The organism is Sphingomonas sp. GW821-FHT10C01 (assembly GCF_059415525.1).
This window is the reverse complement of sequence record NZ_JBWKNK010000001.1, coordinates 791,716-847,581: the sequence shown is the minus strand read 5'-3', so window position 1 is coordinate 847,581 and position 55,866 is coordinate 791,716. Positions and strand designations below refer to the sequence as shown.

At 63.3% G+C, this 55,866-nt stretch carries 58 protein-coding genes (2 of these 58 cut by a window edge); 25 read left to right on the top strand and 33 right to left on the bottom strand.

What is annotated here, in order from left to right; genetic code table 11:
- The 5 genes in view from tolQ to pal are tightly spaced (at most 47 nt apart) and all read left to right on the top strand, a layout consistent with a single transcriptional unit that may run on beyond the window.
- Positions 1-626: the 3' portion of a protein TolQ gene (gene tolQ, locus AC07M1_RS04045; RefSeq protein WP_495161278.1), read on the top strand. Its footprint begins 79 nt before the window's first position; 626 of the gene's 705 nt are visible here — the last part of the coding sequence; the start codon falls outside the window, past its left edge; its stop codon occupies positions 624-626.
- The gene (tolR, locus tag AC07M1_RS04040) at positions 626-1,060 is read left to right on the top strand and encodes a protein TolR (RefSeq protein WP_495161277.1); all 435 of its coding nucleotides are present in this window, start codon (positions 626-628) and stop codon (positions 1,058-1,060) included. Before tolQ ends, tolR begins: the two co-directional genes overlap by 1 nt.
- Positions 1,060-1,881 (top strand): cell envelope integrity protein TolA, encoded by an 822-nt coding sequence (tolA, locus tag AC07M1_RS04035; RefSeq protein ID WP_495161276.1) that lies wholly within the window; start codon positions 1,060-1,062, stop codon positions 1,879-1,881. The genes tolR and tolA overlap by 1 nt, the downstream gene beginning before the upstream one ends.
- 1 nt (position 1,882) lies before the next feature.
- The gene (gene tolB, locus AC07M1_RS04030; protein ID WP_495161275.1) at positions 1,883-3,259 is read left to right on the top strand and encodes a Tol-Pal system beta propeller repeat protein TolB; all 1,377 of its coding nucleotides are present in this window, start codon (positions 1,883-1,885) and stop codon (positions 3,257-3,259) included.
- A 47-nt stretch (positions 3,260-3,306) separates the two neighbouring features.
- Complete coding sequence (gene pal / locus AC07M1_RS04025; RefSeq protein WP_495161274.1) at positions 3,307-3,822, top strand: peptidoglycan-associated lipoprotein Pal; 516 nt, start codon at positions 3,307-3,309, stop codon at positions 3,820-3,822.
- A 73-nt stretch (positions 3,823-3,895) separates the two neighbouring features.
- Here pal and AC07M1_RS04020 read toward each other — a convergent pair whose 3' ends face one another.
- Positions 3,896-4,540, bottom strand: coding sequence for a glutathione S-transferase family protein (locus AC07M1_RS04020; protein WP_495161273.1), 645 nt, complete (start codon positions 4,538-4,540; stop codon positions 3,896-3,898).
- Positions 4,541-4,715: 175 nt separating this feature from the next.
- Between AC07M1_RS04020 and AC07M1_RS04015 the strand changes: the two genes are divergently transcribed.
- The 6 genes from AC07M1_RS04015 (at position 4,716) to AC07M1_RS03990 (ending at position 8,378) form a co-directional block, all read left to right on the top strand.
- Positions 4,716-5,993 carry a glycosyltransferase gene (locus AC07M1_RS04015; RefSeq protein ID WP_495161272.1) on the top strand — a complete coding sequence of 426 codons (1,278 nt, stop codon included), beginning with the start codon at positions 4,716-4,718 and terminating at the stop codon, positions 5,991-5,993.
- Between the two features lie 133 nt (positions 5,994-6,126).
- Positions 6,127-6,552: a hypothetical protein gene (locus AC07M1_RS04010; RefSeq protein ID WP_495161271.1), complete on the top strand. Its 426-nt coding sequence runs from the start codon at positions 6,127-6,129 to the stop codon at positions 6,550-6,552.
- Between the two features lie 100 nt (positions 6,553-6,652).
- The gene (locus AC07M1_RS04005) at positions 6,653-7,546 is read left to right on the top strand and encodes an SPFH domain-containing protein (protein WP_495161270.1); all 894 of its coding nucleotides are present in this window, start codon (positions 6,653-6,655) and stop codon (positions 7,544-7,546) included.
- 7 nt (positions 7,547-7,553) lie between these two features.
- Complete coding sequence (locus tag AC07M1_RS04000) at positions 7,554-7,769, top strand: type II toxin-antitoxin system antitoxin (RefSeq protein ID WP_495161269.1); 216 nt, start codon at positions 7,554-7,556, stop codon at positions 7,767-7,769.
- A 1-nt stretch (position 7,770) separates the two neighbouring features.
- Positions 7,771-7,983, top strand: a complete 213-nt coding sequence (locus tag AC07M1_RS03995) for a hypothetical protein (protein WP_495161268.1) — start codon at positions 7,771-7,773, stop codon at positions 7,981-7,983.
- 125 nt (positions 7,984-8,108) lie between these two features.
- Positions 8,109-8,378 (top strand): hypothetical protein, encoded by a 270-nt coding sequence (locus AC07M1_RS03990; RefSeq protein WP_495161267.1) that lies wholly within the window; start codon positions 8,109-8,111, stop codon positions 8,376-8,378.
- Here AC07M1_RS03990 and AC07M1_RS03985 read toward each other — a convergent pair whose 3' ends face one another.
- The 3 genes from AC07M1_RS03985 to AC07M1_RS03975 form a co-directional block, all read right to left on the bottom strand.
- Positions 8,379-9,257 (bottom strand): S1/P1 nuclease, encoded by an 879-nt coding sequence (locus tag AC07M1_RS03985; RefSeq protein WP_495161266.1) that lies wholly within the window; start codon positions 9,255-9,257, stop codon positions 8,379-8,381.
- A gap of 96 nt (positions 9,258-9,353) precedes the next feature.
- Positions 9,354-10,502 carry an acyltransferase family protein gene (locus AC07M1_RS03980; RefSeq protein WP_495161265.1) on the bottom strand — a complete coding sequence of 383 codons (1,149 nt, stop codon included), beginning with the start codon at positions 10,500-10,502 and terminating at the stop codon, positions 9,354-9,356.
- Positions 10,503-10,533: 31 nt separating this feature from the next.
- Positions 10,534-11,730, bottom strand: a complete 1,197-nt coding sequence (locus AC07M1_RS03975; protein WP_495161264.1) for an acyltransferase family protein — start codon at positions 11,728-11,730, stop codon at positions 10,534-10,536.
- Between the two features lie 123 nt (positions 11,731-11,853).
- On the opposite strand from AC07M1_RS03975, the gene ispG reads away from it, so the two are divergent.
- Complete coding sequence (gene ispG, locus AC07M1_RS03970; RefSeq protein WP_495161263.1) at positions 11,854-12,978, top strand: flavodoxin-dependent (E)-4-hydroxy-3-methylbut-2-enyl-diphosphate synthase; 1,125 nt, start codon at positions 11,854-11,856, stop codon at positions 12,976-12,978.
- 124 nt (positions 12,979-13,102) lie between these two features.
- On the opposite strand, the gene AC07M1_RS03965 is transcribed toward ispG, so the two are convergent.
- A complete protein-coding gene (locus tag AC07M1_RS03965; RefSeq protein WP_495161262.1) occupies positions 13,103-13,981 on the bottom strand; it encodes a LysR family transcriptional regulator in 879 nt (292 codons plus the stop codon).
- 106 nt (positions 13,982-14,087) lie between these two features.
- Here AC07M1_RS03965 and bla point away from each other — a divergent pair, with 106 nt between their 5' ends.
- From bla to AC07M1_RS03945, 4 genes are read left to right on the top strand one after another with little or no spacing between them, the layout of a single operon-like run.
- Positions 14,088-14,996 carry a subclass B3 metallo-beta-lactamase gene (bla, locus tag AC07M1_RS03960; protein WP_495161261.1) on the top strand — a complete coding sequence of 303 codons (909 nt, stop codon included), beginning with the start codon at positions 14,088-14,090 and terminating at the stop codon, positions 14,994-14,996.
- A gap of 42 nt (positions 14,997-15,038) precedes the next feature.
- Positions 15,039-15,941 (top strand): DMT family transporter, encoded by a 903-nt coding sequence (locus AC07M1_RS03955; RefSeq protein ID WP_495161260.1) that lies wholly within the window; start codon positions 15,039-15,041, stop codon positions 15,939-15,941.
- The gene (locus tag AC07M1_RS03950) at positions 15,938-16,417 is read left to right on the top strand and encodes a GNAT family N-acetyltransferase (protein WP_495161259.1); all 480 of its coding nucleotides are present in this window, start codon (positions 15,938-15,940) and stop codon (positions 16,415-16,417) included. The genes AC07M1_RS03955 and AC07M1_RS03950 overlap by 4 nt, the downstream gene beginning before the upstream one ends.
- Positions 16,407-16,772 (top strand): TfoX/Sxy family protein, encoded by a 366-nt coding sequence (locus AC07M1_RS03945; protein WP_495161258.1) that lies wholly within the window; start codon positions 16,407-16,409, stop codon positions 16,770-16,772. Before AC07M1_RS03950 ends, AC07M1_RS03945 begins: the two co-directional genes overlap by 11 nt.
- Here AC07M1_RS03945 and AC07M1_RS03940 read toward each other — a convergent pair.
- Genes AC07M1_RS03940 through AC07M1_RS03930 form a run of 3 tightly spaced genes read right to left on the bottom strand, consistent with a single transcriptional unit; the run spans position 16,753 to position 19,927 of the window.
- Positions 16,753-17,406, bottom strand: coding sequence for a DUF1345 domain-containing protein (locus tag AC07M1_RS03940; protein ID WP_495161257.1), 654 nt, complete (start codon positions 17,404-17,406; stop codon positions 16,753-16,755). The two genes, AC07M1_RS03945 and AC07M1_RS03940, sit on opposite strands and share 20 nt — an antisense overlap.
- A 48-nt stretch (positions 17,407-17,454) precedes the next feature.
- Positions 17,455-17,994 (bottom strand): inorganic diphosphatase, encoded by a 540-nt coding sequence (gene ppa / locus AC07M1_RS03935; RefSeq protein ID WP_066573459.1) that lies wholly within the window; start codon positions 17,992-17,994, stop codon positions 17,455-17,457.
- A gap of 31 nt (positions 17,995-18,025) precedes the next feature.
- On the bottom strand, positions 18,026-19,927 hold the full coding sequence (locus AC07M1_RS03930) for a M61 family metallopeptidase (protein ID WP_495161256.1): 1,902 nt from the start codon (positions 19,925-19,927) through the stop codon (positions 18,026-18,028).
- A 145-nt stretch (positions 19,928-20,072) separates the two neighbouring features.
- On the opposite strand from AC07M1_RS03930, the gene AC07M1_RS03925 reads away from it, so the two are divergent.
- Complete coding sequence (locus tag AC07M1_RS03925; RefSeq protein WP_495161255.1) at positions 20,073-21,422, top strand: methyltransferase family protein; 1,350 nt, start codon at positions 20,073-20,075, stop codon at positions 21,420-21,422.
- Positions 21,423-21,615: 193 nt separating this feature from the next.
- Here the strand turns inward: AC07M1_RS03925 and AC07M1_RS03920 are convergent, their stop codons facing one another.
- The 3 genes from AC07M1_RS03920 to AC07M1_RS03910 form a co-directional block, all read right to left on the bottom strand.
- Positions 21,616-21,891 carry a DUF6959 family protein gene (locus AC07M1_RS03920; protein ID WP_495161254.1) on the bottom strand — a complete coding sequence of 92 codons (276 nt, stop codon included), beginning with the start codon at positions 21,889-21,891 and terminating at the stop codon, positions 21,616-21,618.
- 109 nt (positions 21,892-22,000) lie between these two features.
- Complete coding sequence (locus AC07M1_RS03915) at positions 22,001-22,825, bottom strand: hypothetical protein (RefSeq protein WP_495161253.1); 825 nt, start codon at positions 22,823-22,825, stop codon at positions 22,001-22,003.
- A 241-nt stretch (positions 22,826-23,066) separates the two neighbouring features.
- Positions 23,067-23,336 (bottom strand): DUF2798 domain-containing protein, encoded by a 270-nt coding sequence (locus AC07M1_RS03910; protein WP_495161252.1) that lies wholly within the window; start codon positions 23,334-23,336, stop codon positions 23,067-23,069.
- 129 nt (positions 23,337-23,465) lie between these two features.
- Here AC07M1_RS03910 and AC07M1_RS03905 point away from each other — a divergent pair, with 129 nt between their 5' ends.
- The gene (locus AC07M1_RS03905) at positions 23,466-24,359 is read left to right on the top strand and encodes a LysR family transcriptional regulator (RefSeq protein WP_495161251.1); all 894 of its coding nucleotides are present in this window, start codon (positions 23,466-23,468) and stop codon (positions 24,357-24,359) included.
- Between the two features lie 132 nt (positions 24,360-24,491).
- On the opposite strand, the gene AC07M1_RS03900 is transcribed toward AC07M1_RS03905, so the two are convergent.
- From AC07M1_RS03900 to AC07M1_RS03885, 4 genes are all read right to left on the bottom strand, one after another.
- A complete protein-coding gene (locus AC07M1_RS03900; protein ID WP_495162810.1) occupies positions 24,492-25,538 on the bottom strand; it encodes a mannose-1-phosphate guanylyltransferase/mannose-6-phosphate isomerase in 1,047 nt (348 codons plus the stop codon).
- Between the two features lie 59 nt (positions 25,539-25,597).
- Positions 25,598-26,422 carry a class I mannose-6-phosphate isomerase gene (locus tag AC07M1_RS03895; protein ID WP_495161250.1) on the bottom strand — a complete coding sequence of 275 codons (825 nt, stop codon included), beginning with the start codon at positions 26,420-26,422 and terminating at the stop codon, positions 25,598-25,600.
- Positions 26,423-26,453: 31 nt separating this feature from the next.
- The gene (gene galU, locus AC07M1_RS03890) at positions 26,454-27,338 is read right to left on the bottom strand and encodes a UTP--glucose-1-phosphate uridylyltransferase GalU (RefSeq protein WP_495161249.1); all 885 of its coding nucleotides are present in this window, start codon (positions 27,336-27,338) and stop codon (positions 26,454-26,456) included.
- 144 nt (positions 27,339-27,482) lie between these two features.
- Positions 27,483-27,725 carry a hypothetical protein gene (locus AC07M1_RS03885; RefSeq protein WP_495161248.1) on the bottom strand — a complete coding sequence of 81 codons (243 nt, stop codon included), beginning with the start codon at positions 27,723-27,725 and terminating at the stop codon, positions 27,483-27,485.
- Positions 27,726-27,921: 196 nt separating this feature from the next.
- Here AC07M1_RS03885 and AC07M1_RS03880 point away from each other — a divergent pair, with 196 nt between their 5' ends.
- The 4 genes from AC07M1_RS03880 (at position 27,922) to wecC (ending at position 32,756) form a co-directional block, all read left to right on the top strand.
- A complete protein-coding gene (locus tag AC07M1_RS03880; RefSeq protein WP_495161247.1) occupies positions 27,922-29,253 on the top strand; it encodes a UDP-glucose dehydrogenase family protein in 1,332 nt (443 codons plus the stop codon).
- Positions 29,254-29,329: 76 nt separating this feature from the next.
- Positions 29,330-30,343 carry an NAD-dependent epimerase/dehydratase family protein gene (locus AC07M1_RS03875; RefSeq protein WP_495161246.1) on the top strand — a complete coding sequence of 338 codons (1,014 nt, stop codon included), beginning with the start codon at positions 29,330-29,332 and terminating at the stop codon, positions 30,341-30,343.
- A 39-nt stretch (positions 30,344-30,382) separates the two neighbouring features.
- Positions 30,383-31,510: a non-hydrolyzing UDP-N-acetylglucosamine 2-epimerase gene (gene wecB / locus AC07M1_RS03870; RefSeq protein WP_495161245.1), complete on the top strand. Its 1,128-nt coding sequence runs from the start codon at positions 30,383-30,385 to the stop codon at positions 31,508-31,510.
- Complete coding sequence (wecC, locus tag AC07M1_RS03865) at positions 31,494-32,756, top strand: UDP-N-acetyl-D-mannosamine dehydrogenase (RefSeq protein WP_495161244.1); 1,263 nt, start codon at positions 31,494-31,496, stop codon at positions 32,754-32,756. Before wecB ends, wecC begins: the two co-directional genes overlap by 17 nt.
- A gap of 20 nt (positions 32,757-32,776) precedes the next feature.
- On the opposite strand, the gene AC07M1_RS03860 is transcribed toward wecC, so the two are convergent.
- Positions 32,777-33,829 (bottom strand): M48 family metallopeptidase, encoded by a 1,053-nt coding sequence (locus AC07M1_RS03860; protein WP_495161243.1) that lies wholly within the window; start codon positions 33,827-33,829, stop codon positions 32,777-32,779.
- Between the two features lie 78 nt (positions 33,830-33,907).
- On the opposite strand from AC07M1_RS03860, the gene AC07M1_RS03855 reads away from it, so the two are divergent.
- On the top strand, positions 33,908-34,696 hold the full coding sequence (locus AC07M1_RS03855; protein ID WP_495161242.1) for a metallophosphoesterase family protein: 789 nt from the start codon (positions 33,908-33,910) through the stop codon (positions 34,694-34,696).
- A gap of 223 nt (positions 34,697-34,919) precedes the next feature.
- A complete protein-coding gene (locus AC07M1_RS03850; RefSeq protein WP_495161241.1) occupies positions 34,920-35,156 on the top strand; it encodes a hypothetical protein in 237 nt (78 codons plus the stop codon).
- Between the two features lie 218 nt (positions 35,157-35,374).
- Here AC07M1_RS03850 and rfbA read toward each other — a convergent pair whose 3' ends face one another.
- The 17 genes from rfbA to rpsU form a co-directional block, all read right to left on the bottom strand.
- Positions 35,375-36,244, bottom strand: a complete 870-nt coding sequence (gene rfbA, locus AC07M1_RS03845; RefSeq protein WP_495161240.1) for a glucose-1-phosphate thymidylyltransferase RfbA — start codon at positions 36,242-36,244, stop codon at positions 35,375-35,377.
- Positions 36,241-37,131: a dTDP-4-dehydrorhamnose reductase gene (rfbD, locus tag AC07M1_RS03840; RefSeq protein ID WP_495161239.1), complete on the bottom strand. Its 891-nt coding sequence runs from the start codon at positions 37,129-37,131 to the stop codon at positions 36,241-36,243. Before rfbD ends, rfbA begins: the two co-directional genes overlap by 4 nt.
- A gap of 32 nt (positions 37,132-37,163) precedes the next feature.
- Entirely contained in the window at positions 37,164-38,216 is a 1,053-nt protein-coding gene (gene rfbB / locus AC07M1_RS03835; RefSeq protein ID WP_495161238.1) for a dTDP-glucose 4,6-dehydratase, read from the bottom strand.
- Positions 38,217-38,229: 13 nt separating this feature from the next.
- On the bottom strand, positions 38,230-38,793 hold the full coding sequence (gene rfbC / locus AC07M1_RS03830; RefSeq protein WP_495161237.1) for a dTDP-4-dehydrorhamnose 3,5-epimerase: 564 nt from the start codon (positions 38,791-38,793) through the stop codon (positions 38,230-38,232).
- A 43-nt stretch (positions 38,794-38,836) separates the two neighbouring features.
- Positions 38,837-39,847, bottom strand: a complete 1,011-nt coding sequence (locus AC07M1_RS03825) for a class I SAM-dependent methyltransferase (protein WP_495161236.1) — start codon at positions 39,845-39,847, stop codon at positions 38,837-38,839.
- 1 nt (position 39,848) lies between these two features.
- Positions 39,849-40,931, bottom strand: coding sequence for a DUF1972 domain-containing protein (locus AC07M1_RS03820; protein ID WP_495161235.1), 1,083 nt, complete (start codon positions 40,929-40,931; stop codon positions 39,849-39,851).
- A 10-nt stretch (positions 40,932-40,941) separates the two neighbouring features.
- A complete protein-coding gene (locus AC07M1_RS03815) occupies positions 40,942-41,913 on the bottom strand; it encodes a glycosyltransferase (protein WP_495161234.1) in 972 nt (323 codons plus the stop codon).
- A 1-nt stretch (position 41,914) separates the two neighbouring features.
- On the bottom strand, positions 41,915-43,006 hold the full coding sequence (locus AC07M1_RS03810; protein ID WP_495161233.1) for a hypothetical protein: 1,092 nt from the start codon (positions 43,004-43,006) through the stop codon (positions 41,915-41,917).
- The gene (locus tag AC07M1_RS03805; protein WP_495161232.1) at positions 43,003-44,352 is read right to left on the bottom strand and encodes a lipopolysaccharide biosynthesis protein; all 1,350 of its coding nucleotides are present in this window, start codon (positions 44,350-44,352) and stop codon (positions 43,003-43,005) included. Before AC07M1_RS03805 ends, AC07M1_RS03810 begins: the two co-directional genes overlap by 4 nt.
- 27 nt (positions 44,353-44,379) lie before the next feature.
- Positions 44,380-45,753 carry a sugar transferase gene (locus tag AC07M1_RS03800; RefSeq protein WP_495161231.1) on the bottom strand — a complete coding sequence of 458 codons (1,374 nt, stop codon included), beginning with the start codon at positions 45,751-45,753 and terminating at the stop codon, positions 44,380-44,382.
- Between the two features lie 66 nt (positions 45,754-45,819).
- On the bottom strand, positions 45,820-47,463 hold the full coding sequence (locus tag AC07M1_RS03795) for a glycosyl hydrolase family 28-related protein (RefSeq protein WP_495161230.1): 1,644 nt from the start codon (positions 47,461-47,463) through the stop codon (positions 45,820-45,822).
- A 381-nt stretch (positions 47,464-47,844) separates the two neighbouring features.
- Complete coding sequence (locus tag AC07M1_RS03790; protein ID WP_495161229.1) at positions 47,845-48,972, bottom strand: hypothetical protein; 1,128 nt, start codon at positions 48,970-48,972, stop codon at positions 47,845-47,847.
- Positions 48,973-49,076: 104 nt separating this feature from the next.
- Positions 49,077-51,284 (bottom strand): GumC family protein, encoded by a 2,208-nt coding sequence (locus AC07M1_RS03785; protein WP_495161228.1) that lies wholly within the window; start codon positions 51,282-51,284, stop codon positions 49,077-49,079.
- Positions 51,285-51,294: 10 nt separating this feature from the next.
- Complete coding sequence (locus AC07M1_RS03780) at positions 51,295-52,005, bottom strand: polysaccharide biosynthesis/export family protein (protein WP_495161227.1); 711 nt, start codon at positions 52,003-52,005, stop codon at positions 51,295-51,297.
- Positions 52,006-52,060: 55 nt separating this feature from the next.
- On the bottom strand, positions 52,061-53,428 hold the full coding sequence (locus tag AC07M1_RS03775) for an O-antigen ligase family protein (RefSeq protein WP_495161226.1): 1,368 nt from the start codon (positions 53,426-53,428) through the stop codon (positions 52,061-52,063).
- Between the two features lie 279 nt (positions 53,429-53,707).
- The gene (locus AC07M1_RS03770) at positions 53,708-54,313 is read right to left on the bottom strand and encodes an FKBP-type peptidyl-prolyl cis-trans isomerase (protein WP_495161225.1); all 606 of its coding nucleotides are present in this window, start codon (positions 54,311-54,313) and stop codon (positions 53,708-53,710) included.
- A 94-nt stretch (positions 54,314-54,407) separates the two neighbouring features.
- Positions 54,408-54,614 (bottom strand): 30S ribosomal protein S21, encoded by a 207-nt coding sequence (gene rpsU / locus AC07M1_RS03765; RefSeq protein ID WP_010162663.1) that lies wholly within the window; start codon positions 54,612-54,614, stop codon positions 54,408-54,410.
- Between the two features lie 224 nt (positions 54,615-54,838).
- On the opposite strand from rpsU, the gene AC07M1_RS03760 reads away from it, so the two are divergent.
- Positions 54,839-55,866: the 5' portion of a S41 family peptidase gene (locus AC07M1_RS03760; RefSeq protein WP_495161224.1), read on the top strand. 466 nt of this gene lie beyond the right edge of the window; 1,028 of the gene's 1,494 nt are visible here — the first part of the coding sequence; it begins with the start codon at positions 54,839-54,841; the stop codon falls past the right edge of the window.

Here is a 55,866-nt window from a genome sequence, read left to right as displayed (position 1 = left end):
TGATGATCGGCCTTCTGATCGCCAGCATCTGGACCTGGGCGATCATCTTCTCCCTGCGCGGGCGCATCGCCGCCGCGCGCAAGTCGACCGAAGCGTTCGAGCAGAATTACCGCAAGAGCGACGATATCGACGTCTTCTACCGCATGCATGGCGATGCCGCCCATCCGGTCGCGCGCGTCTTCGCCGCCGGCGTTACCGAATGGCGTCGCTCGACCGGCGGCCGCGCGCTCGACAAGGAAGGCACCCGGGAACGGCTGGCAACCACGATGGGCGCCGCCGTCGCGCATGAGGTCGACAAGCTGTCCGACCGGCTCAACATCCTCGCCACGATCGGCTCGGTCGCGCCGTTCGTCGGCCTGTTCGGCACCGTGCTCGGCATCATGCGCAGCTTCACCGCGATCGCGGGCGAGCAGAGCACCTCGCTCGCCGTCGTCGCGCCGGGCATCGCCGAAGCGCTGCTGGCCACCGCGATCGGCCTGTTCGCCGCGATCCCCGCGGTGATCGCGTACAACCGCTTCAGCCACGGCATCAACCGGGTCGAGGCGCACCTCAACCGCTTCGCCGACGGCTTCCACGCGACACTCAGCCGCCAGCTCGACGGCGGGCCGACACCCGGCAAGCTCTGATGGGCGCGAAACTCCCCTCCGCGCGCGGCAAGGGCCGGCGCGCGCCGATCGCGGACATCAACGTCACGCCGCTGGTCGACGTGATGCTGGTGCTGCTGATCATCTTCATGGTCACCGCGCCCTTGCTCACCGCCGGGGTCCAGGTGAACCTGCCCGAAAGCCGCGCCAAGCCGCTCGAGCAGGATCAGAAGCCGGTCCAGATCACGATCGACCCGCAGGGCAAGCTCTATCTCGACAACAGCGAAGTCACCGAGGAAGGCCTGCCCGCCCTGCTCGAGGGGATCGCCAGCCAGAACGCCGACGACAAGCCGCAAGTCTATCTGCGCGCCGACCTGCGCCTCGAATATGGCAAGGTCATGCGGGTGATGGGTGAGCTCAACCGCGCCGGGCTGAACAAGGTGTCGCTGGTGACCGCCCCGGTGGACGGCGGCTGATGGCATTGGCGATCGACCGGCGCGAGGGAGCGGGACTTGGCCTGGCGGTGCTGGGCCATGTGGTCCTGCTCGGCGTGCTCGCATTCGGTCTGATCCCCAAGCATGAGCCGGAGAAGATCGAGGCGACCCCGATCGAAATCTCGCTGACCGACGAGGTCAGCCTCAAGAGCGAAGCGCCGGTCGTCAACAACGAGCCGCCCGCCGAACGCCTGGCCGAGGTCCCCGCCCCGCCCGAGCCCGTCACCCCACCCCCGGTGGCGCAGCCCGAGCCCGAGCCGGTGGTGCGTCCCAACCCCGCTCCACCCAAGCCCGAACCGCGCCCCGCGCCCAGAAAGCCCGAGCCGAAAAAGGCCGAGCCGAAAAAGGCCAGCGCCCCCGCGCCCAAGGCCCCCGCGCAGCCAACCAAGCGCGAGGTCCGCCCGACCGGCCGCCTCACCGGCATCGTCAACGGCCTCACCGACCAGCCGAGCAAGGGCAAGGCGACGACGCCTCCGGCCGCCGTCGCCGGCCCGGACGTCCGCGCGTCGATCTTCGGCGCTATCCGTCGGCAGGTGAAACCCCATTGGCGCTCGCCCACTGGCGCCGACGTCGACAAGCTGGTGACCAAGATCGAGGTTCGCCTGAACCGCGACGGCTCGCTCGCCGCCACACCGCGTTTCGTCGATCAGGACGGCCAGACCGACAGCAACGCGCCGCAGCAGCAGCTCCATCGCGAGCGCGCGATCAACGCCATCAAGCTGGCAGCCCCATTCCGCGGGCTGCCGGAAGAATATTACGATGCCTGGAAGGGCTTCGTCCTGTCCTTTGACCGGAGGCTGTAACATGAAGGTCCGCTTGCTTATCTCCACGGCCGCTTTGGTCATTTCGGCTGCTGTTCCGGCGGTCGCTCAGGTCGGCCCGCCGGTGGTAGAGGCACCGCAGCAGGCGTCCGACGGCCAGCTTCCGGTGATCGACGTCACCGACGAATCGGCACAGGACATGTCGATCCTGGTCCCCGCCATGCCGACGGCGCAGGCGGTGGACACGCCCGCGGGCAGCACCGAGGCGCTGGGCCGGCAGATCGCCGAGGTGGTCGCCGCCGATCTGCGCAACACCGGCCTGTTCAAGCCGGTCGGCCCGAACGGCGTCCGCGCGCCCGGCATGGCCGATGTTCGCGCACCCGACTTCCCCTATTGGCGCAACGGCAGCGCGCAGGCGCTGGTGCAGGGCTATGTCCAGGCGGGCGCGGGCGGGCGACTGACCGTCGGCTGCTATCTCTACGACGTCGCGCTGGGCACCCAGGTAACCCGCGCCGGGTTCGAGGTCGGCCCGTCCGACTGGCGCCGCGCCGCGCATAAATGCGCGGACTCGGTCTATTCGCGCCTCACCGGCGAAGGCCCCTATTTCGACAGCCGTGTCGTTTATGTCTCGGAGACCGGCCCCAAGAACAAGCGCATCAAGCGCCTCGCGATCATGGATCAGGACGGCGCCAACCACCGCTTCCTGACCAACGGCCAGTCGATCGTGCTGACCCCGCGTCTGTCGCCCGACGACCGCCGCATCGCTTACATGAGCTATCAGGGCGACAAGCCCGCCCTCTATGTCTACGACCTGTCGAACGGCACCCAGCGGCTGCTCGTCACCAATGTCAGCATGGCCTTCGCGCCGCGCTTCTCGCCCGACGGCAAGTGGATCCTCTTCACCATGTCGACCGCGGGCAATGCCGATGTCTATCGCGTCGCCACCGCCGGCGGCTCGCCGCAGCGGCTGACCAACGGCCCGGGGATCGACACCGGCGGCAGCTATTCGCCCGACGGCAGCAAGATCGTGTTCGAAAGCGACCGTTCGGGCACGCAGCAGCTCTATGTGATGAACGCCGACGGATCGAACCCGCAGCGGATCAGCTTCGGCGGCGGGCGCTACGCCACGCCGGTATGGAGCCCGCGCGGCGACCTGATCGCCTTCACCCGCATGGGCGGCGGCTTCCGCATCGGTGTGATGAGCCCGTCGGGCAGCGGCGAGAAATTGCTGACCGAAGCCTGGGGCGACGAGGGGCCGAGCTGGTCGCCGAACGGCCGCGTGCTGATGTTCTATCGCGGCGCCCAGGGCCGTGCGGGCAAGGCCGATGTCTGGTCGGTGGACCTGACCGGCAGCAACGCGCGCCGCATCCCGACTCCGCTCGATGGATCCGATCCAGCCTGGGGACCGTTACGTCCCTGAACCAATTCCGACCACCCAATCTGTAAATGCCTAGGGAGATACGACCAATGGCAAAGCTTAGAACCGCTCTCATCATCGCGTCGATGGCCGTCGCCGTCGCGGGTTGCTCGAAGAAGCGCCCCGAAACCCTGCCGCCCGGCCCGGGCGAGGTCGATACCGGCCCGACCACGCCCGGCCCCGACACGGGCACCGGCGTCCAGCCCGGCACCGCCGCACACTTCAAGCAGAACGTGTCGAGCGACACCGTGCTGTTCGGTCTCGACCAGTATGACATCGACGCCCAGGCGCGCACGATCCTCGACAGCCAGGCACAGTGGCTGACGCAATATCCGAACACGCGCATCACGCTGGAAGGTCATGCCGACGAGCGCGGCACGCGCGAATACAACCTCGCGCTGGGCGATCGTCGCGCCAACGCCGCCAAGAACTATCTGGCGGCGCGCGGCGTCTCGGCGACGCGCATCACCACGATCAGCTACGGCAAGGAACGTCCGATCGCGCTCGGCTCGGACGAGCAGAGCTGGGCGCAGAACCGCCGCGCGGTGACCGTCGTCATCAACTGATCGTCCTTCGCGGATAAACAAAGGGGCGCGGACCGCAAGGTTCGCGCCCCTTTTTCGCGGGTGCGACGGCGGCTCAGCCGGCCGGCGCGTTGATCGCCAGCTGCGCGGCAAAGGCCCGCTGATAGGCCGGACGCGCCTCGCCCCGCGCGACATAGGCGGCAAGCGCGGGAAACTCGTCCAATATCCCCGACATCCGCAGGCGAAGCAGTACCGAAACCATCATGAGGTCGCCCGCGCTGAATGCGCCGTCGAGCCATTCGGCATCGCCCAGATGGTCGGACAACTGCGCCAGCCTGGCGCGGACCCGGTCCATCACCAGCGGCATGCGTTCCTGCGCCCAGGGCATGTCGCGTTCATGGATCCGCGCGTTGGAAAGATCGAAGATCGGCGCCTCGACCGTGTTGAGCGCCGCGAACATCCACATGACCGCCCGGGCGCGACCATTTGTGTCCGCCGGCAACAACCCGTCATGCGTCTGCGCGATGTGCAGGACGATCGCGCCGGTCTCGAACAGCACCAGTCCTCCCGCTTCATAGGTCGGGATCGCGCCGAAGGGGTTCAGCGCCAGATGCGACGGTGCCTTCATACCCGCAAAGGAGACGAGGCGAACGTCATAGGGCTGGCCGACCTCCTCGAACGCCCAGCGCACACGGGTGTCGCGCGCCAGTCCCTTGCCGCCATCGGGCGATCGGTCAAAGGCGGTAATTGTGGGATTCATCGCGTCCATCTCCTTGCTCGAGCCGGAGGAAGTTCCGGCTCACATGATGACGACGAACGCGCGTGCCGGAAATCGACATTTCGAACGCAACCAACCGTTCGATCGATCTTTGAAGTGTCCTGAAGGCTGACCCGATATCGCGCCGACATTGCCATTTTCGATCTATAGATGAGCCATGGTCCACGCCGTCCTCGTCACCATCGGTTCTCTGGGGGATCTGCACCCCTTCATCGCGATCGGTCGCGCGCTCACCGCTCAGGGGCATCACGCCACGCTGGCGGTTCCGGAAGACGCGGTTGCGAAGGTGAAGGCCGCCGGGCTTGACGCCGCCGCGATCCTGCCAAGCTATGCTTCGATCTGCGAACGGTTGGGGTTAAGCCGGGAAGCAGTAGCGGCGAGAGTGCTCGCCGACACCAACTTCGTGCTCGACGAAATCCTCATGCCTTCCTTGCAGGCGAGCACGGCTGCGCTCGACGAGCTGTCAGCGGGCGCGGACGTGATGGCGGGATCGATCTTCGCCTTCGCGGCGGATATCGTGGCCGAGAAGCGTCGCCTGCCTTTGGCGACCATCGTGCTTCAGCCGATGTCGCTGTTCTCCGCCTGGGACCCGCCGATCGCGCCTCACTTCGAGCGCATGCGACATCGTCCGCGAACCGGCCTTGGCCGGGGCTGGAACCGGATGATCTACGCGTTTGTGCGCGCGACGCTGCGGCATCGATATGCGCGACGAATCGATGCGGTGCGCGCAGAGCATGGACTGCGGCCGATCCGCGGCGCACCCATGCTGGACCACGGGCCAGCCACCGCAACCGTCCTTTGCTGCTGGTCTTCGGTTCTGGGCACGCTCCCGCCGGATGCGCCGGGCAATGCCGCGCTCATCGGCTTTCCGTTCTTCGACAGCGAAAGCGGAGCCGATGAGGCAATTGCGCCGGAACTGGACGCCTTCCTCCGGGAAGGCGAACCGCCACTGATCTTCACGCTGGGGTCCTTTGCCGTCGCTTCCGCGGGGACCTTCTACGAAGAAGCGGCGATCGCAAGTCGACGATTGGGCATGCGTGCATTGATGCTGACGGGGGAGCCCGGGGCCCCGCGCCGTGACGGCGACTGTCTTTTCACCGGCTACGCGCCGCATTCCCTCGTCTTCCCCCTCGCCGCTGCGGTCATTCACCACGGCGGCGTCGGGACGACCGGGCAGGCACTTCGCGCCGGCTGCCCGCAGATCATCGTGCCTCACTTTGGAGATCAGTTCGACAACGCGGCACGCTTGCAAGCGGCGGGTATCGGCTTGACGATCCGTCGCGAGGAGTTCGGGGCAAGCCATGTTGCGGACACCCTGTCACGTGCGTTTTCCACCTCCTCCATGCGGAATGCGGCGTACCGGGCGGCGGACGTCATCGTGAACGAAAATGCGTCGGCCGACGCCGCCCGTCGCATCGTCGCCCTTTGCGGCTGACGACAGCGTCCCGCCGTTCCGGCCAGAAAGCCGCCAACCATAATCCACCCGATAAGGTTCCCCACACGCCTCGACGGTTTCGAACAAACAAAGAACTTTCCTACATCGTTTCGAAGCGCGCATAGACTGGTCGATGCGCGACTCAGATCTTCCCGCCTTCTCCGAATTCGCGATCCCCGAATTCGCCCCTGTGCCGCTCAAACGGAGCCGCCGGGACGGCTGGACTCCCGCGCGCCAGCACGCCTTCATCGTCACACTGGCCAACACCGGCTGCGTGGCGGCAGCCGCACGTTCGGCCGGAATGGGCGTGACCTCGGCTTATGCGCTGCGCAAACGCCCAGGGGCTTCCGCGTTCGCCGCTGCCTGGGACATTGTGCTCCGCGATGCCCGGCACCGCGCGCTCGAAGTCGCGATGCGGACGGTCTTTGCCGGGGCGATCGTACCGCAAACCTATCGCGGCAATTTCACCGGCACGCTGATCCGCAAGGACGACATTCACGCCACGCTCGCGGCGCTGCGGGCAGTCTCGGCCCTCTCGGCGCCGGCCACGCCAAAGTGAAAAAACCGCGCGATATGCCTTCACTTTGCCCGTCGCCGATTCCGCTTGCGCCTCCCGGAATTCGATATAAAACTGATATCATAATTAACCGGAGGCAAACATGTCCGATTCGAACCCCCGCGCGCTTCGCAGCAGCGCCGAGCGCCCCGCATCCACCGCCAGCGGCTATGCGATGCTGCTGGTCATCCTGATCGCGCTGGTCGCGATCGGTTTCTCGGTTCCTCAGGTCAAGGACACGCTATGGGCCCAACTGGCCCTGCCGGCCGGCCTGATCACGCTCAGCTTCGTCGCCTGCGGCTTCTACCTGCTCCAGCCCAACCAGGCCGCGGCGATCCTGCTGTTCGGCGAATATCAGGGCACCGATCGCACCAACGGCCTGCGCTGGGCATGGCCGTGGCTGATCAAGAAGAAGGTGTCGGTCCGCATTCACAACATCACCTCGGAACGGCTCAAGGTGAACGACCTGCGCGGCAATCCGATCGAGATCGCATCGAACGTGGTTTGGCGCGTCGCCGACACCGCCCAGGCGCTGTTCGACGTCGACGACTATCGCGAGTTCGTCCACATCCAGATCGAGAGCGCCGTCCGCGCCATCGGCTCGCGCTATCCCTATGACGACTTCACGCATGAGGAGATCACGCTGCGCGGCAATGCCGATCATGTCAGCGAGGAGTTGCGCGTCGAACTGCAAGAGCGAGTAGAGATGGCCGGCGTCCATATCGACGAATGCCGGCTCACCCACCTCGCCTATGCGCAGGAGATCGCCCAGGCGATGCTCCGTCGCCAGCAGGCCGAAGCCGTGGTCGCCGCGCGCAAGACGCTGGTCGAGGGTGCGGTCGGCATGGTCGAGATGGCGCTCGAGCAGCTCTCCGAGAAGAACGTCGTCGAGCTGGATGACGAGCGTCGCGCGGCCATGGTCTCCAACCTGATGGTCGTGCTCTGCTCGGAACGTGACACCCAGCCGGTGGTGAACGCAGGCTCGCTCTACCAGTAACCCTGTCATGAGCGTCCCACCCAAAAAGGCATTCCCGCTCCGCCTCGATCCCGCGCTCTACGCGGCGATCGAGCGGAGCGCGGCGACCGACCTGCGCAGCGTCAATGCGCAGGTGGAGTGCCTGTTGCGCGAGGCGCTGGCCCGGCGCGGCGTCAAGCTTGCGGAACCGGTTCGCGCCAAGCGTGGCCGGCCTGCCAAGGACCCGGCCAAGGAGGAGAGTTGAGATGCGCTCCAATCAATGCCCCAAATGCCAGAGCTCGATGGCGGAGGGGTTCATCCTCACCGAACGCAGCAGCGTGTCGGCCCTGCTCAGCTGGTCGCGCGGCACCCCACGCAAGAAGTGGTGGGGTGTCAAATCCGGCGAGGGCAAGCCGATCGAGATCAGCGCCCTGCGCTGCCAGCGCTGTGGCTTCCTCGAAAACTACGCGCGCATCTAGCGCATCGTCCAACACAAGGAGGTTGATCTGATGATCGCATTGTTCGCCCGCCGGGAGCACCTGCCCCGCCTCGCCGGCATCTCGATCCTGCTGCTGATCGCCGGCCTCGCCGCCGCGCTGCTGTCATGAGCACCTATCGCGACGCGCTCAAGGTGCGTAAGGGCTATTGGTTCGCGCAGAAGCTCTATGGCTATGGCGCGGTGCCGGTGACCTGGCAGGGCTGGCTGAGCACACTAAGCTATGTCGCGCTGGTCGCGTTGCTCGCCTGGCTGATGCCCACCGGCGCGCTCAAGCTGACCGCGATCGTTCCGGTCAGCGCCGCCTATATCTACTTCATCTGGACCAAGACCGATGGCGGTTTCCGCTGGCGCTGGGGGCCGGACAAGAAGGACTGATCAGCGCGCCGGCCGGGCTTCGGCCGGTGGCGGCGGGCCGAACGCCTCGTCGAGCATGCGGGCGAGGCGCAGACCGCCGCGGGTGATCTGCTGGCGCATCACCGGCACCAGCCGCTCGACCGTGGCGTCGTCCATCTTGCCGCGCGGCGGCACGTCGGTGCGGCACGGGTCGCCGCCATAGGCCGCCGCATAGGCTTCCTTGGCGATCTCCCAATTCTCGCGGCTCCAGTCCTCGACCGTGCCCGCCCCGATCGCCGTCCGCTCCGCCGCCGGATAGGCGACGATCAGCGGCGGCGGGGTCGAGATCGCCCGCTCGGCCAGCCAGCCGTCCCAAATGGTGTGGAGGTTCAGCCGCTCGGGTCCATAGACGCCATAGTCCGACCGCGCCCGGTTGCCGCCCAGATCACCCTTGTCCCCGGCGTGCAGCGGCTGGTGCAAATCGCCGACGAAATGGACAAGGAAGGCGAGCGCCATCACCTTTTCGCGGACCGGGACCTTGGGATCCTGCAACAGCTTCACGCCGCGCTCGACTTGCGCCGACACGCAATTGCCGTCGGGGCAATTGCCCTTGAGCGTGAACGGCTTGCAGATGTTCACATTCTGATAGTGCCAGTTATAGGCATAGCTGAACCGCGCGCCGAGCGGCTTGATGCAGTCGGCCCAGACGCTCGCCTGCTCGATCGTCTTCGCCGGACAGGTCGGCGTTTCGAGCAAGCCCTGCTTGGCCAGCATCCGGTCGATCGCCCGCCGCGTTTCGGGCTTCACATTCTTGTAGGCGATCGAGGCGATCGTCTCGTGCCCATATTCCCAATAGGCCATCGCCGGGCTGGCGATGAGCGATGCGGCGAGCGCGACGGCGGCAAGGATGCGACGAATCATGACCGCGACTTAGTCCGCACCGCCGAAAATCGCGACGATCTTCTTCCCGTATGCCGGCCCGGTCAGGGTTCCGGTGGCAAGGAACAGGCGAGTCATTCAGGCCTCCTGCGCGGGACGCGGGCGGTCGCGCCGCTCCATCCTGAGGCCGATCAGCGGCCGCAGCAACGGAATCTCGCGGCCGACACGGTAGAAAATCCAACAGCCGAGCGCGGTCACCGGCACCAGGATCGCAAACTCGGCGAAACCGGGCAGGTCGAGCTTGAGCAGCCAGTACATCGCGACGACGATCACGGTCTGGTGGATGAGATAGAAGGGGAACACCGCCTCGGTCAGCATCGGCCGCAGCCGGTGATCGCGGTTGAGGTATTTCTCCGCGAAGCCGATCATCGCCACGATCGTCATCCAGCACTGGATATAGCGCGCCGCGAGCATCACCCGGCCAACCGCCCAGGGCGGATCGGCGACATAGGCGATGTCGATCGCCACCGACACGACATAACCGGCAAAGCCGATCACCGCCGCCGGCTTCCACAGCCGCGCAATCCACCCCATCACCCGTTCCGATCCCGCCAACGCGAAGCCGAACAGGAAGGCCGGGAAATAGGCGAGATGGGCGATGCCGTCGTTGATCACGTCATGGCTGTCGCTCCAGCGCTGGAACACCACCACCTGGGTGATCAGCAGATAGGCGGTGGGCAGCCACAGCACCCGGGTACCGGCGAACAACCGGTCGAACATGCGCTGGAACCAGCCGCCACCAGGCAGCAGCACGATCAGCGCAAGCGCGAGGGTGTAGAGCCAGAGATAGCCAACGAACCAAAGGTGATTCCAGGTCGGCACGGCGATTCCCGCGAGTTTGCCGAAATACCAGTAATGCTGCGCCCAAAAGGTCCAGTAGTTGAACCAATAACCGTGCTGGGTGGTCAGCTCGACCCAAGTCTGCGGCGGCACGATCACCGCGACGCCGAACAGCAGCGGCACGATCAGCCGCCAGCTGCGGTTGGCGACAAAGCTGCCAGGCTTGCGCGACTTCATCCACAGCGCACGGCTGGCATAGCCCGAGACGAGGAACAGCAGCGTCAATCGCCACGGGCTGGTGAACAGCATCGGCACCGTCACCCACTCAGCGGGTGCCGCGGTCTTCACATGATAGCCCCAGGGCACGAAGACCATGCCGATATGGTAAAGGATCAGGAGCCCGAATGCCCCGACCCGCAGCCAGTCCATGCCATAATGCCGTTCCACCCCCGCGCCTTAGCGCGGCTGAACGCTCATGTCAGGCCGGTTGCGGCGAAACCAGGGTAGACTTTCGCGTGGGCAGAGGACCAAGTCCGATCAGCGGCCGCAACCAACGGAACTCGCGCCCGAACAGATAGAAGGCCGCGCAGATCGCCGCCGTTCCGAGCATCAGCGCACCAAATTCGGTCAGCGGACCCAGCCGATAGGGCAGCGAGTACCAGGTGATCAGCACGATCGCCGGCTGATGCATCAGATAGAAGGGGAACACCGCTTCGGCGAGCGGCTTGCGCCAGCGATGATCGCGGTTCCAGTGGCGGTCGGCGAGCACGAACAGCACGATGGTCATCGTCCACGCCATTGCCGCGACCGCCGCGCGCTCGGCCGCCATCACCCAATGCGGCGGGATCGCTTCACCGGGAAAGATCAGTTCGACCGCGACGACGGTCGCACCGGAGGCCGCCGCGATCGCCAGCGCGATCTTCCACCACCGCTGGAGCGGCGCCCACAGCTGCGGCGAACCGGCAAGGACAAAACCGAACAGGAACATCGGCAGATACTGCGCATGCCCGGCCCAGTCGCGGAACAGGCCATGCTCTTCCTCGACCAGGAAGGTCAGAGCGACCTTGGCCAGGGCGAGCAGCAAGAGCGGCGCCCACAGGATCCGCCAGCCCTTCGCCAGCCAGGCCACCAGCCAGGCCGTGCCAGCGTCGATCCAGGTACGCCCCCACGCCAGCGCAGCAGCGAGGATCGCAGTGTAGGCCCAGAGATAGACGACGAACCACAGATGCTCCCAGCTCGGAAACTCGCGGCCCCAGAACTCTCCGGAACGCCAATAGTCATGCCCCCAGAACTGGATCAGGCCATAGGGATAGCCCTTGTCCATCACCCGCACCCACATCTCGATCGGCACGAGCACCACCATGCCGAACGCGAGCGGGATCAGCAGGCGGACATTGCGCGAGCGCAGGAACTTGCCCGCGCTCCCCGATTTGGTGAACAGGTGCCACGAGGCGTAACCCGACACCGCGAACAGCAACGGCAGCCGCCATGGGGTGAGCAGCGACATCGGCGTGATCAGCGCATCGACCCGGTAGGGCGTCTTGATCACCCAGTCCCAGGGCGCGAACACCATCCCGATATGATAGACGATCAACAGCGCGAACGCGGCGATGCGCAGCCAGTCGAGTCCGTAGTGGCGGTTGGTTTGCAAGGCCGGATCGGTCGTTTCGGTCACGGCTCGATCTATAACCCAAACCGCTCACCAATTGGTTATCGCGCTGGAAGGCTTGGGCGACAACCGCGCCTTTCTCGTCCGCAACCGATCGGCTATAGGGCGACGAAGCCTTAAGGAACCTCAATGTCCGTGCGTCCCTGGCGCGATATCATGCGCCGCCAAAGCCGCCAGATCATGGTCGGCAACGTGCCCGTCGGCGGCGATGCGCCCGTCACCGTCCAGACGATGACCAACACCCCGACCGATGACGTGAAGGCGACGATCGACCAGATCCGCCGTTGCGAGGATGCGGGCGTCGACATCATCCGCGTCTCCTGCCCCGATGTCGCGAGCACGGCCGCATTGAAGCAGATCGTCCGCGGCGCCAAGGTGCCGATCGTCGCCGACATCCACTTCCACTACAAGCGCGCGCTGGAAGCGGCGGACGCGGGCGCGGCGTGCCTGCGCATCAACCCCGGCAACATCGGCAGCGCCGACCGCGTCAACGAAGTGGTCAACGCCGCCAAGGCCAATGGCTGCGCGATCCGCATCGGCGTCAATGCGGGTTCGCTCGAGAAGGACCTGCTCGAGAAATACGGCGAGCCCTGTCCCGAGGCGCTGGTCGAGAGCGCGCTCGACCATATCAAGCTGCTTCAGGATCGCGATTTCCACGACTTCAAGGTCGCGGTGAAGGCTAGCGACCTGTTCCTGGCGGTCGCCGCCTATCAGCAGCTCGCCGAAGTGGTCGACTGCCCGCTGCACCTGGGTATCACCGAAGCGGGCGGGTTCGTCGGGGGGACGGTGAAGAGCGCGATCGGCATCGGATCGCTGCTGTGGTACGGCATCGGCGACACGATCCGCGTGAGCCTCTCGGCCGAACCCGAAGAGGAAGTCCGCGTCGGGTTCGAGATCCTGAAAGCGCTGGGCATCCGCAACCGCGGAGTCCGCGTCGTCAGCTGCCCGAGCTGCGCCCGGCAGGGCTTCGACGTGATCCGCACCGTCCAGACGCTGGAGGAGCGGCTCCAGCATATCCGCACGCCGCTATCGCTGTCGGTGCTGGGCTGCGTGGTCAACGGACCGGGCGAGGCACGCGAGACCGATATCGGCCTGACCGGCGGCGGCAACGGCAAGCATATGGTCTATCTGTCGGGCCTTACCGACCACACGGTCGAGGACGCCGACATGCTCGACCATATCGTCAAGCTGGTCGAGGCGAAGGCCGCCGAGATCGAGGCGGCGGACGCGGCCAAGGCCGAAGCGGCGGCCTGAAACCACACGGAAAGTCCCAAAGGTCACGGTCCTACGCGTGCGCGAGGGCCGGACACCGGCTGGAATAGACGAGATCAAAGAGCGGCCGGAAGCCTCCGGCCCGTCGAGTGAAGCAGGCGAAATCCTACATTTCAAGCGGCTCCACCGCTTCCGCCAGCCATGCCGCAAAGGCCCGCATCACCGCGCTTTCGCGGCGTGAGTTGAGACGAGTCAGCCAGTAGCGGCCAAGTTCGATCCCGATCGCGAAGGGCTGGACGAGACGCTCGGCGGCGAGGTCGCTCTCGAACATCGCGGGCGGGGCCAGCGCGACGCCATGGCCGCCCAGTGCGGCGGCGATCATCAGCGCCGAGCTGTCGAACATCGGGCCGGTCAGCCGCGGTGATGGCACACCGACGGCTTCGAACCAGCGCGGCCATTCGTCAGGTCGATAGGAACGCAGCAGCGTTTCGCGGGCGAGATCGGCGGGAGCGGACAGACGCCCGGCGATGGCGGGGGTGCAGAGCGGCGACAGCGGCGCGGCGAGCAGCGGCACCGCGTGCGTCCCATGCCACGCGCCGTCGCCGAAGCGGATGGCATAGTCCAGCCCCTCCCCCGCCAGATCGACGCGGTTGTTGTTGGTCATCAACCTGAGATCGATCTCGGGATGCGCATGCTCGAACGCGGCGAGCCGGGGCAGCAGCCAGCCGGTGGCAAAGGTGCCGACGACACCGACCGTCAGCACCTCACGCATTCTCCCGCCTTCGTATCGGTCGAGCGTCGCGCCGATCCGGTCGAACGCCTCACCCAGCACCGGCACCAGCGCCAGCCCTTCGTCGGTGAGGGCGAGGCCGCGCGGCAGACGGCGGAACAGGGGGACGCCCAGCCGCCGTTCGAGGGACGCGACCTGATGGCTCACCGCGCCCTGGCTGACGCACAGCTCAAGCCCCGCGCGGGTAAAGTTGAGATGCCGAGCCGCCGCCTCGAAGGCGCGCAGGGCATTGAGGGGAAGCTGGGGGCGATCCATACGTCACCCATGAACTGCGCTCATGGCTAAGTCGAGAATTGATGCTTTGTGCACTGGAGCGGGGTTCGCCACTCTCTGGCTCCATACCGAAGCGGAGCGAATAGCGATGAGCAGAACTGACATCTTGATTGCGGCCCTTATCGCATTGTCCGGCACGGCCGCCGCGCAGGATGCCGACCGCGACGACCCGCTGCTCCGCCCCATCGCCGCCGACTATGCCAAACAATGGCTGGAGCCGCAGGCGCCGGTGCGGATGCACGGGCAAAGCTATTATGTCGGGTTCCAGGGACTGGGCGTGGTGCTGATCCGTACCGATGCCGGGCTGGTGCTGATCGACGCCGGGGTGCCGCAGGCGGTGCGCGCGATCCAGGCGAATATCCGCAAGCTCGGCTTCGACCCGAAGCAGATCAAGTACATCCTGATCACCGAACCGCATTGGGACCATGCCGGGGGCGCCGCCGCGCTGGCACGCGACAGCGGCGCGACGGTGATCGCTGGTGCCGCAGCCGTTGCCGAGCTGCGGCGCGGCAATGTCGGCAAGGACGATCCGCAGGCGAGCATCCACGCACCGATGCCCGGCGTGTCACGCATTCGCGGCGTGCGTGACGGCGAACAGTTGCGGATCGGCGGAGTGACCCTCTTCGCCCGCGCGACGCCGGGGCACACACAGGGAAGCACCAGCTGGCAATGGCAATCCTGCGAGGGCAAGGCGTGTGCGACCTTCGTCTTCTCCGCCAGCATCAACCCGGTGAGCGACGACCATTACCGCTTCAGCGACCATCCAGAGCGCGTGGCGCTGCTGCGCCGGGGCGCCATGGCGCTGGCCGGACTGCGCTGCGACGTCGCGATCCCATCGCACCCCGGCACCAACGACACGCTCACGCACCTCACCGCGCTGGAGCGGTCGCGGACGCCCAATCCGATGATCGACGCGACTGCGTGCAAGACGCTGGCGACGACCTATACCGAACGGCTCGACAAGCGGCTGGCGAAGGAAAAACCGGCGCAACGCTGAGCGCGATTGACCGGGCGTCACGCTACGGCCAAGCGCGAAGGCGTGAGTCGCCCGGTTTCTCCTCTCCTTGCCTTTGCCGTCGCCGCGCTCGGCATCGCCATCTTCTCGTCGATGGACGCGGTGATGAAGGGGCTGGTGATCGGGCTGGGCGCGTACAATGCGCTGGCCTGGCGAATGCTGGCGGGGACGGTGGTGAGCGGCGTTCCCTATGCATTGTCGCGGCCGCGCATGCCGCCACGCGCGGTGCTGCGGATCCATCTCGTCCGCGGCACCGTGTCGGCCATCATGGCATTCCTGTTCTTCTGGGGGTTGGGACGCGTGCCGATGGCGCAGGCGATCGCCTTGTCCTTCATCGCCCCGATCATCGCGCTGTTTCTGGCCGCAGTGATCCTGAAGGAGCGGATCACAAGGGCGACGATCATCGCCACCGCCATGGCGTTCGGCGGTGTATTGGTGATCCTGTGGGGACAGGCGCGCGCGGAACTGGGGCCACAGGCATTCTGGGGCGCGGTCGCGATCCTCGCGTCCGCCGTTTTCTACGCCTGGAATATCATCCTGATGCGCCAGCAGTCGCTGGTCGCCGGGGCGGGCGAGGTCGCCTTCTTCCAGACGATCATCGTCACCGCCGTCTTTCTGCTTGCCGCGCCGTGGCTGCTGGTGGTGCCGCCGCTGGCCGATGCGCCCGCGCTGATCCTGGCCGCGTTGCTGGCGACGGCATCGCTGTTCCTGCTTTCCTGGGCGTATCGTCATGCCGAGGCGAGCTATCTCGCGCCGAGCGAATATACCGGCTTCCTCTGGGCGACACTCTGGGGCTGGGTCGTGTTCGGCGAGCAGGTTTCCCTTTTCACCGTCGCCGGGGCGGCGCTGATCGTCGGCGGGTGCATCCTCGCCGCGCGGCGGCGCGATCATGCTCCGGTGGCCGACAGCGAGGCACTTCTTCCATGATCTCGATCCGACAAGCCGGCCCAGAGGATTTCGAGCTGGTCGCGGAATTCATCCGCAAGCTCGCCGATTACGAGAAGCTGGCGCACGAGGTGCGCTTCGACGACGAGGTGCTGCGCGGGCACCTGTTCGGCGCCCGTCCCGCAGCCGAAGTGCTGATCGGCGAGGTTGATGGCGTACCGAGCGGGTTCGCGCTGTTCTTCCAGACCTTTTCGACCTTCGAGGGCAAGCCGGGGATCTGGCTGGAGGACCTGTTCGTCGATCCCAACGCACGGGGTTCGGGACTTGGCCGGGCCTTGTTGTCGCGGCTGGCGGGGCTGGTGGTCGAGCGTGGCGGGGCGCGGCTCGAATGGGCGGTGCTCGACTGGAACGAACTGGGCAAGGGCTTCTACCGCTCGATCGGCGCGGGGCCGGTCGATGGCTGGGAGCGCTGGCGGATGGAAATCGATGCGATCGAGGCACTGGCCCGTGGCGTTTGACGCGGGCCTGCTCGACTGGGTCGCCGAGGCGATGGAGCCGATGGGGACGGTCACCCATCGCAAGATGATGGGCGGGGCGACCCTCTATCTCGACGGAACGGTGTTCGCGATCATCTCGAGCGACGACGTGCTGTGGTTCAAGGCCGATGCGCAGAGCGACGCGGTGTGGGACGCGGCGGGGTGCGGTCGTTTCACCTTCCAGATGAAGGACCGGCTTGCCAGCATGAACTATCGCCGCGCGCCCGACGATGTGTTCGACGATGCCGATGCGATGCGCGAATGGGCGACGCTGGGGCTGGAAGCGGGGCGACGGGCGCCCGAGAAAAAGCCGAAAGCTACCCGCCGAGCGCGTTGATCGTGAAGGCGATGATGCCGAGGTTGAAGACGAACGCGGCGAGGCAATGGAAGGTCACCGCGCGTCGCATCGGCCGCGTGGTGATCGTCACGTCGCTCGTCTGGAAGGTCATGCCGAGGCAATAGGCGAAATAGACGAAGTCCGAATAATCGGGCTCGGCGGTTTCCGGGAACTCCAGTCCCCCCGAATCCTTCCCGTCGCGTGCGGTGTAGAAGAGATGCGCATAGTGGAGCGCATAGACCGAATTGCCGAACAGCCAGCAGATGGCGAGCGTTGCGATGACCAGCGCCAGCCTTATCGGCTCCGGCGCGCCGGGCGGGATCAGCACGCTGGCGATCGCCGCGAACACGGCGAGGCTGATCGCGGTGGTGATGACCAGCAACGCGACGCGATTGGCGTCGTTGCGCCGGGCCGCCGCGCGCATGTGATGCGATTCGTGGCGGAGCAGTGACAGGCAGCTGAGAAGGAAGACGGTCGTGGCGGCGTCGAACGCCACCATCACGCCGAAACGGATGCCGAGCGCGGGAATCGCGGCGGCGCACCCGATGGCAAGGATCGCCGCGAACAGCAGGAAGCGCGGCGGCGCAAACCGGTTGCCGATGGTACGACGCTTGCTGTCAGCCCCCTCCCGCATCCGCCCAGTCTAGGCGCGATGCGGGCGGGTGGCCAGACAGGTTGAGGCTTAGGCGGCCTTCGCCTTCTTCGCGGCCTCGATCGCTTCGACGACGATGCGACGGGCTTCGTCGGCATCGCCCCACTGGCCGATGCGGACCCACTTCTCGGACTCGAGGTCCTTATAGTGTTTGAAGAAATGCTCGATCTGCTGAAGCACGATCGAGGGCAGGTCCTGCCGCTCGCCCACGTCCGAGTAATAGGGGAAGGTGGTGTCGACGGGGACGCAGATCAGCTTCTCGTCGCCGCCGGCCTCGTCTTCCAGCTTGAGCACGCCGATCGGACGCGCGCGGACGACACAGCCCGGGATGAACGGCGAACGCGAGATCACCAGCGCGTCGAGCGGGTCGCCATCGGGCGACAGCGTGTGCGGCACGAAGCCGTAATTCGCCGGATAGCGCATCGGCGTATGCAGGATGCGGTCGACGAACAGTGCGCCCGACGCCTTGTCGAACTCGTACTTCACCGGCTCGCCGCCGGTCGGCACTTCGATGATGACGTTCAGGCTGTGCGGCGGATTGTCGCCGACAGGAATCATGTCGATGCGCATCTAAACTTCCTCTGTTGGTTCGGCTTCCCCGTCAGCGCGGGGCAAGCAGCCGATCCAGGCCACCCTCTCCGGAGCCCGTTTTTTCGAGGCGCGGATAGCGCAGGCCATCGTGATAGTCGATGGCGATTTCGCGATAGGTGCTGCCGGTCTTGATGAGGAGCTTCACCGGCTCCTTCGTGCCCTTGGCCGCCCGAACGGCGTCCTTGAGGCGATCGTCGGAATATTCGCGGCCGGCGACCGCGACGATCGTTTCGCCGACATCGAGTCCCGCCTCGAACGCGGGCGAATCCCAGGTGACCGAGCCGATCGCGCCGCCCTTTCCGATCGTCAAGCCGAGTGAGTAGCTAAGGTCCGTGCGGCTGGCGCGCTTCTCGGCGTCCTTGAACGCGGCGGTCGGTTCGTCGGTGTAGATCAGGCGATAGCCGTTGGCGGTGAAGCCGGCGAGCGGCGCGCGCTCCGACAGGCCGTTGATCCGGGTGCTGAGGAAGGTCGCCCAGTCATAGGGCTGGATTGCGTTCAAGGTCGCGGCGACATCGTCGATCTTGTAGGTCAGCACGCCCCAGTCGCCGTCGCGCACACCGAAAAAGGCGCGGGCGAAATCGTCCATCGTCTTCTTGCCGCCGCTCTGCGCGCGCAGCATCGAATCGACCTCGAGCCAGATCAGCAGGCCTTCATTGTAATAATCCTCCGACCGCTGCCAGCTCACCCAGCCCTTGGGCCGGCGCGCGGAGATGATCGGATCGTTGGTGGTGTCGACCAGCGCGCGCCAGGTCCGCGCCGGGCGGTTGTCGAGGCTGGCGGCGATGTTCGCCAGCATGTCGAGCGTATCCTGCTTCGACACGATGCCCGAGCGCGCCTGGAGGATATAGCCCCAGAACTGGGTCTGCCCCTCATAGACCCACAGCAGCGAGTTGCGCATCGGCGTGCGGAAATCGGGGGTCCAGCTGTCCGCGCCGCGACGGAACTTGCCGTTCCAGCTGTGCACGAATTCATGCGGAAGCAAATTGCGCGAGCCGGGGCCGTCGCTCCACTTGGTGAAATAGCCGGGCTTCACGCCGTTCTCGGAGCTGCGGTGATGCTCGAGCCCGATACCGCCCATCTCGTCGCTGATCGACAGCAGGAATTCGTAGCGATCGTAATGCTGCGCGCCGAACAGCTTGACCGCCTGGTCGACCAGCTTCTTGTGCGCGTCGATCTGCTCGGGCTTGGCCTCCAGCTCCTTGGCGTCGTCGGCGAAGACGTTGAGGTCGACGCGGTCCGACAGCTTGAACTCGCGATAGTTGCGGCCCGCGAACACCGGCGAGTCGATCAGCGTCTCATAATCGGTCTTGTCATAGACGTAAGATCCGCCCTGCTTCCTGGCGGGCAGGCCCGACACGGCCGTCCAGCCCTCAGGGTAGGTCACGGTCGCCTGGATCGGGATGCGGCGGGTGAACCAGCCGGCGGGATAGAGGCTGACCTGCTCGAACTGGAGGTTGAGCATCTGCGACGCGATCGAGACGCGGCCCTGATCGCTTTCGGTGGCGCCAGTGAACTGGAATTCGAGATCGAGCTGCTTGGCGCCACGCGGCACATCGATGTGGAAGGCCCAGACATCGACGGTATCGCGCTTCCACGGTACCGCCTTGCCGCCCGCGCTGATCTTGAGGCCGGTCAGCTTCTCGACCTCGCCGCGCGCGGCGTGCTTGCCGGGCAGCCAGGCGGGCATCAGCAGGACCATATGACCGTCCTGCGCGACGGGAATGGTCTGCTTCACGCGATAGATCGCCTGCTGGACGTTGGTCGCGTCGACCTTGAGCGTGATCGTGCCGGGATAGGCGGTGTCGCGCGCGGCCGGGATGCGGTTGTCGAACGGCAACGGCTGGGGCGCGGAGTTCTGAGCGGCGGCGGCGGTGGCGAGAAGCAGGGCGGAAAGCGCGATGACGCGGCGCATGGGGGCCTCGAATTCAGGGAAGGATATGATGTTACACCTTTAAGCGCGACGCGGCGGGAAGGTAAAGGGGTTGAGAAGCCCCCTCCCCCGCGCGGAGACGCCAAGGGTTGAAACACCCTTCATGGCTTGCTTACCATTCGCGGCTATGCGGGACGGGATGTATCACGACGCCAATCTTGCCACGCCGGCCAAGGCCGATCCGCGGCCCAAGTCCGCGGTCAGCACCGGGTGCGGGCTGGCGGGACTGGTGGGCATGGCGTGCTGGCTGGTGTTCGCGCGGATGAAGGGGCTGGACGGCCCCTATGCCGCGTTGGTCAATCTGGTCGCGGGCGGCGTGCCGATGGTGCTGTGGGCGCTGCTGGTCGACAAGGTCCACCGCAATCCCAGCACGGGCGTCAAATGGGAGAACCCCCGGCCGCTCAAGGAAACGCTCGACATCTCGATCACCAAGATCGCGGGGCTGTGGCTGACCTGGGGCGGGATCGCCGCGATCTACTCGGTCTGCCGCTTCTACTGGGAGGGCAATTTCGCCTTTGCCATGTGGTGCTTCCAGATGTCGGCCCCGGCGCTGTTCATCCTGTCCGTGCCATACGTCCTGTGGATCGACCGACGGCTGGAGAAGCCGAGGGACGGCGCGTGGATGCTGGGCGCGTGGCTGCTCGGCAACAAGGACGAGCCGATCGACGAGGCGGCGATCCACAATCACCTGCGCAGCTGGGCGGTGAAGGCGTTCTTCCTCGCCTTCATGCTGGCGATCGTGCCGCCGGGATATAGCCAGTTCGTGCGCGCGAGCACCGACGGCATCCTGAACAACCCCATTGCCCTCGCCAACTGGCTGATCACGGGCATGTTCATGCTCGACGTGGCGTTCGCGACGGTGGGCTATATCCTGACCTTCCGCCCGCTCGACAGCCATATCCGCACCGCCAATCCCTATGCCGCGGGCTGGGCGTTCGCGCTGATCTGCTACCCGCCGTTCATCCTGATGGGGAATGGCGGACCGCTGGACTATCATCCGGGCACGTCGGACTGGACGCACTGGCTGGCGGGCCATGACATCTTGCTGTGGATCATCGGCGCGGTGCTGGTGGTGCTGACCGCGATCTATGCCTGGGCGACGATGGCGTTCGGCTTCCGCTTCTCAAACCTCACGCATCGCGGGATCATCACCCACGGCCCGTACAGCTGGACGCGGCACCCGGCGTATCTGTCGAAAAATCTGTTCTGGTGGATCAGCACCTGTCCGCTGCTGGTGACCACGGGCAGCCTGTACGACGCGATCCGCGCGACGGTGCTGCTCGCCGCGGTGAGCGGCGTCTATTACATCCGCGCCAAGACCGAGGAGAAGCACCTCGGCGCCGACCCGGCGTATCGCGAATATTCGGAGTGGATGGAGCGCAACGCGCCCGTGCCGCGGCTGGTGGCGTGGGTGACGGGGTGGACGTTCAAGCCGGGCTATGCGGGGTTGAAGAAGCTGGATCAGCGCGCCGACTGATCTTCCGCAAAGTTGACACAGTTACGCGGAACGCGATTCATTCTGTCAATCTGGTCGCCTTTGTCGGAGGGGTTCGGGTTCGTCATCGAACCGGTCGAATCGACGCGATCAAAGAGCGGCCGCCATGCGGCCTGTCGATGCAAGCAAACCAATTCCAACATTGCAAGCGGGACCATTGTTGATCGGATTGCGATCATTCACCGCCAGTGAAAAACGGCAACGTCAGGTCGTGCTCGCGCATTACTCGCATGTAGAGGTCGACCCGAGATTGCAGGGCGTCGGCCAATTCCTTCAAGTCATACCACTGATCTGATTCAGGCTCTGCGCCAGCAAGTGCGCCTGCTGCCAACTTGCTGAGAATATGCAGGGTGTCTCCCTGGATTAGCACCCCCGGAAACTTACGACCCGGGTGCCGCATGACGGCGGCGTTCGTGGCATCAGAGTAAATCTCGACCGATTCTGTTCGCATGCAGCCTTCCAAGTTTCCTGAAACCGTCGCCTGAACAGAATGACCTTATCTCATCATCCGCTCACGTCAGCAGCCTGCAAACACTAATCGTACCTATCCCAACTTTCCATCACGAAGCCGGCTTTGCTAGCCACTTCGCCCGCTCTGACTTACATAACTGCTCAATCCCAGCAGACATGACACTTAGTCCAGCATTGTCCAACAAAGGGCGATGCGGCCAAGAAAGCGACGAATTTAGATCAGGCCAAATGCGACATTCGTCCCAAACTCGAGAAACCAAATAGGCACCCTCAAAATCAAAACCATCAATACGCGCAGCGTTCAGATGAACGAATAGCTCTCCAACTACGAGACTGATGGTCTGAATATTTCTATCCATCCCGTTGAGTGGTGGCACTGGACCATCGGCTGACAGAGCCATCGTATGGCTATGTCTGATCGAAGCACTACGCGATCTACTGACATGATTTCCCACGTAAATGCGGAAATAGGACGGGATCTTACCCGATATACGCAGCGCTTCACGATCTGGCCTTGGGGTGAGCGCTGTTCCTCGCGCAGCATGTTCCATGACAATGAATTTCTGGGCACACCACCGAGCTAGATCAGTCATTTGATTCAGCGTGGTAGTAATCGCTTCGCCCTTCAGCATCGGCTCTAAGAACGGCCGCACTTGCTGCTCCCGGTCATTCATCCAGCCATGATTGCAAGGGCGACAAACTTCTCTAACCTGAATATCAAAGACCCCGCCAGGTTTACCCGTCGGGCCGCTAAGCTCCTCTAAGCCTTCAGGACCGCGATTGATGGTGTGGCGATTATAGGTGCTCTTCCCACTCCCCTCATTTAGAAAGGGATGCATCCACTGGGACCAGATATGCTCTTTGCTATCAACCGGATTGCAGCAAAAGATGCACTGACGTCGCTGCGCGTTCATCCTGCCACCTATAGGCGCGCCCTATTGCCCGAGCAGCGCGCATATCGTTCTGATAGACGGCACCGAGCATGTCAAAGCCGCTTATTAGCTTATGTATTTCCTTATCCCAGCAATCCCTTGGCGAAGTCCTGCGCTTCCAGCTTGATATCCTCCCGGCTCAGCGCCGGTGTGGGATTCGCTTCGGCATAGCCCCGCCTGTCGCCGCAATCGTAGCGCGCGCCGCAATAAGGTCGCCCGCCAATCACTGCCCCTGCGGTTGCTCCACAATGACGCCCACGATCCGGCGGACGACGGGCAGCACGAGCAGCAGCGTCGGGAAGGCGACCATCCATGATGCGCCCCATGCCTTTGGCCAGCCCAGCGCAAAACCCGATCCCAGCCCGATCGACGCAATGGTCGCCACCGCTGAAACCACACCGGACATGATGATCGACAGGATCAGCGGCATCAGGATCCGAGCATAGCCGGGCGGAAGCTTCCTGCGTCGTGGCCGTTCCTGATCGATGTGCATCGTCGATACTCCCTTGTCCGCTCGATCCGCTCGCCTTTGGGCCGGACCCTGGAACGCGGATATATTGTCAAAGATATCGCGAACAATCCGGGCTATAGGCGAGTCTCTATCCCGTTTTTCGAGATAATCATGGCGCGCATCGAAGACCTGGAAACGTTCGTGGCGATCGCCGAAGCCGAGAGCCTGACGCGGGCGGCGCGGCAGCTGAACCGGTCGCTGCAGACCGTCAGCCGGTCGCTCGCCGCGCTGGAGGCGGAGATCGGGGTGCAGCTGGTTCACCGCACCACGCGCCGCTCCTCGCTGAGCGAGGCGGGACAAGCCTATTACCGGCGGATCAAACCGGCGGTGGCGGAGATCAGGGAGGCGCGGCTGGAGGCAGCCGATCGGCGGGTCGAGCCGGTGGGGGTGCTGCGCGTGGGGGCGCCGGTGCTGTTCGGTCCCGATTTCCTGGTTCCGATCATCGCGGAGTATATGGCGCGCCATCCGCAGGTCGAAGTCGATCTGCAGCTGAGCGACGGGTTCACCGATCTCGCCGCCGAGAGCCTCGACCTGGTCGTGCGCATCGCCGAGCTGCCCGATTCAGGCTTGCAGGGGAAACGGCTGGGGGCGCTGCGCCGCGTCGTGTTCGGTGCGCCGTCCTATTTCGCGCGGCATGGCCGGCCTGCGCACCCCGCCGAGCTGCGCGATCATGCCTGCATTATCCGCACGATCGACCAGCGGCCCAGCCAATGGGCGTTCCAGGTCGGCGGCAAGCGCCATGCGGTGAGCGTGCGGGGACCGTTCCGCACCAACACGATGGGGGCGGTCTATTCGGCGGTCAGCGCGGGGCTGGGCCTGGGCTATTCGCCGCTGTGGCAGATCCGGCGACTGGTCCAGAGCGGCGAGGTCGAGATCGTGCTGGAGGCATTCGAACCGAGGCCCGTGCCCGTCCACGCGCTGTGGCAGGAGGGCAGGTTTCCGCCCGCCAAGGTGCGCACGTTCGTCGACCTGCTCGCCGCGCGGCTGAAGCTCGACGGGCTCTGATCCGAAGCCGGGGGTAATCCTACCCCAACAGTCCCTTGGCGAACTCGCGCACCGCCGGGCCGATATCCTCGCGGCTCAGTGCCAGGCCGAACGCTCTGGGAGGTGACGCAGCGGAATCTCCAGCGTCAACGGTCACTTCTTCATGGCTTCGATAATGCGCTTCAAGTCCTGACCGCGCCCGCGCGGCAGGATCAGCACATCGTCGCCATCGACGACCACGATCAGGTCGGAGGCGCCGACCAGCGCGACCCGCTTGCCTTTCCCTGCCTGGATCAGACAATTGGCGGTATCGATCGCGATAATCTCACCCTGACAGGCGTTCCCCGCTGAATCGCGCTCGCTGATCGCGTAGAGCGCGTCCCAGCTTCCGACATCGGACCAGCCCATGCTGACCGGGACGACCGCGACTCGTTCAGCCTTTTCCATGACCGCATAGTCGATCGAATCGGAGGGCGAGCTGGCGAATGCGGCGGCATCGGGCAGAATCCGGACGCCGTCGCGAACCGCCTTCTCCATCGCCGCGCGCGACGCCGCGAGCATCTCAGGCGCAAACTCCGCCAACGCATCGAGATAGATGTCAGCCCGAAACAGGAAGATACCGCCATTCCAGGCATGCTCCCCCGCCGCGATCATCGCTTCCGCAACGGCACGCGCCGGCTTTTCAATGAATCGCTCGACGCGATTCACTCCAGCCCCGATCGGCTCTCCGACGCGGATATAGCCGTAGCCGGTCTCCGGCGCGTCAGGCGTAATGCCGAACGTGACCAGCCAGCCAGCCTCGACCGCGGGCATTGCGGCGTGAATCGCCGCATGGAACGCGCCGATATCGCCAATGATATGATCCGACGGCATCACCAGCAGAGGGACCTCACCGCCGCCGGCGGCGAGCGCCGCCAGCGCGATTGCCGGCGCGGTGTTGCGACCGAGCGGTTCGAGGATCAGCGCCTGAGCACCCGTGCCGACCGCATCCAGCTGAGCCTCGACCATATCCGCATGCAGCGCATAGGCGACGACGATCGGCGCGGCGAAACGCTCCCCTTGCGGCGTGCGGCGCGCAGTGAGCTGAAGCATCGTTTCGTCGGCGGTCAGCGCCAGCATCTGCTTGGGCTGTTCCGGACGAGACATTGGCCACAGCCGCGTGCCCGCTCCACCGGACAGGATCACCGGGACGATCGGCATGCTGGTGTCACTCACACTATTCTCCTGACCGCTCGCGCCAAAACCGACACCAGGGTTCATTACAGTCGTTCGGTGCCGGGATAGGCGAAGAGTAGATCGCTATCGCCTGAAGCGGTCAATGCCACGCGCCCTGTCACGGTCAGGCATTCACCCGCCTTCCACGCGATAGCGTCCACCGTGCCATGCCCGCATACCGGCACCACCCAACCGGTTGTCCCTTCGGGCATCGTCACCACGCGGTCGCCACCGGACCAACGCTCGACCACGAATTTGGGCCCCTCCACCAGGATCGTCCGCCCCGGCTCCGCCTCTCCCGGCACCGGCGCGTCGACAAAAGGTACCGCGCGAGCGACCGCCACCCCATCCTCCAGATGCAGTTCGCGCGGACGGCCATAATCATAGAGCCGATAGGTGGTCTCGCTGTTCTGCTGAATCTCGATCAGCGTGATCCCAGCGCCAATCGCGTGGATGGTGCGTGACGGGACATAGATGAAATCCCCCGCCTTCACCCGCTTCCAGTCAAGCAGCCCCTCGATCGATCCGTCCAGCGCCGCCGCGCGCAGCGTATCGGCATCGGTGAACTCACATGTTCCCAGGGCGATCGTCGAATCGGGTTCGGCCGCCAGAATCACCCAACACTCGTCCTTGCCCCGCCGCAGCCCCCGTTCGCGCGCCTGCGCGTCATCGGGGTGTACCTGCACCGACAGCTTCTCGCTGGTGAAGAGATATTTGACCAGCAGATCGGGCGCCCCATCGCCGGGCGTCTGGAACCAGACCTCACCGACCGGCTCCCCGCCCGCTTCCGGGTCGACGAAGCCAGGCCAGAGATGCGACCGCCCCCAGGGTTTCTCCACTCGATACGTGGCTAGAAGCGCCGCAGGCATAGTCACCTCGATATACTGGAGATCTGCTAACCTACGAAGAGTTAAGAAGGTCCACAGCAAATGCGCGCACCGCGGGTCCGATGTCCTCCCGGCTGATCGCCAGTGCGAGGTTGGCCTGGGCGTATCCGGCCTTGTCGCCGCAATCGTAGCGCACGCCCTGGAAGGTGACGCCATGGAAAGGCTGGCCGCCGATCATGCGGGCCATCGCGTCGGTCAGCTGGATCTCGCCGCCCGCGCCCCTTTCCTGCCCCTCGAGCACGCGCATCACTTCCGGCTGGAGGATGTAGCGGCCGATCACGGCGAGATTGCTGGGCGCGGTGCCGGCCTTGGGCTTTTCGACCAGCCCCTTGACCTCGGTCAACGTGCCGTCGCGCATGCCGGGGGTGATGATGCCGTATTTGTCGGTCTGGTTCTCGGCCACTTCCTGCGCGCAGAGCAAATTTCCGCCGACCTTGTTGTACGCCTCTACCATCTGCTTGAGACAGCCGGGCTGGCTGGCGGCGCCGACCATGAAATCGTCGGCCAGGAGGACCGCGAACGGTTCATCCCCGACGATATCGCGCGCGCACCACACGGCATGGCCGAGTCCCATCGGCTCCTGCTGGCGCACATAGGCGATCGCACCGGGCTTGAGGCGTGTGCCGTCGAGCGCGTCCAGTGACTTGCCGCGCGCGGCCATCGTCGTCTCCAACTCATAGGAGATGTCGAAATGGTCCTCGATCGCGCTCTTGCCGCGGCCAGTGACGAAGATGAGCTGCTCGATCCCGGCGTCCAGTGCTTCATCCACCGCATATTGGATCAGCGGGCGGTCGACGACGGGGAGCATCTCCTTGGGGAGCGCCTTCGTCGCCGGGAGGAAGCGGGTGCCGAGCCCGCCCACGGGGAATACGGCCTTGCGAAGCGGTTTGATCGTCATGGCGCCGCGCATAGCCTAGCCACAGATTTAGAAAAAGTGGCTTGCGTGTACGGGAGGGGCGCACGGCCCGCTCCGCGCCGAAGCGACAAAAAATGGCGGCCGAAACCGCCATTTCCTTATGCCGTCGCCGGCACGCGTCCTTGATCAGTTGCTGTCGGAATCGTCGCCCGAAACCACCAGGACCACCGCAACAACTGCAACAACAGCCAGAAGCGGGATCAGAAATCCGCCGACGGCACTGTTGCTTTCCGATGCGTCCGTGGCGGCGCGCTCAACGGCCGGGCTATTAGCCAAGCTCAGCGACTTCGCCGAATTCGCCTGCGCGACATTGGCGCCGACAAGCAGCAGCGCCGCGCTGGCGCCTGCCAACATATTCTTCAATTTCATATCGTTACTCCCCTTGGTGCGGCAAACCGCAGGGGACACTATATCCTGCTCGATTGCGGCGTACAGACGAGAATGTAACTGCTTGATCTGTTCGGGTAGATGAACAGCGCGTGAGGGCCTTTGCGAGCGATGAGGCCCTTGTCGTGTGTTCGTGTTACGCTAAGAGCGCGCTGAGGTTCAGCGAAAGGGCTTTGACGTGCGTATTGCGATGATCGGCACGGGCTATGTGGGCCTTGTTTCGGGGGCCTGCTTCTCCGATTTCGGGCACGATGTGGTGTGCGTGGACAAGGACGCGCGCAAGATTGAGCTGCTGCACCAGAATGTGATGCCGATCTATGAGCCGGGCCTGGCCGAGCTGGTCGCTTCGAACGTGCAGGCGGGACGCCTGTCCTTCACCACCGATCTTGTCGAAGGGGTCAAGGGCGCGGACGCGGTGTTCATCGCCGTCGGCACACCCAGCCGTCGAGGCGATGGTCATGCCGACCTGTCCTATGTCTTCGCCGCCGCCGAGGAGATTGTCGCGGCGCTGGAGGGCCCTGCGGTGATCGTCACCAAGTCGACCGTCCCCGTCGGCACCGGCGACGAGGTCGAGCGGATCGTCGAGCGGATCGCTCCCGGCAAGGGCATCAAGGTTGTCTCGAACCCCGAATTCCTGCGCGAGGGTGCGGCGATCGAGGATTTCAAACATCCCGATCGCGTCGTGGTGGGCAGCGAGGACGAAGGCGCGAGCGAGGTGATGCGGAGCGTCTATCGCCCGCTGTCGCTCAACCAGTCGGCCCCGGTGATGTTCACGGGCCGCCGCACCGCCGAACTGATCAAATATGCCGCCAACGCGTTCCTGGCAGTCAAGATCACCTTCATCAACGAGATCGCGGACCTGTGCGAGCAGGTGGGCGCGGACGTACAGGAGGTATCGCGCGGCATCGGCATGGACAATCGCATCGGGCGCAAGTTCCTGAACGCGGGCCCCGGCTATGGCGGCTCATGTTTCCCCAAGGACACGCTGGCGCTGCTCAAGACCGCCGACGACAACGAGACGCCGCTGCGCATCGTCGAGGCGACGGTGCAGGTGAACGACCAGCGCAAGCGCGCGATGGGCCGCAAGGTCATCAAGGCGATGGGTGGCGATGTGCGCGGCAAGACCGTCGCGATCCTGGGCCTGACCTTCAAGCCCAATACCGACGATATGCGCGACGCCCCCTCGATCGCGATCATCCAGACGCTGCAAGACGCCGGCGCGACCGTGAAGGCGTTCGACCCGGAAGGGGTCGAGCAGGCCCAGCTCGTGATCAAGGACGTCGAATTTTCCGCCAGCCCCTATGCCGCCGCGGAAGGCGCCGACGCGCTGGTGATCGTCACCGAATGGGACGCGTTCCGCGCCCTCGACCTCAACCGCATGAAGACGCTGCTCAACCAGCCCCTGCTCATCGACCTGCGCAATATCTATCCCATCGCCGAAGCCGAGCGCGCCGGGTTCACCTTGGTCGGGATCGGCAAGCCGCGGCAGACCCCCAACGCCGGACGTTGACCAAGGCGGTCGCCGCTCCTGGCGATACCCATGGCGTTTGATGTGACGGCCGATCCACCATCTTGAGGCGCAATCCATGAACCCGCTTTCCGATCGCCGCTTCCTCGTGACCGGATCCGCCGGATTCGTCGGCTTCCATACTGCGGCACGCTTGCTGGAAGCGGGCGCGCAGGTGCTGGGGATCGACAGTTTCAGCGCCTATTACGATGTCAAGCTCAAGGAACGGCGCAATGCGCTGCTCGCTCAGCATCCCGGATTCTCGCTGGCACGTATCTCGATCGAGGATCGCGAGGCGCTGGAGGGGCATTGGCGGGCATTCCGTCCGGACGCGGTGATCCACCTCGCCGCGCAGGCCGGCGTGCGCTACTCGATCGACCATCCGGCCGAATATGTCGCGACCAATGTGACCGGCACGTTCAACCTGCTCGAGCTAGCACGGCACAACCCGGTGCGCCATTTCCTGGCGGCGTCGACGAGTTCGGTCTACGGCGCGAACACCGACATGCCGTTCGCCGAAGCGCAGCGGACGCAGACCCCGATGAGCCTCTATGCCGCGACCAAGGGCGCGACCGAGCTGATCGGACACAGCTATGCACACCTCTATGGCATTCCGCTGACCTTCTTCCGCTTCTTCACCGTCTATGGCCCGTGGGGACGGCCGGACATGGCGCTGTTCAAGTTCATGAAGGCAATGACGGCGGGCGAAGCCATCGACGTCTATGGCCATGGCGAGATGGCGCGCGACTTCACCTACGTGGAGGATCTGGTCACGGCGCTGGTCGCATTGATCGACGCGGTGCCGGGAACAATGCCCGTCGGTCCAGCGGACAGCCTGTCGCCGGTGGCGCCGTTCCGCACCGTCAATATCGGTGGAGGCAGCCCGGTGCCGCTGATGGACTATATCGCGGCGCTGGAGGCCGCGGTCGGATCCGAGGCGAGGAAGAACTTCCTGCCGATGCAGCCGGGCGATGTGCCCGCGACCCACGCCTCGGCCGAGCTGCTGCATGCCCTGGTGGGCTTCGTGCCCGAGACGCCGGTGCAGCAAGGGGTGAAGGCGTTCGTCGACTGGTATCGCGGCTTCTATGGCTGACGTGACGGGTCTTTAACGCGGCGGCGCTATAGGGCGGGTATGAGCAAGAGAATCCTGGCAATCTTTGGCACGCGGCCCGAGGCGATCAAATTCTTTCCGGTGGTGCGCGCGCTCGCGGAGGTGCCGGGGCTGACGGTCAGGACATGCGTGACCGCGCAACACCGCGGCCTGCTCGACCAGGTGCTCGAAATCGCGGGACTCAAGCCCGATATCGACCTCGACCTCATGGAACCCGGCCAGTCGCTCGACCGGCTGACCGCGCGGCTGCTGACCGGGCTGGGCGAGGTGATGGACGCGGAGAAACCCGATCGCGTACTGGTGCAGGGCGACACCGCGACGGCGATGGTCGGTGCACTGACCGCCTATTACCGCAAGGTGCCTGTGGGCCATATCGAAGCGGGCCTGCGCTCGGGCGATATCTGGCAGCCCTGGCCGGAGGAGGTGAACCGCCGCATCGTCGCCCCCATCGCCGACCAGCATTTCGCACCGACGGAGACGGCGGCGGCGGCGTTGCGCCGGGAGAATATCGATCCCGCGACGATTCATGTGACCGGCAACACCGTGATCGACGCGCTGCTCGCGACGCGTGAACGGATCGCGGCGGAGCCGGCCCTTGCTTCCGGGCTGGACCCGATCGCGGCCCGCTTTGCGGGCAAGCGGCTGGTGCTGGTCACGACACATCGGCGCGAGAATTTCGGCGGGGGCATGGAATCGATCGCGCGTGCCATCGCGCGGATCGCCGACCGGCCCGACACCGCCGTGCTGTTCCCGATGCATCCCAACCCCAATGTGGTGTCGGTGATGGATCAGTTGCTGGGCGAACGTGCCAATGTCGCACGGATCGAACCGCTCGATTACCCCAATTTCATCCGTGCGCTCGACCTGTGCGAGATCGTTCTCTCCGATTCCGGCGGCGTGCAGGAAGAGGCGCCGGCGCTGGGCAAACCGGTGCTGGTGATGCGCGAGACGACGGAACGGCCCGAAGGGGTCGCGGCGGGCACCGCAAAGCTCGTCGGAACCGATGCGGACCGTATCGTTTCCGAAATCTCAACCCTGTTGGATAACAAGGACGCCTATCAGGCCATGGCGCGCGCCCACAATCCGTTCGGCGACGGCCATGCCTCGGCAAGGATTGCAAAGGTTGTCGCACATGGATTCGGGCTCTGAACTCAACGTCGCCGTTCTCGGGCTCGGCTATATCGGCCTTCCCACGGCGGCGGTGATCGCGCGCACCGGCGCGAAGGTCCTGGGCATCGATGTGCACCAGCACGTCGTCGACACCATCAATGCGGGCAAGGTGCATATTGAGGAAGTCGATCTCGACGGCCTCGTCTCTGGCGTGATCGCGCGGGGCACGCTGCGCGCTTCCACCGTGATCGAGCCGTCAGACGTGTTCCTGATCGCGGTGCCGACCCCGTTCGGCGAAAATCACGCCCCCGACATCGGCTATGTCCTTCAGGCCGCGACCAGCGTTGCCGGGGTGCTCAAGGCCGGTGACACCGTCATCCTCGAATCGACATCCCCCGTCGGTACGACCGAGAAAGTGGCGGAACTGCTCCAGAAGCTGCGCCCCGATCTCAAGATCCCGGGCCATTGCAGCGGCATCGCCGACGTCGCCATCGCCTATTGCCCTGAGCGCGTGCTGCCCGGCCGCATCCTGGTCGAGCTGATCGACAATGACCGCGTCGTGGGCGGCGTAACGCCGCGCTGCGCGCGCAAGGCATTGCAATTCTATCGCCGCTTCGTGCGAGGCGCGTGCGTCACCACTTCGGCACGTGCGGCGGAAATGACCAAGCTGACCGAAAACGCGTTCCGCGACGTCAACATCGCCTTCGCCAACGAACTGTCGATCATCGCGGATGGGATGGGGATCGATGTGTGGGAGGTGATCCGCCTCGCCAACCGGCATCCGCGTGTGAATATCCTTTCCCCCGGCCCCGGCGTCGGCGGCCATTGCATCGCCGTCGACCCCTGGTTCCTGGTCGCCGCGGACCGCGAGAATACGCCGTTGATCCGCACGGCCCGCGAAGTGAACGACGGCAAGGTCGGCTATACCGTCGCGCGCGCCGAGGCGCTGATCGCGCGGCTTCCCGATGCGCCGGTCGCCTGTCTCGGCCTCGCCTTCAAGGCCAATATCGACGACTTCCGCGAAAGCCCGGCATTGCACGTTGCCGAGGAACTTGCCGCGCGGCACGGGCCGCGCCTCCGCATCGTCGAACCCTATGCCCACAGTTTGCCGGAGACCCTCGCGAAGACGGGCGCGACGCTGATCGACATCGACACCGCGCTGGAGACCTGTCCCATCCTGATCGTGCTGGTCGATCACGACGTGTTCAAATCAGTCCCGCTGGCCGAACGGGCCGAGAAGCGCGTCTACGATACGCGCGGAATCTGGCCCGATCAGCCCGCTTAGCGCGCGGCTCATAAGGTCCGCTAACGCGCGCCATTCAGAAGCGATCGCCAATTTCCGTCCAGCGGGCGGTCACGCTGGCGGTAAAATTCAGGAAGATTCGCATCCCGGCCAGCGGCGACGACGCGAGTCACCTCGGCCTTCATCGTCGCGATGCGGTCCGCAAGCGACGGATGCGAGCGGCTACGAACCTTGCCTACAAGCAACTTCGGCCCGACCTCTCGCCAGAAACGCTCGGCAATTCGCGGATCATAGCCCGCGCGCATCAGAAGATGGACCGAAAGGATATCGGCCTCAATCTCGGTTTGGCGAAACAACCCGACATTACGCCCGAACCCCGATGCAAGGCCGAACTCCGCATCAGCTGCCTTCAATCGGTCGCGATGGCGCAGGATATTGTGTGCCAATTCGTGCGCTAGCACCGCTGGCAACAGCTCATCCGGCGTCTCTTCCAGATACTTTGAGGTGATCTGGATCAGTTCGCCATTCGCCCGCGCATCGAATGCATCGGCAATACGAAGCTCGTATCGCGTCCGGCATGCAGGAACCGGGGTGATCACGACATGATGTTCCTTCCCCTGCCGGCGAACCACCAGGGAAACCGGGCTGGCTGCGGGCAACTCAGCCAATTGCGCGGACAGCCCGGCCACGGTGGCGGTGGTCATCGCGCCGGTCACGGGCTCAACGGGCACAATATCCGCGATACGCACCACCGTATCGTCTTGCCGGACGCCAGCGCGCTCCGCAGGGCTACCCGGCACAACGCCCTCGACACCCACCGGCCCCGACAGCCCGAAATGCGCGCGAATGGAGGCGCGGACATCAGGCGGATATTGGTCAATCACATGAAGTTGAAGTCCCATTCCGGGTTCGACGCGATCACATAACGCAGCCGCGGCCACGCTCAACCGGAAGCCGATCGTCGTGAGACGCATGTCGGCATCTCGCATCGCCTCAAGCTCGACGCCAAGATTCTCATGCGCGGCCACAGGGCCCGACAGCGACACGAACAGTCCGACGATCACGGTCAGACCGCGTCCAGACAGGCGCGCGACGATATTCAACAGTTCAAGCATTGGCCCATCTTTGAACGATCAAGGTTGCATGGAAAAGCTCACAAGCGCTATCCGCCACCGCGAACAGTGATCGGTCCCATGCTTCGTCGCCTTCTTACAGCGTTCTCTCGCAATTCAACGCCTTCTGCGCCGCAGGGATCGATGCCCGCCGGCATTCGAGTCTATGCCGTGGGAGATATTCATGGGCGGCTTGATCTGCTCGATACGCTGCTTGCCCAGATCGAAGCCGACAACGCAGGTCGTTCAGAGGCTGAGTCAATTCTCATCTTTCTTGGCGATCTGATCGATCGGGGCCCGGACTCGGCAGGAGTCGTCCAGCGATTGATGGATCTGGCCGGGCACGCCGATTCGATCCGCTTCCTGCTCGGCAACCATGAGGAGGTCTTCCTCAAGGCGCTCTCGGGAGATCAGAAGGCGCTGCCCTTCTTCGTCCGGATCGGCGGCAAGCCGACCATCCTGAGCTATGGCGTCAGCGAGCAACAATATCAGCAGAGCGACTTCCCCGCTCTGCTCGAGTTGATGAGAGCGCAGGTTCCGGCCGCGCATATCGAGTTCCTCAGCACATTTGAGGATATGATCATCCTCGGCGACTATGCGTTCGTCCATGCGGGAGTCCGCCCCGGAGTCCAGCTTGCGGACCAATCCGCACCCGCACTTCGTTGGATTCGCGAAGAATTTCTCGATCACAACGAGGTCCTGGAAAAGATCATCGTTCACGGCCATACCATCCGCGACGAAGTCGAAGAGCGGGTCTGCCGGATCGGAATCGACACCGGCGCCTATGCCAGCGGAAAACTCACGGCGATGGGATTCGAAGGCACAGAGCGTTGGATTCTCCAGACGAATGCCTCACCGGAGCTGCAATAGCAGTCAAGGCATGTTAACGAACCCTCCATATATGGAGGATAGCGCTGCGCAGCAGTCGGGTGCCGTTTCGGTACGCGCACACTGTGTGGCGTTGAAGCAACGGCAGGTTTCCATTCGCCTGAAAGCGGTGAAATTGGCGGTTGATAGCGGATGGCGCTTGTGCCATTCCGGATCGGTAGTTAGACTTGACAGCTGTATATGAAGAGGGAGTTTATTGATGCGGTTGGCTAAGATGATGATGGCCGTTGCGGCCTGCTCGCTCGCGGCGTCGCCGGCACTGGCTGCGTCGTCGGCCTCGAAGCTGTCGATCTCGAATTCTGGATCGGTCCGCGCATCCAGCGAAACCGGTGAATCGAATCAGGCCGTTGGCGGCTTCCTGATCCCCCTGCTCGCAGTCGTTGCGGTCATCGGTGGCATTCTCGTCGCGGTTGATGGCGACGACGAGCCCGACAGCAACTAAGCTTACGAGCTTGGATGAAATTGAACGGCGGCCTAACGGCCGCCGTTTTTTTGCCTTTAGGGAAGCAGAGATACCCGGGCGGGCGCTATCTCGCCAATGCGGGTCAGATGGGAAGAGTCCCAGCGTCAGCGCCCATGCAGGCCACGCAGCAAGAACCTCTGCCCCGATCCGATCGCGGAGCTGCGGCAGGCCAGATTCACACCACCTGCGGCCAATGACTAGCCCGACTGGATCGCGTTGAGAATTGCCCGGCCATAGGCCGTCTTCTTGAATCTTTCGCCCGCCGCCCGCGCCTGATCTGTGGTTATCCAACCCTGTTCGTAGGCGATCTCCTCGATGCATGCGATCTGGATACCCTGACGATGTTGAAGCGTGCGGACGAATTCGCCGGCTTCCAGCAAGCTGTCGTGCGTGCCCGTATCCAGCCAAGCATAGCCGCGCCCCATCTGCTCAACGAAGAGGTCGCCGGCCTCCATGTAGAGGCGATTCAGATCGGTGATCTCAAGCTCACCCCGCGCCGACGGCTGGAGATTTCGCGCATAGTCAACAACGCGATTGTCATAGAAATAGAGGCCTGTAACGGCGTGATTTGACTTGGGATTCTCAGGCTTTTCTTCGAGGCTCAGCGCGCGACCGCCCCCACCCAATTCGACCACGCCGTAGCGCTCAGGGTCCTCGACGCGGTAGCTGAAGACGGTTGCACCCGACTTGCGCGCGACTGCGTTGGCCAAGAGATCAGTGAGGTGCGCACCGAAAAAGATGTTATCGCCCAGAACCAGCGCGACATTGTCGCTCCCGATGAAGTCTGCGCCGATTGTGAAGGCTTGGGCAAGGCCATCAGGACTCGGCTGTTCGGCATATTCGATGTTCAATCCGAATTCCGAACCACTGCCAAATAAGCGCCGATAGTTATCCAGATACTCTGGGCTAGAAATGATGAGTATATCGCGAATCCCCGCCAGCATCAGGACGCTAAGCGGATAATAGATCATCGGCTTGTCATAAACTGGCAGAAGCTGCTTGTTGACTGCCAACGTTGCCGGATGGAGCCGCGTTCCTGATCCGCCCGCGAGGATAATGCCCTTCATTTCACAGCTCCAATGATTTCGTCGAGAATGTCACAAAGCGCCGCCTCCCAAGCACGCGGTTCGATACCATAAGCCCCCCGGATCGCGTCGTGACAGAGTAGGGAATTAGCAGGACGCCGCGCGGGGGTGGGATAGTCAGCAGTGGTAATTGGCACGACCGAGGCGCTGGGACCGCCCCGCGCAGCAGATTGGCGAAATATCTCCGACGCGAAGCCGGCCCAAGTGACCGCACCGCCATTGCTGAAGTGAAAGGTGCCGGCAGGAGCGTCCGGATCTTCAGCCAGGCGCACCGCGATTGTGATGAGTGCCCGCGCCAAGTCCGCAGCGCTGGTCGGACTACCTCGCTGATCGTCAACGACATTCAGCGTGTCGCGCGCCGCGCCAACGCGCAGCATCGTCTTGACGAAGTTATGGCCGTGTGCCGACACTACCCACGCGGTGCGCACGATTGCATGGCGCGCACCCGAAGTCCGTACCGCGAGTTCACCGCCCAGCTTCGATGCGCCATAGACACCAAGCGGGCCGACGGGATCGTCAACCGCCCACCTGCCGTCTTTGTCGCCGGCGAACACATAGTCAGTCGACACCTGCACCAGCGGAATACGCGCTTTGGCACAAGCTTCACCGAACGCAGCCGGCGCTAGCGCATTGACCGCCCATGCAGCGACGAGATCGCTCTCCGCCTTATCCACTGCGGTATAGGCGCCGGCATTGATGACCGCCGCCCAGTCGCGCTCGGCCACCTTTTCGGCGATCGCCGCGGGATTGGCCAGATCGAGACCCGCACGATCGACTGTCACCAATTCCCAGCCCGCAGGCAAGTTGGCGCGGCCCAGTTCGATACCGAGTTGACCGCTACCGCCGGTGACAAGAATCGCCTTGCTCATCGTGTTTTCCAAATTGTCGACAGACCGATATCCTACGCCGCGACGCCGCGACGCTCTGCGGCGTTGGCGGCGACCAGCGGGCGCCACCAGGCTTCGTTCTCCAGATACCATTCGACGGTCTTACGAATACCGGTCTCGAACGTTTCAGCCGGTGTCCAGCCAAGCTCCTTGCCAATGCGGTCCGCATCGATCGCATAGCGCTTGTCATGCCCGGGGCGGTCCGCAACCTCCGTCATTTGCTCGGCATAGAGGCGGCCATCGGAACGAGGGCGAAGCTCGTCGAGAATGGCACACAGCGCCCTGACCACCTCGATATTCTGTCGCTCATTGTGACCGCCGATATTGTAGGTGCGACCCGGCTGCCCCTGCTCGAACACCGTCTGCAGCGCTCGGACATGATCCTCGACATAGAGCCAGTCACGGACCTGATCACCCTTGCCATAAATGGGTAGCGGCTCGCCCCCCAATGCCTTGGCGATCATCAACGGAATGAGCTTTTCGGGGAAGTGATAGGGGCCGTAGTTGTTCGAGCAGTTGGTGATAAGCACCGGCAACCCGAAGGTATGCCCCCAGGCCGACACCAGATGGTCACTGCCTGCCTTCGACGCTGAATAAGGCGAACGTGGATCGTAGGGCGTATCCTCGGTGAACAGGCCCGTATCACCCAGAGTACCGTAAACCTCGTCAGTCGAGATGTGATGGAAACGAAACTGAGCCTTCTCCACCCCATCCAGCCCGGCCCAAAAGGCGCGCGCTTCGGCCAGCATGGTGTAAGTGCCGACGACGTTGGTATGGACGAACGCGCCAGGTCCATCAATCGAACGGTCAACATGGCTTTCCGCCGCCAAGTGGGTGATGATCTGCGGTCGGAACTCGGCAATTGCCGCACGCACCGCATCTACATCGCAGATATCGCCCTGGATGAACCGATAGCGGTTCGACTGAGCCACCCGCTGCACTGTCGACAATGTACCGGCATAGGTCAGCTTGTCGAAGTTTAGTACCTCATGACTCGTATTCTCGATGAGGTGGCGTACGAGCGCCGAACCGATGAAGCCGGCCCCGCCGGTGACGAAGATGCGCATGGTCTAGTATCCTTCAGGCAAGCGGCGCGAGCGGGCGACCGTCATAGGCGAATGGGCTTTCAAATTCCGCAAGCGATGGTTGAACCCTATCCTTGGCCGACAATTCCAGCGCCGCGCCCCCCTCGATCGGCCAGTCAATACCGACGCTATCCCAGCGGATCCCGCCGTCATGAGCGGGCGCGTAGGTGTTCGAGCATTTGTAGGTGACTTCGCAGTCAGGTTCGAGCGTCAAGAAGCCGTGCGCGAAGCCAATAGGAACAAAGAGCTGATGCCCATTCTCGGCCGAAAGTTCAGCGCCCACCCAATTTCCATAGGTCGGCGACCCGCGCCGTACATCGACGGCGACGTCAAAGATGCGGCCTCGAATACAACGTATCAGCTTGTCCTGCCCATGGGGCGGCGTCTGAAAATGCAAGCCACGTAGCGTGAAGGCGGGCACCGACAGCGAATGGTTGTCCTGCACAAAGGTGCAGTCGATGCCCAAGGCGGCGAAGGACTCGCGGTTATAGGTCTCGGTGAACCAACCTCGCGCGTCGCCATGACGCTTGGGCCGGACAAGTTGGACGGATGAGGACATTGCTTTGTGATACCTAAGACGAGGGTCGCTAAACTGGGTCGATCTATACGGCTTTGCGAAATGTGACCGTCTGCCATTCACGCGAATCGCCGCCCAGACTATTTACAATCTCCGCTTTCGCCGCTTCAAAATATCCACGACGGCTGGATTGGCCGCTGGCACGCGCCGAGAATGGATAGACCTCGAACGGAACGAGCGGTCGCGCATAACGCCCTTCGACGACAAGGCCATTTTCTGCAGCGACGTCACGCATCGCTTCAAAGCTGGGAATGCACAGATGACGCGGGGGATCGAGATCTCGCCAACGAGCCCCGTACCGTTTCAGGCCCTGCGACGCCGGGTTAGGGCATTCGATCCAAAGCCGACCGCCCGGGCGCAACAACCGCTCGGCGACGGCAATTACGTGCCGCGGCTCATGCACGTGCTCGATGACATGGCTAAGCGTGATATAATCAAAACTGCCCTCGCCCCAGACGCGCGCGGCGCTGTCGATATCACCCTGATGCACATCCAGACCGTCGGCCTGGGCTTGGGCAACCGCCTTGGGATCGATCTCTACACCAGCCGCCTCATACCCGATCTCACGAACGAAACGGAGGAACCTGGCATCACCATGGCCCACATCGAGAACGCGCAGCGGCGGCGCGCCCGCCTCGCGTACCGGAAGATTGCGGCACTCCGCTTCGATCCAGCCACGCAAAGGCGGCGTTGCTCCGACAACCGCCGTGCCCAGTACACCGAGTGAAGGCCGACGGCTGCCATATTTGTGGTTACGCCAGCTGTTCGCCAGCTTCTTCGCCATGCCCGACTGAACCGAGATACCGGAGATCGAAGCCTCCCCAGCCTCATCGGCATGAGTGTAGTACCGCTCGTAATAGCGACCGATCGATGCCGGGACGGGCCGCTCCGCGAGGAAGAGGCTCCCGCAATTGTCGCACTCGTTGATCTGCCACAACTCGTCCGTCGCGCGGAAGACAAAATCCGGGATGCGTTCAAACCGAGAATGATGACGGTCGCTTTTGCACATCGGGCAGGTATTGACAGATTCAAGCATCTTACTCTCCTGCCGCCAGAGCGGCATAGCTTTGCGCAATCGTCCGCCACCGGTAGCGCGGGTCGTCGCGAAGCGCCGGCGACGGCGCATAACGCGCGAAATTGTTTTCTATCAGTATGTTGCGCAGACTCTTCGAGGACGTGAAGTAACCACCCTCCCCGTTCATCGTGCGCTGATTGAACGAACACTCATATGCCAACACCGGACAGCCATAAGGCAGAACCTCCACCAGTGATGGGTTCGTGCCTCCAACGCTGTGCCCATGCAGGTAGGCACGACATCCAGACCGCAGCGCGGCGAGCACATTGGGATCGTAGTTCGAGGCCACGAGCATAACGCGCGGGTGCGCCGAATAGCGCTCCCAGATTGCCCTGCCATATTCGGTACCCGAAAAGTTCCCAATGATAACATAGGGATGCTCATCATCCGGCTCGATCGCACCCAGCATCATGTCAATGTTGTTCTCTCGCTCGATCCGCGCGATCGTGAGAAAAAAGCCGCCTTCCTCAAGAGCAAAATCCGCCAGAATCTGACGGCGGGCCTCGCCATCGATCGAACGCACATGATCGGAACCATAGGCGATCGTCGTGGAAGCGCGGTTGTGTTCGTGAGCGATGATATCCGCAATCGCGTCATTGTCGGCAACGACATGCCGCGCGCCGCGTATGGCAACACGTTCAGCCCAGCCGAGATAACGCTTCCCCAGCGTCGACCACTTCTGCCGTCGAGATTCCAATCCGTCGACGTTGACGATGAGGTTCCCGTTCCTGACGAAACGTCGCATGATCGGCACGAACGGCCCAGCCGACACACCCAACAGAATGACGGCATCCGCCCAGCGAGTGACCGACGCCAGACTCATAAGGTCGAAGGGTATCGATGCGGCACCGTTGGCCCGCAACGGAAGGTTTCGGATCATGACCCCTTCAGGCCCGGCCTCACCGGCAGGCCGCCCGACCGAGGAGCCAACGACAAGTACCTCATGCCCCAATGCGACGAGGTGGGGAGAAACCTCCATCGCGAACGTCTCAAACCCGCCATAGCGCGCAGGCAAGCCGTCAGTGCCGATGATCGCAAGCTTCAAAGCATCTCTTTCACTTAGAATTCGCCAGGGGCCCAATGATCGCTCGGGCTAGGAGAAGGAGGCCGATCGCCTTGCGTTGCCACGTCGGCCCCCGGCGGAATGCCGCCAGCCCCAGGGCCAGTGCCGCCGACCGATAGCCGCGCCGACAAGCGGACTCAAGGTGCACCGCGACACCACTCTCGTCAGTCCGACCGGCGAGTTCCGTAACCGATCGCGAAAAGCATACAGATTGACGCGTCAGGCGATCGACGAACCGCATCAGCCTCGCCACGGGCGCGACCCGGCGCCGTGTTCGGTAGGCTCCCAGCAGATTGCTGTCGTGCTGACGATAGAGGCTCAGAGCCTCCGCTATATGGTGAACCCGCCCGACCCTGCTTGCGATCAGGATCGCCAACCAATCGTGCATCATATAGCAATGCAAGTCCGGCCAATCGACCACTTGGCGTGCCAGTGGCGCGGACAGCAGCATGGTGTGTCCGATTGCCGGATTGGCCATCATCAATCGTACGGGATCAAGATCGCGCGGCACGCTGAAGGGATTGCCGGTATAATAGGTCGGTCGAATCAGATCCAAATCGGTATCGACGACATTGACGTCGTGAAAGATCAGGATCGGATCGGCGGGGTTAAGGTCCTGAGCCTTCATCTCGCGACGAAGCACGTCAAGCTTATGCGGCAACCACACGTCGTCCTGATCGACGAACAGGATCGACGCGTCCGCCGGCAGCAGTGGCAACGTAAGACGCAACGCCTCAATGAACGAGGCCGCCGGTCCGGGTGCCGTTGTGTGCGCGGTTAACGATACGCGCCCTTCTGAAGTCGCCACCAGCCCCTCGACGACCCGGCAGGTACCGTCGCGCGACGCGAAATCATGGACATGAATGGAATCGACATTCTCGCGCTGCTCGAGAATCGAACGAATCTGATCCGCAATGAATTGCTCGCCGTTATGGCTGCACAGGATGACGCCGAAATGGGACATTCTACCTGGCCTCTTCATAACGGAACAACAACTGACAAGTAAGGAACCAGGACGGCAAGAACAGCCATGGATTATTGAAGCCGATACCCATGAAGATCACGAACCGCCCGAGCGCCAGCCATTGCTTGGTCGTGCAGTTGGCGAAATGCATCCAGATCAGTCCTGAAAGTGCAGCCAATGCGATCGGCCCCAACTGCAGCAAGAGCATCGGCAGCTGCATCTCGATTTGGTAGGGCTGTTCTGGATCACTCGCCAAAGGCGGAAGATATGCTCCCCATCCCCACCCCGACCAGCCACTCAACGAACCGATGATGACATCGAACTGGAACTGTTTGGCCCTCAGGCTCAGATCGACATCGGGACGGAGGACGGGAAGATAGATATAGATGATGAACAGGAACGCGAAGCCCGCAGCAAAAACCAGCAGCTTCACGAGCGGCGTGCTGCGCAGGAGATAGGGCAGAAGGAAATTCAGCGCGAGCAGAACGATGATCGCCACGCTGCGAGCAACGAAAATCATGAATGCCAGCACAGCAACGACAACGGCGATCTGAAGCCATCGGCGCTTGAACGTTGTCGCCAGCGCGACCGCAGCAAGGCTTGAGGATTCAAAATAGACTCGGTGAGTGGCGCCATCGGTACCGACCACGCGATTGAGGCCGCGCAGACCGTAGAGATCGATATTCGAAACGAGCAGAAAGAAGCCCATCAAGACATTGAAGAGCGTCAGGTAGGTCAACGCGCGCCTTAACGCGATTGCGTCAAACCTCACAGAATGATTGACGACCGGCACCGACCAAATAAAGAGCAGAAATCCGACAAAGTGGACCTGAGCGTAGCCATTATCGGCTTGAGTCAGATACACGAGCAGGCCGCAGAAGCTGGCCGCGAACGCGATCAGCATATCCCGCCGATAGGCCTGATCTCCAAACCCGGCAAGGATAAGGCCGGGTATTACGAACACCTTCTGCGATACAAAGAGCAGCAATGGCCAGAGATTGGTCAGCAGCGGAAACGCGAAAACGCGAGCACGGCTCAGCCAGTGCGGCTGAACCGTCAAGCGGTGGTCTGATGGCTGGGCAATCTCACTCATACGAGCCACCAAATAAGCAACAAGGCGGCAATCGAACAGGCAAGAAGAGAGGCTTCCGTCCTCGCCCCATGCTCCGCTCGGCGCATGCCGCTCCATGCAATCAACAAGACCGTGTCAAGGCAGATGCGGCCGGACCAAAGCGCGGCGGCCCCCAGCGCGCCAAAGCGCGCGATGACGAACGGCGCGATGGCCATGTAGAGAGCGAATTCGGCGAGGTGCATATATGCCGCGTCGCGCGCGCCGCCCCCCGCGACAAGACGCGCCATTGGAAACTGGGCGATCGCGCTGCTCGCCACGCCAAAAAGCAGGATATGGATGGCAGCGGAAGTTTCCGCCCGGGGCAGCGCCGGATACAACAATCCCGCGATCGGCTCGCTAAACCAGGCAACAGCGAGGCAGCCCAATATGACCAGCGGAATCAACGCAAGGAACAGCCGTCGCGACAGCAGGCGGACAGTGGCCGGATCGGCCGCAGCAGCGAGCCGAACCATCAGCGCGGGCAATAACGCCGTGGGGACTGCAATCGCCCGCAAGGCCAGGTCCTGCGTCGCCAGAAACACCGCCAACGCCTGGCCGCCCAAGCCGCCCCAGCCGATCAGAATATACCGGTCAAAACCGGACATCGCGACAGCCAACACCGACAACAGCGCAAACCATCCGCTTTCTCGCATGAAGCCGGAGACAACGTCCTCACGTGCTGCGGGTGCCTCACGATCACGTTCTAGCACCACGGCCTGAATTGCTCGCCGCTGCTCCCAGACAAATGGCAACCGCACGATGAGTGACGCAAGGCTCAAGGCGGTTGCATCCCGAACGAAGAACGACAAGATCAGTGCGGCCCCGATGAGCAGCACACCGACAACCGCCCGATTTAGCGCCGACCGCGAAAAGGCGCCGAGCCCTTCGAGCACAGCGCGTTGCGTGTTTGCATAGATCGCGACACCGACCCCGACCCCGGTGACCGCCGCAAGACCAATCGGCGGCCCGCCGCCAACCGCTGGAAACAGCACAATCCCCAGCACTGCCACAACGAGAGCCGCAGTCATCGATATCGCAAGCGCCCGCCGCAAGGAATGGCGCACAAGCACACGCTGATCGTCCGGATGAACCGAATTCGCATAGGCTATGCGGCGTTGCGCCGTGCGTGCCAGACCTAGGTCCAAGCTTGGCGCGAAATTAATCGCACCGAACGAAAGAAGAAAAAGGCTGAAGACGGTTTCGCCGACATTACGAAAGATAATCGGCAGGCCTATCAAGCCGAAAGCAATCGGCACGAGCATCGCAAACGCGCTCCACGCGACATCGCGATCGAAGCGCTTGTGCGCAGCGATTGTCCGAGCAGTCACTTGGGAGCCCCTTGAAAATGGCTGCTTCTACTTGGCGCCAAAACCGCCAACCATGGTCGGTATGGTTCTAAATACGATGATCATGTCGAGCCACGCCGAAAAATACTTCACGTAGTAGAAGTCGTAGGCAAGCTTCTCATTGATGGCATCGAGATCAGTCACGTGCCCCTGATGAACCTGCGCCCAGCCGCTGATGCCAGGGCGGATGATATGCCGATAGCTGTAGAACGGAATTTCCCGCTCATACCATTGTGACAACGCCACGGCTTCGGGACGCGGTCCTATCCAGCTCATCTCTCCGCGCAGAATGTTCAGTATCTGCGGCAACTCATCGAGACGCGTGCGCCGCAAGAACCGTCCGGACCGCGTGATCCGAGAATCCTCGGCCCGCGTCATCGCGTCCTGGCGGGCAGCGTCCTCACTTTCTCCCACAACGCGCGACCGCATCGTGCGGAATTTGATCATTCTAAAGATCTCTCCGCGATAGCCCATCCGTTCCTGCATGAAGAAAGCTGGCCCCTTGGAGTCAAGGCGAATGACTATCGCAATGACAAGCATCGGAAGAACCAGAAACGGTATCAGGGCCACACATGCCGCAAGGTCCACAACCCGCTTCATCTTCCGATAGGCCAAGTTTGGCACCAACGAACCGAAGCTGTTTTCCGATAGATGCCCGATCGTGACCTTACCGGTCAGCGATTCCCGCAGCAGTTTCGAGTGATAAACCACGCGACCGCTGATGGCAGCTTGCGCCAGCAGACGCTCCCAGACGTCTTCGTGATCGTACCGAAAATCGGCAACAAGCATTGCGTGGGAGGGAGGCATCTCCGGGCGCTCGAACTCTTCCCACTGAGCACCCGCGATATCCTGCAACGCTTCCGCATCCCCGCCAGGCACGATGTAGAAGCATAGCCGCTTGGTTCGCTCCGCGATGTAGACCAGGATCACGACAACAAACACCGACAGCGCAAAGCTGCCGAGGAAGACTGACCGGCTGTAGGCCAAGCGCAATCCGAAGGTGAGAACGAGAGCCAGACCGAATGCGGCGGCAAGCGCAGGCAAAATGAACGCGTAGGAGCGAATCCCGGGGAAGGCATCAACCCTGCGAACCGTGATAAGGCCGACCAATCCGGCCAGCGCCGACGCAACCGCACTGTTAATGGCAGCGCGGTACGTATCAACCGTCATCACGCCGGAATAGACCATTAACGCGGGGATGCCGACCGATACGGCCCATAGTACCGGCAGCTGAAATCTCAGGCGGCTAAAGATCGATGTGCGGCTGGTGCCATGATCGGGATTACTCGCGGCTACTAGCATGATCTGCATTCCGTTGTCGGAAAAGGACCGTGTCGGCGGTCGGTAGAGGATGTCGGCGTCCGCGCCGATCCATCGCTTCACCTGGTCGGTACGTGCCCCGCCCAATAGTCGGGCAAGGGCTCGCAGTCGAGAGCTGTGACATCGAGATCAGCGCCCCTTCAGCTTTTCAATGGCGAGCGACATGCTGATTTCCGAGCCTGCGGGAACTGTCACCTCGCGAGCACCCGGATTGTGCAAGCCGATCGGAACCAGCGCGTAGCGGGATTGTCCAGTGGCGTTCTCATGGATGACATGGCGCTCAAGCGAAAGGCTACCGCCGCCGGGTTCCGTCGTTTCACGACGCCAGCGCAAATTGCCTGTCCCGACCAAGACATCTGCGCTCGTCACGCAGACGCTGCGGGAAACCAACGCAGAGCGCGACGGCACAAGGATGCGTAGCGTGTCAATCAGCGCGGGTCGTCCAGCAGCGACCGACATTGGCGTGGTGATACGAATCAAGTGCCCGAGCGGCGGACTCTGCAAACCCACACAGCGCACGACGCCCGCGGAAGACTCCGTCACGATGCGCCCGTTGATCGTCGGCGCGCTCTGAGCGTCCGCGAGCACCGCCATCCAGTAATCCTGTCCGCTGAACGAAGCATTCAGCATCATCGATGTCGATCGCTCAACAAAGATGGCCCCGTCATTGCTGCCAAGGCTGCCCGTAGACCAGAACGGCGTTGCGATCGCCCCGCTGATCGACACATTACGGCAATCAGCTATCGAGAACGCGCGCCCCATTGGCCGTTCGATTAGCCCCTCGAACGAAACATCCTCGCAGCGTTCAAGTAGCACTGCCGGACGCTGAACGGCCGGCGGCGGGTGATAGAAGCCGGCGCGGACAAGTTGAACGCCAGTCAGCGTGACGGCGGTACAGCCCCGCATCGCGAGCGTCGCCTCCGCTGTCTCGAACATCGTGGTCCCGACAATCATGACAAACGGGGTATCTTGAATTGAGACGGCGTTGCCTGAGCATTGGAAGAACCGGCAATTCTCGATCCGCAGGCCATCGCAATGCCGAGCTTCGACGACCACGCCGCAATGCACGGCCGCTACACATCCAGCTATACGGGGATCTCGAACTGGATTGAAGCCTGCAGTACGCGACACCATGCGCACTACCGTCGCACAATCATGTGCGCTCCAATCGACCAGCACTGGCATCTGGGCCGTACGGCCGCTGTCGGCGACCGCCGACAACCCGACCTCCAGCCCATGGAACGAAATGTCGCGGGCATTGAACTGAAGCGCGCCGACGATATCGATGCCGACGGTGCCGGCTTGGAATCCTGGCGGATAGGCCCATGCCGATTGTCTCGCCTTGCGCGAACGCAGCGCAAGACCCGAGATCTGAACATTGTTACTGTCTCGCGCATCGATTGCCGTTCCGGCATCGACAATAATTTCGGTTCGGCCAGCGGTAGGCGGCGGACCCTTTCCGCTATAGGGTTCCCATCCACCGCACCCGGCGCCGCGAAGGGCTTGGCCGTCGCTCAGACGAATAGGTGCACTGACACGAAAGCGTCCTGGTCCGAGGGTTACTACGTTCGCCGCTCGCAACGCAGCGGTTATTGCGGCATGATCGTCATGCCCACCATCACCCTTCGCACCGAATGCGCCAACATCGACAACCGCGGTGTTTGCCGCCCCCACTTCAGCGGCGGAAGCCAGGGACGAGACCGCGCCGACAGTGATCGCGGGCAACGCGCTCCCCATGAAGCCGCGCCGGGAAATTTCGATCAAAGCCGCCATTCGAGCTCTCCGGCTACGACCGGCTCTAGCGCCGCGCGTTCGTTGTTGAGCGAACCCGATCAGCGGCGACCTCGAAGGGAAGCGCAGCGTTCGCCATCGGGTCATAATTGCGATCGATGCGGTTTCGAATGCGCGACTGAATGCGGTTTGCCACGCGACCGGATACCCTTGCCATAGGTTGCACGCCTGCTTTGACGCTGGCATCCGCGGATGACTGACGTTGCCCCACTCGGCCGGGCGTCACTTCCGCCATCTCTCCGGCTCGCGGCGTTATGATCACAGGCTGCGGACCTGCTTCCGCAGCGGGCTCCGCGCTTTGAGCGAACGCGGTCATCGGCGCTACGCCAAGCACCATTATTGCCATGCGGACCGCTGACCTCATCATCGTTCCCCAACCGGGCGTAACACCGCCCGTACAATCTGTCCCGAGACGCCGCCTACTTCAGGTGACGCGCGAGCGATCAGCCGCAACAATTGTGCCGGGCAGTTGCTACCAACGACGAAATCGCCAGCAAACCTCCCGGCTTCAGAGAGTTCAACGCGGCCAATCTCGCGCGCATCGGAACAGACCAGAGCCCAATAAGGCCGCGTGGCAGCAGGCTCACGCATGTCTATCGCCTGCCCTTCCAGCCGATAGCGTCCCGGGGGGAGGCGTTGCATCTGCTGAAGCACGATGCCGCCGACAGACGACGGCACCGAGAACTCGAAAACGCCCCCTTCCGCTGTTCGCTGGATCGAGGCGTTGATACCCGCCTCGTTCATGACCGGCGTCCAGTCGAATACCGTCGGCTCGACGAGCTGCGCAGCGAATACCGGATCGCGCGACGCGCGAAGATCGGAACGCTCGCGAACCGTTTGATAGAAGAACCAGGCATCGGCAACGGCGCCGCGTGTCGCCAACGTGTTGATCAGCCCGGCCATGATGTCATCCGGGATTGAAACGCCACGCTGCAACAGCGCCTTGAACAACGCCGTGGTCGCACGCGGATCCGGACCGTTTACCGCAATGTGCCGAACGAACGGCTCGCCCCAAGGGGGACGCTTTGCAAGCAAGTCCGCGAGAGGGCGCATGATGGCCGGATCAGCAACAGCCACAGTTAGCACGGGAAACAATGTGTCGAACGCGGCTCTCGAAGTGCGCAACGCAATGTCATAGTTACGAAGCGCGGCGGATACGTCCTCCCGAGCCACCGCATCCTCGATCAGCAAGAAACGGGTACCAAGGTCACGTCGCGACAGCTCATCGGAATGAGCAAGCAGCCGTCGGGCCGCAGCGACATCGCCCCGCAGCTGGGCCTTAATTGCAATGACCGTCAATGCAGCTGGCGTGAGCGGTTCATCGACAAGCGCGCCGCGCGCGATCCGAACGGCCGGTGTATCGCCGCTGCTGGTCTTCTCGCTAACCACGAGTTGCCTGGCGAATTCGCCAGCAATCTTGCCATCATCGGGCGAGAGCGCATGCGCTCTCTCCAGCGATGAGCGGGCGACAGCGATCGCAAACGCCTGCACAAGGGAAATATAACCCAGCGCCAATGCGGCTAGAACAACCACACCTCGCACTGCCCATTCACGCGGTGAGCGTCGAAAGATTCCAGGAAGGCCGCGGCCCGCCATTACCGGCTCGTATCAGCTTCTGTGCGGCCATAGCCATAGCCGTACTCATATCCATAACCGTAGTGCGCCTTGCGTGCCTCGAACTTGGTGAGGACGCCGCCCAAGATATGCGCATTCGCAGCCACCAGACGCTGAAGCGCCGTCTTGACCAAGCTCGAACGGATTCCGTGCGATTCGACGGCATAGACAACACCCTCGACGCGACTTGCAATCAGCGGCGCATCGGCGAGACCCATAACAGGCGGGCTATCGATCACGACATGATCATAGCTCTCGAGCAGTCGCGTAAGGAGCAGCGGCAGGCGGTGACCGGTAAGCAATTCAGCAGCATTTGGCGGAATGGGACCCGCAGACATCGCCGTAAAGCCCAAGTCACGCATCTCGAAGGTCAGCTGCCCGATATCCTCCTGTCCGGTGAGGAAATTGCTGAGCCCGCGATCATGATCGACCCCGCCCAGCTGATGAACCGACGGCGAGCGCATATCGCCGTCGACGAGGATGACCCGCTTGTGCGTACGCGCAAGCATCGTAGCGATGGCGAGTGCTGTAGTCGATTTCCCTTCCGCCGGTCGGGTTGAGGTGACAGCAAGCGACCGCGGCACGCCGTGCTCGGTGGTGAAGCCGAGGCTGGTCTGTATCGCCAGATAGGCATCAACCAGATCGGACTTTCGATCCAACAATGCCTCACGTGGTTCGACATCTTCTACCTTAGGGACGGATCCGAGCAACGGCAGGCCGAGACGACGCTCCACCTCTCCAGGATCGGCTATCGCCTCATCCGTCTGTTCGAGCGCGAAGGCCACGCCGGCACCAATGCCCAGACCGACGACGAGCGCTACGAGCAAGTTGAGTAGAACACGCGGGCTAGACGGCTTTTGGGGCACATCAGCGGGATCGACGATCGCGACATTGTTGACGCCCACACCGCCAGCGACACCGATCTCCTTGAACCGTTGAAGCAGCCCGTCATACAGGGCCCGGTTGGTGTCCACTTCCTGCTGATAGATATTATACTGGATACTGCGGCGGCGCAGATCGAGATAATTCGACTTCAACCGCTCCACGCGCTGCCGGAGCGCATTTTCGCGCTCAGCTGCCTGGCGGTATTCCGCCTGGACCGATCCCGACACGCGGCTTTCCTCGCGAGCGAGCGAGCGATCGAGCTGATCGATTTGAGACTGGAGCGCACGCGCTGGTGGATATTCGGGCTCGAACTGAACCATCAGGCGCTGATAGTCAGCAGCGAGCTCCGCACGACGCTGGCGCAGCAAATTTATCGCCTGATTGCGCAGAGCCTCGGGTGACTGGCCGCTATTACCGGCTTCGCGGAAACGGGACTCAACCGCTATCCGGTCCGCAGTCGCCTGCGAAAGCGCGGTGTTCAACGAGGCCAACTCGTCGGCCACGATCGATCGTTCGGCGGTCGAGTTTTCGCCGCTGCCCTGGCTGGGCAAATTGATGATGCGCTGCTGCTCGGCATAGGTGACGAGCTGCCGCTGCGATTCATCCAACCGCTCCTTGGCCTGGCCAAGCTGCCGCTCGAGAAGGTTGCGGCCATAAGAGGTTGCCTGAACCTTGCGCTCCAAATTCGTTTGGATGAAATTTTCGGCCCAGGCATTGGCCACTCGCTGGGAAAAGTCTGCGTCGGGACTTGTAAAGTTAATCTCGACCAATCGCGACAGCCGGGTCGGCTCAATTCCAACATGCTTAAGGAGCACTTCTCCGGCGATCCGCTGGCGCGCCGCACGGCCGTCAGCAGTATATTGACCGTTGACCTCACGGAAAGCCACGTCGTCCTGGTCCGCGTCAAAGCGCTCGAAAAAGGCCTTGCTGTCGGTCAAACGAAGTTGAGCGGCGACGCGTTCAGCCAGAACACGCGATCGCAGCAGCCCGTATTGGGTCTGATAGAACTCCTGATCGGCAACGCTGGTCTCCCGCTCAACCCCTTGGAAGTTCGTCACCTGATTGGAATCGCGTGAAATCTCGATGGTCGACGTCGCCGTATATTTCGGCGTCATAAGCATCGTGATGACGAGGGCCAGAATGACGCAGATCGCCACCGCACCGGCGATGACATAGCGCCAGCGCAGCGCGATGCGCAGGTACTGGCGAATCAAGGGCACCGGATCGCCGCCTTGGGTGGCGACCGGCAGACCGGAAACACCCTGCGGAGCGGCAGAGGAAGACGCAAGACCGACAAGATTCATCTAAAACGCCTTATTGCACGATGGCGATGAGTGGGGCAGCGAGGATCGGAGCAAGTGAGACGATGTCGCGGAACAGGCGGCGCTGCGGTGAATCACCGACGATGATGACGTCATTGGCATAGACAGGCGGATCATCATACGCGCCACGGCGGATCGCGGAGATATCATAAAGGCCGGCCATGCGCTGGCTACCCACCGAACGCAGGATAACAACCTCCTTCTGGCGCGCAAATTCCGACAGCCCCTTGGCTGACGCGATGACACGCATCAGCGTCATCTGGTTGGTAACCGGATAGAGACCAGGCTCAACAACCTGACCGTCGATCGTCACGACCTGACTGACTGAACTCTTGATGTTGACCGTGACCTGAGGATCTCGGACGTGGCGCGCCTTGAGCGCCACCTCGATTGCGCTAGCGAGCTCCGCAGCGGTCTTGCCCCGCGCATCGATCGTGCCGGCAAGCGGCATCGCAATGCGGCCGCTGGCATCGACCTGCATCTCACGATCGAGGTCAGAGATGCCAAATACGCTCACGCCGATCATGTCGAGCGGGCCGATCAAAGCCGGCCGATCGGCGGCCACCAGATCCCCGCGCTCCGGCGGGGGCAGCACCGAACTGTCCTTGACGACGGTCAAGCTGCCGCTCGACTGAAGTGGTTCTGGCGAACCACAGCCCGTCGCCACAAGCGCAAGGCACAGAACAGGGATCAAAAAGCGCATGCGCGTGACTATTCCGCAAAATGAGTTTGAATCCGCCGCTCTATAGATTCGGCGATCACGCCGGTAAAGCGGCCTGCGGCTTGCCGACATTCGCGCGCGCCAGCCAGACCGCGGCAATGACGACGACAGCCATGATTGTGGGCGTGCGCGCCGGATAGTCGGTGACACTCGCCACAAATACGAGAAAAATCACCGAAGAACCAAGACGCCCCAAGGAGATCGCGTCATTTGGCGTCGAGCGCCAGACTCGAATCGTTGCAACCAGCCACCAGAGGATACCAGCCGCCAGAACGGCGATTCCGGCGATTCCCCCGTCGAGCGCAATCCCGAGATAGTCGTTATGCGCCTGATTGAAGTAGGTAAATTTGAGTAGCTCCAGCGGCTCATGAATGCGGAACACGGGATCGAAGCCGCCAAAACCCGATCCGAATGGCATATAGGTTGTGATCATTGACAAAACCGTCGGAAGTGCACGCGATCGCATGTCACCACTGGTTTCGAGTTCCACAAGGCGGTTGATCGCGTCAGCTCGATCCGCGGCGAAACTTAGAGCAACGAAGCCGATCACCACCAGCATCACAGCTCCGATCAATACGGGAGGCAACCAAGCAGGCGCCCCGCCGAGACGTCGCCGCAACCGCCGACCAACGAGCATCAGAGACACGGCAAGCGCCAGCCCGCCGAGCAAAATGCCGCTGCGCGAACCCGTCGCGAGAATCGTCAGCACAAACAGCAAGATCAGTCCGATCGCCAACGGCCCGCGCCATCGCAGCGCCTCATGGTCCGCGAAGGCCCACACCGGCGCGATAAGGCAACCGATCGCGAGCAAAAGCGCGAAATGGTTACGATTTGCGAAGATGCTGCTCACTTGACCCGGCGTATCGTTCAGAAGCGGGTTGTTGAACGATACCCCTGAGAATTGGAGCAGTCCGAGAAACACTGCCGAGCCGATCATCACCAGCAGGATCGTTGGCAGCCAACGATACACACGCTCGTTTGCTTGCGTGAGAACCAGCAGCATCGTCACGGGCACGACCAGCGAGGCAAGCGCGTTCCGTGTTGCGCCCGGCGTCATCGTCCAAGGGCGCCAAGGCACCGGCTCGCCCGGGACCAGAAGGATATCGCGGCCGGGGAGTGACTGCCACCAGGCCGGAGGCAAGGGGATCAACTGCACGAGAGGAAGCGCAATTGTCGCAAGGAGGAGGAGAAGCACCGGCCGCGTACCAGCCAACACCGGCCGCGGACCCGAAAATGCAGCGACGATCAGGAGCGCCCAACATCCGGCACGGACAATAACCTGCCCCATCACGTCGGCACGCGTCGCGCCGCCCGAGACCCAAAGCAACACGACCAACGCAATTGCGAGGACGAGGGGGAGATCGGGCGGAGAACGGAGATGTTTGGTCGAGTGCGCGTAAGCCATGGTCGCTCCGTTAGCCGATCGGCGCATTCTCAGGAAATGTGGAGTTGGTAATTACCCGTGGAGCGCAATCGCCCGAACCACCCGCAACGTCAATCGGCAATTTACCTTCGCGCTGCGTATGAAATGGCGCAATACCGAGGACTAAGGGACGGGGTCGCCCATCCCGATGAATGAGCTCATTACTCTACGGTGACGGCAATCTGTCCGCGCCATGTCACCTCGTCGCACCAACCCTCCAGAAAGGGGAAGGTCGGTGGAAAAGGGAATCCGCGCAGCCCCTCAGCGCCCCGGCTGCTCGCCACCCGGCACGCTGCCGCCCATCTGCTGCTGTTGCTGCATCATCTGCATGAACTGCGCCTGCGGCATGAATTCGAACAGCTCGACCTCGAACACCAGCAGCGAGTTGGCTGGGATCACTTCCTTGCCCTGCTGGTCCTTGCGCGCCTCGGCGCCATAGCCCAGCTCGGGCTTGATCCACAGGCGGTACTTGCCGCCCTTCTTCATCAGCTTGAGCGCTTCGCTGAAACCGGGGATCATGCCGGTTACGGGGAGCGGAGTCGGCTGCTGACTCGCATCGAACTGCGTGCCGTCGCGCAGCGTGCCCTTGTACATCGACAGCGTGATGTCGCCATCGGTCGGGCTGCCGCCCACGCCTTCCTTCAGCACCTGATACTGAAGACCCGACGCGGTCTCGATCACGCCAGTCTGGCTCTTGTTGGCCGCCAGGAACTTGTCGTTCGGCAGCGCACCGCGAATCGGCGCCGTGTTGGTGCCGAACCACGCCAGCGCGACCGCGCCCGCGATCGCCAAGGCGACCCCTGCCCAGAGCCAGGCGAGATAGCTGCGCTTGGTCGGCGGAATCGGCACTGCGGTCACGGACGACATGGATCAGCTATCCCGAGTTACCGCGCAGGCCGCACGGCGGAAAGTCACAAAGGTCACACCGCCACGCACATGTGCGCGTGGCGGGAACGGCACCTTAACGGGCGCCGTCGCGCTCCATGCGCTTGCGCTCGAGCTTGCGCGCACGGCGAACCGCAGCAGCGCGCTCACGGGCACGCTTCTCGCTCGGCTTCTCGTAGTGACGGCGCAGCTTCATCTCACGATAAACGCCTTCACGCTGCAGCTTCTTCTTGAGCGCCCGCAGCGCCTGGTCGACGTTATTGTCGCGAACGATGATCTGCATAAGCCGGTCTCAACTCCGAATCATATTCAATAGAAATGGGTTCGCCGAGGCATTTGCCCCGGGCGTTGGGAGGCGCCACTAGCAGGGAGGTCCCGAAAACACAAGGGCACTTGCCCCGATCCCGCTTGCCTTTTGCCACGCGGTGGAGATGATCGCCACATTGTCGTGGCGCGGTGTTGCCGGCGGAGGCCGCCAACACCGCAGCATTGGGGTAAGTTACTGACATGAAGCGCGTATCCAGCAGCATCGTCCGCCGCATGACGGCAATGACCGCGACCCTCGCATTGCTTGCCGGATGCGGCGGCGCGGGCACCGGCGTCGTCGGTGGCGGTGGCGGCGGCGGAAGCGGCGGCGTCGCTCCAACCCCGACTCCGACTCCCTCGACCGGCACCTGCTCGCTGCGCTCGCGACAGGACTGGGTCGCCGCGCGGATGAACGAATGGTACCTGTTCCCGGAGACGTTGCCGAGCGGCCTCAACCCCGCCGCCTATTCGGACGTCCAATCCTATCTCGACGCATTGACCGCGACCGCGCGGGCACAGCGCAAGGACCGCTATTTCACCTACATCACCTCGATCGCCGAGGAGAACGCCTACTATAATTCGGGATCGAGTGCCGGATACGGCTTCCGTCTCGCGCTCGACGGATCGAATCGCCTGGTCATCACCGAGGCGTTCGAGGGCGCACCCGCGCTGGCCGCGGGCATCGACCGCGGGACCGAGATCCTGGCGATCGGCACCAGCGCGTCAAACCTGCGCACCGTCGCCTCGATTCTCGCGAGCGAAGGCTCGGCTGGGCTCAACAACGCGCTCGGCACCTCCGCGGTGGGTACGACGCGCACCTTCCAGATTCGCGACACCGCGGGCACACGCAACGTCACCATCGCGATGGCCGACTACAGCCTGACTCCGGTGTCCACGCGCTACGGCGCCAAGGTGATCGACGATGGCGGGAAGAAGGTCGGCTATATCAACCTGCGCACCTTCATCACCACGGCGGAGACCCCGCTGCGCAGCGCCTTCGCCAATTTCAAGGCGCAGGGGATCACCGAGATCATCATCGACCTGCGCTATAATGGCGGCGGACTGATTTCGGTCGCGGACCTCATCAACAACCTGCTGGGCGCGGACAAGACGACATCGACCGTCGCCAATTATGTGAGCTTCCGCACGTCCAAGGCCTCGAGCAACAACGAAACCGTCTATTTCGCGCCCCAGCCGCAATCGATCACACCGACCCGCATCGCATTCAT

What these genes read in the sequence shown, in the direction of transcription:
- AC07M1_RS03940 (WP_495161257.1), bottom strand. Translation starts at nt 17,406, where the DNA reads ATGCGGGAGGGGGCTGACAGCAAGCGTCGTACCATCGGCAACCGGTTT.
- AC07M1_RS03885 (WP_495161248.1), bottom strand. Translation starts at nt 27,725, where the DNA reads ATGAAATTGAAGAATATGTTGGCAGGCGCCAGCGCGGCGCTGCTGCTT.
- tolR (WP_495161277.1), top strand. Translation starts at nt 626, where the DNA reads ATGGGCGCGAAACTCCCCTCCGCGCGCGGCAAGGGCCGGCGCGCGCCG.
- AC07M1_RS03825 (WP_495161236.1), bottom strand. Translation starts at nt 39,847, where the DNA reads ATGCTTGAATCTGTCAATACCTGCCCGATGTGCAAAAGCGACCGTCAT.
- AC07M1_RS03965 (WP_495161262.1), bottom strand. Translation starts at nt 13,981, where the DNA reads ATGGATCGCCCCCAGCTTCCCCTCAATGCCCTGCGCGCCTTCGAGGCG.
- AC07M1_RS03770 (WP_495161225.1), bottom strand. Translation starts at nt 54,313, where the DNA reads ATGTCGTCCGTGACCGCAGTGCCGATTCCGCCGACCAAGCGCAGCTAT.
- pal (WP_495161274.1), top strand. Translation starts at nt 3,307, where the DNA reads ATGGCAAAGCTTAGAACCGCTCTCATCATCGCGTCGATGGCCGTCGCC.
- rfbB (WP_495161238.1), bottom strand. Translation starts at nt 38,216, where the DNA reads ATGCGCATCTTCGTCACCGGCGGGGCCGGCTTCATCGGTTCGGCGCTC.
- AC07M1_RS03815 (WP_495161234.1), bottom strand. Translation starts at nt 41,913, where the DNA reads ATGTCCCATTTCGGCGTCATCCTGTGCAGCCATAACGGCGAGCAATTC.
- AC07M1_RS03785 (WP_495161228.1), bottom strand. Translation starts at nt 51,284, where the DNA reads ATGAATCTTGTCGGTCTTGCGTCTTCCTCTGCCGCTCCGCAGGGTGTT.
- rfbD (WP_495161239.1), bottom strand. Translation starts at nt 37,131, where the DNA reads ATGAGCAAGGCGATTCTTGTCACCGGCGGTAGCGGTCAACTCGGTATC.
- AC07M1_RS03900 (WP_495162810.1), bottom strand. Translation starts at nt 25,538, where the DNA reads ATGCCGATCGTCCCGGTGATCCTGTCCGGTGGAGCGGGCACGCGGCTG.
- rfbA (WP_495161240.1), bottom strand. Translation starts at nt 36,244, where the DNA reads ATGAAGGGCATTATCCTCGCGGGCGGATCAGGAACGCGGCTCCATCCG.
- AC07M1_RS03920 (WP_495161254.1), bottom strand. Translation starts at nt 21,891, where the DNA reads ATGCGAACAGAATCGGTCGAGATTTACTCTGATGCCACGAACGCCGCC.
- AC07M1_RS03875 (WP_495161246.1), top strand. Translation starts at nt 29,330, where the DNA reads ATGAACCCGCTTTCCGATCGCCGCTTCCTCGTGACCGGATCCGCCGGA.
- AC07M1_RS03930 (WP_495161256.1), bottom strand. Translation starts at nt 19,927, where the DNA reads ATGCGCCGCGTCATCGCGCTTTCCGCCCTGCTTCTCGCCACCGCCGCC.
- AC07M1_RS03860 (WP_495161243.1), bottom strand. Translation starts at nt 33,829, where the DNA reads ATGCTTGAACTGTTGAATATCGTCGCGCGCCTGTCTGGACGCGGTCTG.
- AC07M1_RS03985 (WP_495161266.1), bottom strand. Translation starts at nt 9,257, where the DNA reads ATGATTCGTCGCATCCTTGCCGCCGTCGCGCTCGCCGCATCGCTCATC.
- AC07M1_RS03915 (WP_495161253.1), bottom strand. Translation starts at nt 22,825, where the DNA reads ATGAACGCGCAGCGACGTCAGTGCATCTTTTGCTGCAATCCGGTTGAT.
- AC07M1_RS03775 (WP_495161226.1), bottom strand. Translation starts at nt 53,428, where the DNA reads ATGGCTTACGCGCACTCGACCAAACATCTCCGTTCTCCGCCCGATCTC.
- AC07M1_RS04005 (WP_495161270.1), top strand. Translation starts at nt 6,653, where the DNA reads ATGTCCGATTCGAACCCCCGCGCGCTTCGCAGCAGCGCCGAGCGCCCC.
- AC07M1_RS03855 (WP_495161242.1), top strand. Translation starts at nt 33,908, where the DNA reads ATGCTTCGTCGCCTTCTTACAGCGTTCTCTCGCAATTCAACGCCTTCT.
- rfbC (WP_495161237.1), bottom strand. Translation starts at nt 38,793, where the DNA reads ATGTCCTCATCCGTCCAACTTGTCCGGCCCAAGCGTCATGGCGACGCG.
- AC07M1_RS03925 (WP_495161255.1), top strand. Translation starts at nt 20,073, where the DNA reads ATGCGGGACGGGATGTATCACGACGCCAATCTTGCCACGCCGGCCAAG.
- AC07M1_RS03910 (WP_495161252.1), bottom strand. Translation starts at nt 23,336, where the DNA reads ATGCACATCGATCAGGAACGGCCACGACGCAGGAAGCTTCCGCCCGGC.
- AC07M1_RS03780 (WP_495161227.1), bottom strand. Translation starts at nt 52,005, where the DNA reads ATGCGCTTTTTGATCCCTGTTCTGTGCCTTGCGCTTGTGGCGACGGGC.
- AC07M1_RS03990 (WP_495161267.1), top strand. Translation starts at nt 8,109, where the DNA reads ATGAGCACCTATCGCGACGCGCTCAAGGTGCGTAAGGGCTATTGGTTC.
- AC07M1_RS04000 (WP_495161269.1), top strand. Translation starts at nt 7,554, where the DNA reads ATGAGCGTCCCACCCAAAAAGGCATTCCCGCTCCGCCTCGATCCCGCG.
- AC07M1_RS04010 (WP_495161271.1), top strand. Translation starts at nt 6,127, where the DNA reads ATGCGCGACTCAGATCTTCCCGCCTTCTCCGAATTCGCGATCCCCGAA.
- galU (WP_495161249.1), bottom strand. Translation starts at nt 27,338, where the DNA reads ATGACGATCAAACCGCTTCGCAAGGCCGTATTCCCCGTGGGCGGGCTC.
- rpsU (WP_010162663.1), bottom strand. Translation starts at nt 54,614, where the DNA reads ATGCAGATCATCGTTCGCGACAATAACGTCGACCAGGCGCTGCGGGCG.
- AC07M1_RS03995 (WP_495161268.1), top strand. Translation starts at nt 7,771, where the DNA reads ATGCGCTCCAATCAATGCCCCAAATGCCAGAGCTCGATGGCGGAGGGG.
- AC07M1_RS03810 (WP_495161233.1), bottom strand. Translation starts at nt 43,006, where the DNA reads ATGAGTGAGATTGCCCAGCCATCAGACCACCGCTTGACGGTTCAGCCG.
- AC07M1_RS03795 (WP_495161230.1), bottom strand. Translation starts at nt 47,463, where the DNA reads ATGGCGGCTTTGATCGAAATTTCCCGGCGCGGCTTCATGGGGAGCGCG.
- AC07M1_RS03895 (WP_495161250.1), bottom strand. Translation starts at nt 26,422, where the DNA reads ATGCCTGCGGCGCTTCTAGCCACGTATCGAGTGGAGAAACCCTGGGGG.
- ispG (WP_495161263.1), top strand. Translation starts at nt 11,854, where the DNA reads ATGTCCGTGCGTCCCTGGCGCGATATCATGCGCCGCCAAAGCCGCCAG.
- wecC (WP_495161244.1), top strand. Translation starts at nt 31,494, where the DNA reads ATGGATTCGGGCTCTGAACTCAACGTCGCCGTTCTCGGGCTCGGCTAT.
- AC07M1_RS03905 (WP_495161251.1), top strand. Translation starts at nt 23,466, where the DNA reads ATGGCGCGCATCGAAGACCTGGAAACGTTCGTGGCGATCGCCGAAGCC.
- bla (WP_495161261.1), top strand. Translation starts at nt 14,088, where the DNA reads ATGAGCAGAACTGACATCTTGATTGCGGCCCTTATCGCATTGTCCGGC.
- AC07M1_RS03950 (WP_495161259.1), top strand. Translation starts at nt 15,938, where the DNA reads ATGATCTCGATCCGACAAGCCGGCCCAGAGGATTTCGAGCTGGTCGCG.
- AC07M1_RS04020 (WP_495161273.1), bottom strand. Translation starts at nt 4,540, where the DNA reads ATGAATCCCACAATTACCGCCTTTGACCGATCGCCCGATGGCGGCAAG.
- wecB (WP_495161245.1), top strand. Translation starts at nt 30,383, where the DNA reads ATGAGCAAGAGAATCCTGGCAATCTTTGGCACGCGGCCCGAGGCGATC.
- tolB (WP_495161275.1), top strand. Translation starts at nt 1,883, where the DNA reads ATGAAGGTCCGCTTGCTTATCTCCACGGCCGCTTTGGTCATTTCGGCT.
- tolA (WP_495161276.1), top strand. Translation starts at nt 1,060, where the DNA reads ATGGCATTGGCGATCGACCGGCGCGAGGGAGCGGGACTTGGCCTGGCG.
- ppa (WP_066573459.1), bottom strand. Translation starts at nt 17,994, where the DNA reads ATGCGCATCGACATGATTCCTGTCGGCGACAATCCGCCGCACAGCCTG.
- AC07M1_RS04015 (WP_495161272.1), top strand. Translation starts at nt 4,716, where the DNA reads ATGGTCCACGCCGTCCTCGTCACCATCGGTTCTCTGGGGGATCTGCAC.